Consider the following 56,651-nt stretch of genomic DNA (forward strand, 5'->3'; position numbering starts at 1 on the left):
ACACCGCAGGCGCCTCGGCAGGCTGCATGGCCACGAGCGGGTCCTCGACCGTGACCAGGCGGTGACGGCCCGCCGGCAGGTCCTCCATCACCTCTTCCGAGGTCAGCGTCAGCACCGCGCCGCTGTCAGACTGCACGAACGCCACCCGCCCCGCAGGCTGACCCGGATCGATCGGCACATACGCCGCGCCCGCCTTCCACACGCCCACGATCGCCGCGACCATGTCCGCGCCGCGCGGCAGACAGACACCCACCACCGACTCCGCACCGACACCCTGCGCCCGCAGGAAACGCGCCAGCCGGTTCGCCCGCACGTCCAGCTCCGCGTACGACAGCCGCGTCTCACCCGCCACCAGCGCCACCGCGTCCGGCGTACGCGCCGCCTGCGCCGAGAACAGCTCGGCCACCGAGGCGCTCGGCACCTCGGCCGCGGTGTCGTTCCACTCCACCAGCAGCCGGTCGCGCTCGGCCGCGTCCAGGATCTCGACGGACTCGACCCGTGCCGACGGGTCCTCGGCCAGCGCGGACAGCACCCGTACGAGACCGCCCGCGATCCGCCCGGCGGTCCGCTCGTCGAACAGGTCCGCCGCGACCGTGACCGCGCCACGGACCCCGGCCGGGCCGCCCGCGCCGTCGAACTCCTCCCCCACCATCACGTCCAGGTCGAACTTCGCCGCCGGGCGCGCGCTCAGCACGCGCTCCCCCACCAGGCCGGGCAGCTCGAGGACCGCCGCCGCCGTGTCCTGCATCGTGAGCACGACCTGGAACAGCGGGTGCCGGGCCAGCGAGCGCGCCGGCGCCAGCTCCTCCACGAGGCGCTCGAACGGCACGTCCTGATGCGCGTACGCGCCCAGGCTCGCCTCCCGCACCCGCCCGAGAAGCTCGGCGAACGACGGGTCACCCGACAGGTCGCTACGGATCACCAGCGTGTTGACGAAACACCCGACCAGATCGTCCAGCGCGTCATCCAGCCGGCCCGCCACCGCCGAGCCGATCGGCACGTCACGACCGGCGCCCAGCCGCGACAGCAGGACGGCCAGGGCGGCCTGCAGCACCATGAACATGGTCACGCCCTCGGCCCGCGCCACCTCCCGCAGCCGGGCGTGCACCGCGGCGGGCACCTCCAGGCCCGCGGTGAAGCCGCGATGCGACGCGGTGGCGGGACGCGGGCGGTCGAACGGCAGTCCCAGCTCCTCCGGCGCCCCGGCCAGGGCCTCGCGCCAGTAGCCGATCTGCCCTGCCGCCAGGCTCCGCGCGTCGTTGTCGTCGCCCAGCAGCTCGCGCTGCCACAGCGCGTAGTCCGCGTACCGCACCGGCAGCGGCTTCCACTCCGGGGCGTGGCCCGCGCACCGCGCCGCGTACGCCGCCGACACGTCGCGCGCCAGCGGCCCCATCGACCAGCCGTCACCGGCGATGTGGTGCACCACGAGCACCAGCACGTGCTCGTCCGGCGCGACGCGGAACAGGCGCACGCGGATCGGCACTTCGTCCGACAGGTCGAAGGCGTGCCCGGCGGTGCGGAGGACCGCGGCGGCGACCTCCGGCGGGCCGTCGTCCTCCTGCGGCGAAAGCGCGGACAGGTCGTCGAGGTTCTGGAGCCGGGCGAAGGACCCGGGCGTCTTCACCGCGTCGACGGCGGGCAGGTCCCAGGCCAGCTCGTCCATGGTCAGGACCCGCTGGTACGGCTCGCCGTCCTCGGCCGGGTACCTCGTGCGGAGCGGCTCGTGCCGCTCCAGGACGTCGCGCAGCGCGGCCGTGAGCGCTTCGCGGTCCAGGTGCCCGGCGAGGCTCAGGACGAGCGGCGCGTTGTACGTCGGGCTGGGGCCCTCGATCTGCCCGATGAACCACAGGCGGCGCTGGGCGAAGGAGAGCGGGACGCGCTCCGGGCGTTCGCGGGCGACCAGGCGCGGGCGCACGGTCCGCGCGCCGGTGATCCGGACGGCGAGGGCGGCGACGGTGGGCGCCTCGAACACGTCGTTGACCTGCACGTCGACGCCGAGGAGGGTCCTGACCTGGCTGACGAGGCGCGTCGCCAGGAGGGAGTGCCCGCCCAGGTCGAAGAAGCTGTCCTCGACGCCGACGTCCGCCACGCCGAGGATCTCGGCGAAGGCGGCGCAGAGGATCTCCTCCTGCCTCGTGGCCGGCCCGCGGCCCGCCGTCGTCGCGTACTCGGGCGCGGGCAGGGCCCGGCGGTCCAGCTTCCCGTTGACCGTCAGCGGCAGCGCGTCCAGCGTGACGACGGCCGACGGCACCATGTACTCCGGCAGACGTCCGGCGGCGAACTCCCTGATCGCGGCGGGGTCGACCTCGGCCGGCGCGACGTACGCGACGAGGCGCCGGTCACCGGGAGTGTCCTCGCGGGCGATGACCGCGGCCTGCGCGACCAGCGGATGCCCGGCCAGTACGGCCCGCACCTCGCCCGGTTCGATGCGGAATCCGCGGATCTTCACCTGTTCGTCGGCCCGGCCGGCGAACACCAGCCCGTCATCGGCGCTCCACCGGACCAGGTCCCCGGTCCGGTACATGCGCGTCCCATCCGCCGCGAACGGGTCCGCGACGAACCGTTCCGCGCTGAGCCCGGGGCGGCCCAGGTAGCCGCGTGCGACACCGGTGCCGGCCACGTACAGCTCGCCGGCCACGCCGGCCGGCACCGGCATCAGGGCGTCGTCCAGCACGTACGCGCGGGTGTTGAGGTTCGGCGTGCCGATGGCGGGCTCGTCGCCGGCGTGCAGCGGGTCGCTCATCGTGGCGCAGACCGTCGTCTCGGTCGGCCCGTACGCGTTGATGAGGCGCCGGCCCGGCGCCCAGCGCGCGAGGAGTTCCCCGTCCAGGGCCTCGCCCGCGGAGATCAGGGTCGGCACCGAGGTCAGGTCCCCGGGGTCCAGCGCGGCCAGTACGGCCGGCGGCAGCGTCGCGTGCGTCACGCCGTGCCGGGTCATGACGCCGGCCAGGTCCGGTCCGGGCAGCAGGTCCTCGGCCGGCGCCACCACCAGCCGTGCCCCCGAGCAGAGGGCCATCAGCAGTTCCCACGTGGCCGCGTCGAAGCCGGCCGACGCGAACTGCAGCACGCGGCCGCTCTCGTCGATGGCGCATCGCCGCGCCTGTGCCGCCGCGAGGTTGACCCCGCCGCGGTGGGTGAGCATGACGGCCTTCGGCATGCCGGTCGACCCGGAGGTGTAGATCACGTACGCGAGCCCGCCGGGCCGCAGGGCGACGTCGGGGGCCGTGGCGGGGACGGCCCTCAGGGCGGCGCGTACGGCGGCGGAGTCGACGGCGACGGTCAGCAGCCGCCGTACGGGGAGTTCGTCGAGGAGCTCCTCCTCGCCGAGCAGCAGCACGGCCCGGCTGTCGGCCAGCATGAAGCCGATGCGCTCCGGCGGGTGTGCGGTGTCGACCGGCAGGTACGCCGCGCCGGTCTTCCAGACCGCCACGAGCGCCACGACGAGGGCGACGCCGCGCTCCATCGCCACTGCGACGACCGACTCGGGGCCCACGCCGAGGCCCTTCAGGTGGTGGGCGAGGCGGTTCGCCCGCTCGTCGAGCTCGGCGTACGTCAGGCGGGTCTCGTCGGAGGCCAGCGCGATCGCGTCCGGGGTCCGGGCCGCCCATCCGGCGAACAGCTCGGGCGCCGTGGTGTCCGGGACGTCGGCCGCCGTGTCGTTCCACCGGGCGAGGACGCGGCGCTCGCCGTCGCCCAGGAGGTCCACCCGGTCGATCGGGTCCGCGGGGTCGGCCGTCGCGAGCCGATCCACGATCGTGTGGATGCGCCCGGCGATGCGCCGCGCGGCGGCGGGCTCGTGGAGGTCGAGGTTGACGTCGACGTCGAGCTTGATGCCGTACTCGCCCGGTCTCTCGTACACGTCGATGCGCGTGTTGTCGATCGGGCCGGTGGACACGTTGCGGCCGGTGACGACGCAGCCGCCGAACATGTCCGGGTAGGCGAAGGACATCACGTTGACGTGCACGCCGCAGATGGACTCGCCGTGGACGAGCTTCAGGTCCCGCAGCATGTCCTCGTACCGGTAGTTCCGGTGCCGCAGACCCTGGCGGACCGCCTCGTTCACCTGCCGGATGAGGCCATCGACGGTGGTCGTCCTGCCGATCCGGAGCCGGATCGGCATGTTGTTCGAGGTCATCGCGGGCGCGTACGCCTGTTTACCCGGCAGGCCCGTCACCGGGACGCCGACGACGACGTCGCGTTCGCCGGTGGTGCGGTGCCGATAGACGGCCGCGGCCGCGATCATCAGGCCGGACAGGCGCGTCCTCAGCCGGCGTGCGGTCGCCGTCAGCCGTGCGCCGGTGCCGGCACCGATGTCGTCGGTGTACCGCTCCAGGCCGGACGGCAGCCGCTGCGTGCCGCCGCGCTCCCGCGCCTCGGCGACGGCCGGCAGGTCGGCGAGGACGCCGAGCCAGTACTCCCGGTCCGCGGCGAAGGCGGGCGACTCGCGGTACGCACGCTCCGCGGCCAGCAGGTCGGCGAGCGGCTCCAGCGCGCCTTCGACGGCCGGCCGGCCGTCGATGAGCGCCGCGTAGATCTCGCCGATGCGCGTGACGACGGTCATCCCGCTGCGACCGTCCATGATCACATGGTGGTAGCGGTGGTACCAGAGGTGGTGGCGCGGGCCGAGCCGGAGGACGGCGTGGGCGAAGAGCCGGCCGCCCGTGAGGTCGCCGGGTTCGCGCACGTCCTCCCGCATCCATCGCTCGGCGGCGGCCCACGGGTCGTCCTCGGCGCTGACGTCCATGACGGGCATGGCGTAGTCGTCCGAGGCGAGGACGTACTGCTCGGGGCGGCCGGCGACGACGCGGAAACGCAGCCGCATCGTCTCGGCCTCCCGCGTGGTCTGCCGGACGGCCGCGACGAAGAGTCCGATGTCCAGGTCACCGCGTATCTCCAGATACTCGGCGATGTTGTACACCGGATTCTCCGGCGCGAACTGCTGGGCCTGCCAGATACCGAACTGACCGGCCATGAGGTCGTAGGATTCGCCTTTTAGAGCAGCCATTCTCAGCCCAATCCAAAAATGCTCCGACCCAGGCCCATCGAAGCAGAATCCAGTTCGCCGTTCAGGCATGCAAAAGAGGGCTCAGCTCTCCATGGGCCCGGCCGGGCAGGCGCTCTTACTTTTCCATTGCCTCGATGAGGCTCTTGGGCCGCATGTCGGTCCAGGACTTTTCAATGTAGTCCAGGCACTCCTGCCGCCCCGCCTCGCCGAACACCGAGTTCCAGCCGTCGGGCACATCGACGAAGACGGGCCAGAGCGAGTGTTGCCCCTCATCGTTGACGAGAACCAGGTACATGGCGTCGGGGTCTTCGAACGGATTGGCCATCACGTCGTCCTTCCAGGTGAACGAAATCAAGCGGCGATGGACTGGCCTCGGATTCAACGGCCCGGGCCATGCGCCAGTCAAGTAATCAGCGACCAGCCGCCTTGGCCAAAAAAGATGGCCTGTACCGCACCGGGGCGTTCAACTGCGACACCGCGTCAGTTGGACACGCGTCGCCAAGCCGAATTCCGGATCGGATTTACCGTATCCCGGGAACGGCGAAACCGCCTCCCCGGTCACCTGCCGCCGTTCCCGGCCGAGGGTAAATTGAGCCTTCCGGTTGCTAGCGTCGGTCAGCGTGACGCAGCTGGGGAAGATCCTGCAGTTCGACGGGATTCGCGGTTACGGATTCATCGCACCCGACATGGGCGGCAGCGACGTCTTCGTCCACGCGAACGAGTTCGACGGCGACGAGTCCCGGCTCATCCCGGGCGCTCATGTGCGGTTCGAGGTCATGGACGGAGGGCGGGGCAGGAAGGCACACGCCGTCAGGATCGTCGAGGAGCGCGACGGTGAACGGCCGGCCGGGCCCGGGGCGGGCATCGCACTCCGGCGTGCGCCGCCGCCCGGGGATCACCCGCCGTACGACGTCCTGTCCGCCGACGAGATGTGCACCGACCTGACCGAGATGATCCTCAACAACTTTCCCGAGCTGACCGGAGCCCAGATCGTACGGCTCCGCGGTGACTTCCTGGCCCTCGCCCGGCAACACGGCTGGGTGGAGGAGGAATGACGGGGCGTCGCAGCCCGACGCTCTCGTGCGTCTCGACCGGCTGCCCGGACTGTAACTGGTCCAGGCCGGTGGCGAACGACTGCAGCACCGTCGCGTAGGCGCTGCTGAGCTCCGACAGCAGGGCCAGGCAGTGCGGCGGCAGCCCCTTCTTGATCACCTCTTCGTCGCGTACGACCGCCTGGCACGCGTCGAACATGCGCAGGAGCGTCCGGCCCACCTCGCTGAAGCGGAGAGAGGGGTCCTTGCGGAGCCGCTCGAAGATGGCCGTCGGCTCGGCGATCAGTTTGGCGAGCGGCTCGGCCTGCTCGGGAGCGGCGGCGCGGTGCGGCTGCGCGGTACGCCGTACGGGGATCGGGGCCTCCCCGCGGCGGATCCGGTCGCGGACGTCCGCGGCGGTGGCCGGGGAGATCCCCGCCGCACGGGCGATCTGACGGAGCGAGGCGTTCGGGTCGCTCTCGATCAGCCTGGCGGCACGTTCCCGGCCGACGGTGCCGTCGACCGGCCGGGACCGGCCGTCACGGCCGATCCTGACGGCGGGCTGGGGCATGTCGCCGGCGAGCTGCCGGCGCAGTGCGGCGATCTTCTTCCCGGACAGCCCGACGACGATCGCGACCATCCGGTCGGACCACTCGGGGTGGCTGACGAAGATGCGTTCGGCGGCCGCCACCCGGTCCTTGTGCGAGAGGGGCAGGCCGTGCTGGATGTTGGCCGCGACGGAGAGCGGGAAGACGTCCGTCTCGCTGCCATGGAAGAAGCGGGCCTCGATGTCCTTCTCACCGCGGAGCATCGCGGCACGGAGCCGGTGCATCCCGTCGATGACGGTCCGGGACGGCAGGTGGACCACGATCGGCGGCAGCGTCCCGCCCGAATCCGCGAGTGTGCGGATGTGCTCGGCGTCCTCACCCTCCAGCCGCGGCGATGCGGTTGTCAGTAACGACGCGATGGGTACTTTGGCGATAATGGACCGCTCGATGCGTTCCTGCTGGAGCGAGAGATGCCGGGCAAGGGCATTATCTCTCGACAGCGAAGTGTGTGCAGTGCTGTTCAGTTTGACCACGTCCCCACGAAAAAGCATTTAGCCATTGACACTGCAGGTTCAGCCGTCGCTCAGGCACGGGTCCATAGTCAAGGGTGCCCCCGTCACGAACCGTGACACAGTCACACTCCGTCGCACACCTCTTACTCCTGGTCATTGCCCCCGAGCCAGGCCTCAATGCCACAAAAGGCACGCTACCCTGCGTGCCCTTACTGATGGCTAACACGAGGCATGAAGATCTGTAAGCGGAGTAAATCGCCTGATGCGAGATATGTTGCGGCCGAATCTGGCCGGTTTTGCCAGCAGGTAACCGAACGTCTGTCAGGAGGGTTTCAAAAAGGCCCTATTTGGATGTGCCGAATAACATCAGGAGATACGGCGTCCGTTTGTCCGGCGGGGTCGAGGCTCGCGAGGCGACTCTCGACAGAGCTCTTTCCGGCGTCGTCCGTCGTACGGGCGAACAGCTCCCGCGCCTCCGTCCAGGCGGTCCGTGCCGCCGCGTGGTCGGCGTCGGCAGAGTACGCGTCTCCGAGGGAGCGCAGTGCGCGCGCGAGGTACGGGATCCAGCCACGGTCGCGCCAGCCTCGTACCGAGCGTTCGAGGCAGTCGACCGCCGCCGGCAGGTCGCCCTCGGCCAGGTTCAGCTCGCCGAGGACGCCGAGGGCGTCCGCGAGATGGTGACCGAACTCGCCGACCTGGCCGTAGGCCAGCGTGAGCTCGAGCGTCGGCCGGGCACGATCGTCGCCGGTCGCGACGAACAGCTTGGCGAGGTAGAGGAGTGAGAACGACTCCAGAAAGCGGTCCTCCTGATCCCGCGCCATCACGATGGACTCATCCAGCAGCTTCATGCCGCCGGTGAGGTCACCGCACAGGGCGTGGGCCGCGCCGAGGAACTGCACGATCGTCGCGAGGAAGCGGGGGTTGCCGAGCTCCTTGGCGATCACGAGCGCGTGTTCGAGGCATTCGAGGGCGCCGTGCGCGTCGTCCTCCCCGTGGGCGGCCGCCATCACGTGGTACGCCCGCGCCTGCCCGCCGAGATAATCGGCCGCCCGCGCGACGTGCAGGGCGTGCTCGGCCAGCGCGAGCGCCTCGGCGGTCCTCCCGTCCGCGATCCGGCCCCAGACGATCCCGACCATCGCGTCGGCCATGCCGACCGGATCGCCCAGGTCCGTGAACAGGTCGAGGAGTTCCTCGGCCAGCCGGTGCAGCCGGGTCATCACCGGTCCCGTTCCGGCAGGGGACGTCCAGGTGGTGACCTCGAGCAGCCCGCGCAGCAGGACGGCCTCACCGAGCCGGTCGCCCGTCTCGCGGCACAGCGTCATCGCGCGCTCGTGCATCTGGCGCCAGTCTTCGTACATCCCACGGACGTCGCAGTACTTCTCCATGGAGGCCGCGATGTCCCAGGCGAAGTCGGTGAGCAGCAGGTCGCAGGCCTGAGCGACCTCGGCCACCAGCGCCGCCCGCTCCGCGGTGAACCAGCGCATGGGGTCCGCCAGCAGCCGCTCGGTGACGGCGACCGGCAGCGGCCAGCGCGGCGCGGGCCCGTGGATGGCCGCGTAGCAGGGCCCGGCGACCCGGTCGGCGGCCTTCTCGGCCAGCGCCAGCCACGCGCCGAGGGCGCGGTGCAGCGCCGCCGCGCGCTGCGCCGCTGTGTCCTCCCGCTCGGCGCGCTCGCGCGCGTACAGGCGGAGCAGGTCGTGCACCTTGTAGCGGAGCTGACCGGTCCGGTCCGTGCCGGCGACGCCCACGAGCTGGGCGTCGATCAGCAGTTCGAGGTGGTGCTGCGCCTCGGTCACGGACCTGTCCAGCAGCGCGGCGACCGTCCAGGCCGCGATGTCGGGGGCGTTGACCAGGCCGAACAGACGGAAGGCGCGCTGGGTCTCGGCCGGGAGCAGCCGGTAGCTCAGCGCGAACCCGGCGCGTACCTCAAGGTCGCCGGCGACCAGTTCGTCGAGCCGGCGCCGCTCCTCGGACAGGACGCCGGCCAGGTGGGCCAGCGTCCAGTGCCGGCGACCCAGGAGCCGGGCCGCGGCGATGCGCAGGGCGAGGGGGACGTGGCCGCACAGCCGGGCGATCTCCACCGCGACGTCCGGCTCCTCGGCGACGCGCCGCTCCCCGACGATGTTGGCGATCAGGTCCACGGCCTGGGCGGAGGGCAGCACGTCGAGGTTCAGCAGCCGCGCCCCCTCCAGGCCGATGAGGCGGTTGCGGCCGGTGATGAGCACGGCGGCGTCCGGCGTGCCGGGCAGCAGCGGCCGTACCTGGTCCTCTCGGGCGACGTTGTCCAGCACGATGAGCGTCCTGCGCCCGGCCAGGCGGCTGCGGAAGAGCGCCATGCGCTCGTCCAGGGAGGCCGGGATGTTCCCGACACCCGCCGGGAGCGTACGCAGGAACCCGCCGAGCACGTCGCCCGGCTCGGCCGGGGTCGCCGAGTCGCCGTGCAGGTCGGCGTACAGCTGTCCCGCCGGAAACGAGCCGGCGATCTTGTGGGCGACGTGTACGGCGAGCGTGGTCTTGCCGAGCCCCGCCATTCCCGCGACGGTGGCGATGGCCACGGTTCGCTGACGCGACGTGCCGGCACCGCGTACGAGAACGCGGGCCAGCTCCGCCGCCTCGGCCGCCCGGCCGGTGAAGTCGGGGATGTCGGGCGGAAGCTGGGCGGGTACCGGCACCGCCGGCTCCTTGGATCCGGTGTTCGGACGCTGGCGGCCGAACGACAGCACGCGCATGTGCGCGAGCCGGACCTCCTCGCTGGGTTCGATGCCGAGCTCGGCCTCGAGGCGGTCGCTGAGCCGGCGATAGGTCTGCAGGGCCTCGGCGGGCCGTCCGCTCGCCGCGAGCAGGTCGATGAGGGTGGCGTGCAGTAACTCGTCGAAGTTGAACTCCTCGGCCAGCGCGCCGACCGTCGTGACCGCTCCCTCGGGGACGCCCGCCTCCAGCGCCGCGTCGGACAGGTCCAGCGCCGCCTGCCGTACCTCGTCCTCGATGCCTCGTACGAGCGGGTCCGTCCGGTCGATCCGCGGCAGCCCGGCGAGCAGCGGCCCCTTGCGCTCGGCGAAGGCGGACAAGAGGGCGCGGTAACGCTCGTCCGATACGGCGAGGGTGCGCGCCTCACCGGCGAGGACGAGAAAGCGGCCGAGGTCCGAGCGCGCCGCCGGGCACTCCAGGAGGTAACCGTCCTCATGGCGGATCGTGACCTGCCCGGCCCGGCCGCCGTCGAGCCCGGCCAGCCACTTTCGCAGCCGGGAGACGCCGACATGGACGGCCTCACGGCTCGTCTCACTCGCCCGGTCGGTCCATACGAGCTCCGCGAGACGGCTGATCGGCAGTGCCTCACCACGGGCCAGGACGAGCACGCCCAGCAGGCCCTGCAGGATCGGGGAGCGCGGTAAGAGGACGCAGCTTCCACCGACGTCGACCGTCAACCGTCCGAGCACCCGGAAACCGACCTCTTCTGTGGCCACGGTTTCGTCACCCCCTGCGGAACGTAAATCACGATCGCACATAACGACCGGTGCCGAGGAGTGGCTTATTCGTGCGAACTCATTTCCCCCTGGAGCCTCACGTCAGGGCCAGGACATGACCAGTCGCGTGTGGCGCTTGGGGAAGACCCGCCCGACCGCCGGGGCCGGCACGGCGGTCTCCGCCGGGTGGAGAGTGAACTCCGGGCCGGGGCCCCGCCGCCGGTCACGGTCCCAGGTCCGGACGTGCCCGTGGACGCCGAACTCGTGGTGCTCCCCGGTCGCGTCATCGCGCCGTACTTCCGCGGCCGGTGAGGTGGGCGAAGCCGTCGGCCGTGACGAGGACCGGGCAGTACCACCTGGCCGCGAGCCGGACGGGTTCGCCCTCGCGGCCGGTGTCGCGCCAGATCGTTCCGGACCGGTCGTCGGCGGTCGCCGGCCAGAGGTTCGGCGAGTCGTACGGCTCCCTGCATCGGGACGAACCCGCACACCGTGGGGTCCAGGCCGAGGAACCTCCCACCGTCCCGTACGAACGTCAGCGCCCTGGTGATCGTGGCGAAGGTCAGGGGGACCGTCCGGCCGCCCGGGGCGAGCAGCCGTCCCCACGGCAGTCCCAGGCGCCGACCGTGACCGGGATCGCGACGTAGGGACCGTACGCGTCGGCGGCGTGCTCGGCGTCCCCGAGCACGACCCGTACGTTCGCGTGGCCCGTCTCGGCAAGGACGCGGGCCGCCCGCCCGGTCACCCACGGGTCGACGTCCACCGTGACCACCGGCCCCTCCGGACCGACGATCGCGGCCAGGAGCGCGGGGTCGCGGCCTCGGGCGCGAACCTCTCCCGGGGGACCCTCGCGAAGCCTCCGGAGAACGCAGCGCGCCCCGTTTCCGCAGCTCGGCGACCGAACCGGCGCGCAGGCGGTCGGGAGAGTCGGGGCCGGCGGTCATCCGTGAACGCCGGCCTCGCCCTACGACGGTCACGGGGAAACGGCTCCTATGCTGGCCGGGTGGGAAGCGTCCCGTCACCGAGGCTGGTCGTCCTTCGCGGCAACTCCGGGTCGGGCAAGTCCAGCGTGGCCAGGGCCGTACGGGCCGCCTACGGCCGGGGGCTGGCGATCGTGGGCCAGGACAACGTCCGCCGCGAGATCCTCCGCGAGCATGACGTGGTCGGCGGAGTGAACATCGGCCTGATCGACACCATCGCGCGCTACTCGCTCGCACAGGGCTACCACGTGGTCCTCGAGGGCATTCTCACCGCCGGCCGGTACGGGCCGATGTTGCGGGCCCTGCGCCGCGACCATCCGTCGAACAGCGCCTTCTTCTACCTGGACGTCTCGTTCAAGGAGACCCTCCGGCGGCATCAGACGCGGCCTCTGCGGTCGGAGGTCAGCGGCGAGCAGATGCGCGAGTGGTACCGGCGCCTGGACCTGCTCCCCGGCGCGTACGAGACGGTGATCTCCGAAGCCAGTCCGCTGGAGGCGACCGTCCGGCAGGTGCTGCGGGAGTCCGGGCTGACCGGCGGAACGTCCACGCCCGCCGGATGAGCCGGTCTTGACAGGCGCCAGGGATAACCGTTAGACGTAGGGGATAACGGTTATCTGGGAGGGCCGATGCGGCAAGAAGTGGTGCTGGCGATGCTGGCCAAGGAGCCCTCGCACGGCTACCAGCTACGCGCCCGGCTGCGCGACGCGCTCGGCCCGCTCGGCGACGCGATGAACGACGGCCAGGTCTACGTCACGCTGACCCGGCTGGAGAAGGCCGGGCTGCTGGCGGCCGAGCGGTCCGCCGACGACGCCGACCGGTCGGAGCGCAAGGTGTACGCGCTCACCCCCGACGGCCAGCGGCGCGTCGCCGAGTGGATCGCCGAGGTGAGCTGGCCGAAACCCGACCTCGCGGAGTTCCACCTCAAGCTGATCGCGGCGGCGTCGGCCGGGCTCGCCGACCCGCTCACCATCGTCGACACCCAGCGCCGCGAGCTGCTGCGCCGGCTGCGTGACGCCCAGCGCGCCGCCATGGCCGAGCCGGACCCCTCGGACGCGGCGCTGCTGCTGGAGGGCATCGTGCTCCGGCTCCAGGCGGACCTGCGCTGGCTCGAGGCATGTGAGACGAACTGGACCCACCGAAGGAGTGGATCGTGAGCGACGTCCCTGTGCTTCGCGCCCGCGGGCTGCGAAAGGAGTACGGCAAGGGGGAAGGGCTGGTGCGCGCCGTCGACGGCGTCGACCTCGACGTGGGCGCGGGAGAGACGGTGGCGGTGATGGGGCCGAGCGGCTGCGGGAAGTCCACGCTGCTGCATCTGCTCGGGGGCCTGGACCGGCTCTCGGGCGGAGAGGTGTCGCTGAACGGCCGCCGCATCGACGGCATCGGCGAGAAGGCCCTGGCCCGGATGCGGCGCACCGACGTCGGCTTCGTCTTCCAGTCCTTCCATCTGATGGAGGAGCTCACCGCCGTGGAGAACGTCGAGCTGTCGGCGCTGCTGGCCGGCCGCTCGCCGCGGGCGGCCCGGCGGCGCGCGGAGGGGCTGCTGGAGCAGGTCGGGCTCGCCGACCGGGCGCGTTTCCTGCCCTCCGCGCTGTCCGGCGGCCAGCGGCAACGGGTCGCGGTCGCCCGTGCGCTGAGCAACGAGCCGCGGGTCGTCCTCGCCGACGAGCCGACGGGAAACCTGGACAGCGCCGCCACCCTGGACGTCCTCAAGCTCTTCGAGAGCCTGCACGAGGCCGGGCAGACACTGGTCATCGTCACCCACGACGCGCGGATCGCGGCCACCGCCGACCGGATGATCTCAATGCGCGACGGCGCCTTCGTGGACGAGACCCGGCTGACCGGCGGCACCACCGGACGGCTCGGCGCCCTCGCCGGACTGGAGGACTGAACCCCCATGGGCCGCACCCTGCTCGTGATCCGCCTCGCCACGCGCGACATCCGGCGGCATCGCACCGAGGCCGCGCTCCTGCTGCTCGCCATCATGGCCGCCACCACGACGCTGACGCTCGGGCTCGTCCTGCGTGACGCGGCCGGCGACCCGTACCGGAGCACCCGGGTGGCGACCCGAGGACCCGACGTGGTCGCCAGTGCCACCCGGGCCTCGGAGCTCTCCGGCCTCGGGAAACGGGCCGGCGTCAAAGACGAGAGCGGCCCGTACCCCGTCGCCCCGGCGAAGCTCCGGGCGTACGGCCGTACGTCGGACGTGCAGGCCGTGGGGCGCGACACCGCGTCCGCGCCGGTCGACCGGCCCGAGCTGACCCACGGCCGATGGGCCGGCGCCGGCGGTGTGGTGGTCGAGGGCGCCTTCGCCAAGGCGCTCGGTGTACGCGTCGGTGATCCGGTCACTCTGAACGGCCGTTCGTTCCGGGTCGCCGGCATCGCGGTCACCGCCGCCATGCCGCCCTATCCGGGGTCGTCCTGCCTCGTCGCCTCCGGTTGCGCGAGCGGCGTGACCTCCGAGGAGCTGCCGAAGCTCCCGCCCGGCCTGCTGAAGGACCCCGGGCTGGTCTGGCTCACCGAGGCGGACGTGCGGAGCCTCGCCCCGGACTCCCTGTCGTACGTGATGAACCTGAGGCTGGCCGACCCGGGCACGGCCCAGGCGTTCGCCGACGCGAACCCCTCGCTCGGCCCGGCGGCGCCCCGCCTGACGTCCTGGGAGAGCATCCTCCACGACGCCACCGAGGTGGCCGGGGACTCCCAGATCCTCCTGCTGATCGGAGCCTGGCTGCTCGGCCTGCTCGCGGTGGCCAGTCTCTCGGTGCTGGTCGGCGGCCGGATGGCCGACCAGACAAGGCGCGTCGGGCTCCTCAAGGCGGTCGGCGGCACACCGGGCCTGGTCGCGGCCGTGCTGCTCGCGGAGTACGTCCTCGTGGCCGTCGTCGCGGCCGTGGCCGGGCTCACGATCGGATCGCTGACCGCTCCGCTGCTCACCGAGGCCGGCGCCGGCCTCGTCGGCGGCGCCGGCACGCCGTCGCCGACCCTGTCCACGGTCGTCTGCGTGACCGCCGTGGCGCTCGGGGTCGCGGTCGTCGCGACCGCCGTTCCGGCCGTACGCGCCGCCCGTTCCAGCACGGTCGACGCGCTGGCCGACTCGCCCCGCCCGCCCCGCCGCGTCGGCTGGCTGATCGCGGTCTCGGCGCGGCTGCCCGGCCCGCTGCTCCTCGCCGTACGCGTCGCCGCCCGCCGGCCGCGACGGGTCGTGCTGGGCGTGGTCAGCATCGCGATCACGGTCAGCGGCATCTACGTCGTACTGGTGCTCGACACCTTCCTCACCACCCACCCGGTCGCCGCGGGCGTCGACGGGGCCCAGGCCGAACTGCTGCGTCAGGTGCTCCTCGTCGTGACGGTCATCATGCTGTCCCTCGCGGCGGTCAACGCCGTCTTCATCACCTGGGCGACGGTGCTCGACGACCGGCACTCGTCGGCGCTGGCGCGCGCCCTCGGCGCGACGCCCGGTCAGGTGAGCGCGGCGCTGGCGGCGGCCCAGGTGCTCCCGGCCCTCGTCGGCGCCGTCCTGGGCGTTTTTCCGGGGGGCTACGCACTGTTCGCCGCGGTGAACGGGGCCACCGGCGGCGATCGCGGCAGGGCGACGCTTCCGTCGCTCTGGCAGCTGGCCGCCGTGGTGCTGGCGACCGTGCTCCTGGTGGCGGCGCTCATCGCCGTCCCCGCCCGCCTCGGCGGCCGCCGTCCGGTGACGGAGATCCTCTGAGCCGACGCAGGGCCGAATTTGCGGTAAAGCCCCCGACTGCAGGTACACGGCCGACCTGTCCTCCGACTGGGAGGCATGGGGGCCGAACGGCGGTCATATCGCCGCCGTCGCGTTGCGCGCCGTGCAGGCGCACTCCGCGCATCCGCGACCGGCGACGATGTCGGCCCACTTCGTGTCCGCCGCACGCTTCGGTCCCGTGGACATCGACGTGACCACGCTCCGGGCGTCCCAAAGGCCGAACACGACGACCCACGGTGGGCCGGTCGGTACCGGTTCCACCCGCAGCCGACCTTCGCCGACGCCGCCCGCGCGGTGATCCTCCTCGACCTCAACACCTGGCCGGCGGCGAGCCGCACGCATGCCGGCGGCACCGGCTTCATCGCGCCGACGCTGGACCTGTCCGTACAGTTCCACCGGGCTCGGCCCGAGTCGGAGTGACTGCTCGTCGACGGCATGGCCGACTTCGCCGGGGAAGGCCTGGTCGCCGGCCAGAGCCCGGGTCTGGGACTCCGACGGCGCCTTCCAGACAGGCGGACAGGCCGCCGTGTCTCCTGCGCGCGGTCAGTGCCGGCAGGGATCGATTCCGCGCGTGCCGGGCCGGGCGATGTGACGCTCGTCGAGAAGGCGCTCCAGGACCGCCGGCCACGCCGCCATGATCCCGTCCGCGCAGGCGTCGATGAGGGTGCTGTAGGCCGCCTCGTCCTCGGGCGCCGTACCGCTGAACCACACGTGGACCGCGTATCCGTCGGCATGCGCGCGGGAGATGAACTCCGGGGTCGCGACCGGAAGGCCGTTGTACCGTACGGGGATCTGGAGGGCCTTCGTGCCGTCCATCGGGCGCGTGCCCGCGAGGAAGTAGGCCAGCAGCTCGTTCTGGCCGGGCGCCAGCGCGATGCGCGGCGCGAGCCGGTGGAAGGTGGCCAGGGCCGTGTCGTTGAACGAGGTCACGATGACGTCGGTGCGGCCGGCCCTGTTCAGGAAGGCGGCGAGCAGCCGCGCGTTGTGCTCGAACGAGGCGACGTCGGTGTCGCTGGTCCCCTTGATCTCCACGTTGATCGGCACGTGCCGGAACGTACGGAACACGTCGCGCAGCGCGGGGATGGAGAAGTCGCTCGCCTGGTAGCCCCTGGGCGGCTTGCGGTGGTGGGTGCGCACGCCGCGCAGCGGGTACGAGGCCGGCGGCAGCCCGGGCACCGCACTGCGGCCGGGCACGAAGTTGTACGCAGCGTCGAGGGCGTGCACCTGCCGGTAGGTCAGATCACGCACGAGCCCGGTGCCGTCGGTGGTCTCGTCCACCGAGGAGTTGTGCATCACCACGAGCCGGTCGTCGGAGGTCGACTCGACGTCCAGCTCCACCATGTCGGCACCGAGGGAGACGGCCCGCTTGAAGGCGTACAGCGTGTCGGCGGGCGCCTCGCTCTCACCCCCGGCGTGCGCCATGTTCAGGAACCGCCGCTGCAACCAGGGATTGCCTTCGGGCGCGTGATGACGACCTCCCGCCAAAGCCGGGACCGCCGACCCGGGACCGACGACGACCGCCAGCAGCAGGGTGACGAACAGTGCCATCACCACAGACGGACGCCTGACAGCGCGGGCCACGTGATCACGCTCGTACGACACGGCGACTCCCATCGAACACCTCGGCCGGACACCGATGACCACCACTCTGGCCCCTGAGAGAACCCCCACACCATCTCCCACCCCGGCCGGATACGGCCGCACACCGGCACTGAGGGTCAGAGACGGCCCCTGCCGATGCGCACTTCTCCGGAGATGAGAATGGGGCGCGTTCCACCTTACGGGGACGCGCGCCCCGGCCACGCGGTTACTCGCGGAGGCGTTCTCTGGCCAGGTCGGCCATGACGTCGACGGCCTCGCCGAGTTCGCGCACGACGTCGTCGGGCAGTGCCTTCAGCGTCGCGCGGATTCGCGTGGCGAAGTCGTCGCTCTCCGGGGTGTCGAAGAATTTGGCGCTGAACGCGCCGACGAGGTTCCCCAACTGTTTCGGGTCGAGGGACGTGGACGAACTCATGCGGTCCTCATATCGATCTCGGCGAGCGGAGGCGTCCGCTCTGCGGGGGGTCCGAGTTGATCATGATCCCACGGCGTTCGCGGTCGTACCGGGCTCTTGCCGCAAGCGGCGGGGACACGTCTCGCGGGCACTGGGCGGACGCGCGGATCAGGTGGCTCCGTCCGCTTCCTTCGCCTTTTCGGTCGCGGCGACCAGGTCGTCGACATACCGGTGGAACAGCCGCTCGATCTCGAAGAGGTCCCGGTCGCTCCAGTCCGCGAACACTGGGGTGTTGAGCCTGAGCCGGGCGGCGTCGATCTTGTCCGTCACGTCGCGGCCGGCGCTGCTGATCACCGCTTCCCTGACGCGCCGGTCGATCGGACTCGGGCGCCGGTCGACCAGGCCGAGGTCGGCGAGCTTGGCGACCTGACGGCTGATGGTGGTGTGGTCCCGCCCCGACTTGTCGGCGAGTTCGACCACGCCGATCGGGCCGAACCGCTGAATGCCCACGAGCAGCGGGAACAGGGTGCGGTCGAGCGTCACGCCCGCCTCGCGCAGGAGGATCTCGTCGAGCTGCGGCGCGTTCATCACCGCGATCAGGTCGACTAGCGATTCGTGCAGGCGCCGCAGGGCGACCTGACGGCGTCGGGTGGTCATGCTCGCCGCGGCCGCCTTTCTCGTGGTGGCAGGTGAAACGCGTCAACGCGAGCGTACCGGCGTCCGGGACACCGTCACCGATTCCGCCACCGCCGACTCCCAGCCTTTATATGTGCGCAGAGCACAGACTATATCCATCATGGCGCAGGTCCGACAGAAGACGGGACACTCCTTCAGCACGCTTATGCAGGCAAAATACGGCATCGTTGACACACGACGACAGCGAGCTTAATCTGTGCTCCGAGCACACAAACAAGGAGATGGTGATGACACGCCACACGGAAGTGATCATCTGTGGAGCCGGCGCCGCCGGGCTGACGCTCGCGATCGACCTCGCCCGCAGAGGGGTGGGGTTCCTGCTCGTCGAGAAGGCGTCGCAGCCGTTCGCCGGCTCTCGCGGCAAGGGCATTCAGCCCCGGAGCCAGGAGGTCTTCGAGGATCTCGGGGTGATCGACCGGATCGTCGCGTCCGGCGGCGAGTACCCGATCCAGCGCGTCCACACCGAGGACGGGCCGGTCGAGGAGGCCGTCGTCGTGACGGCGGAGCCGACGCCGGACGAGCCGTACCAGATCCCGCTCCTCGTCCCGCAGTTCCTCACCGAGCGACGGCTCCGCGAACGGCTGGCCGAGCTCGGTCACGCCCCGCACTTCGGCCATGAGGTCGTCGCCTTCGACCAGGACGCCGACGGCGTGTCCGCCCGGATCGCGGGCCCGGACGGCGAGCGCACCGTACGCGCCCGCTACCTGGTCGGCACCGACGGCGGGAGGAGCTTCGTCCGCAAGACGCTCGGCGTCGGGTTCCCCGGCGAGACCCTCGGCGTACGGGCGATCGTGGCCGACGTGCTGGTCGACGGCGTCTCACCGGACGCCTGGCACCGCTGGGGCGAGGGCACTCCGCGGCAGATGTCGATGTGCCCGCTCTACGGCACCGAGATGTTCCAGTACCAGTGCCCGATCCCGTTCGGCGTCGACGTCGACCTGTCGGCCGAGGGCCTCACCGCGCTGTTCCGCGAGCGCACCGGCCTGGACGACGTCGTGATCCGGGAGGTGTCGTGGGCGTCCGCCTTCGAGATGAACGCACGGCTGGCCGACACGTACGGGCGCGGGCGCGTGTTCCTGGCCGGGGACGCCGCGCACTGCCATCCGCCGACCGGCGGGCAGGGCCTGAACACCAGCGTCCAGGACGCCTACAACCTCGGCTGGAAGCTCGCCGCCGTGCTGGGCGGCGCTCCGGAGACGCTGCTGGCGTCGTACGAGCAGGAGCGGCGGCCGGTCGCCGAGGGGGTCCTCGGCCTGTCGACGAGGCTGCTCGAAGCGGCCCAGGAGCGCGACCACCGCCGGGGCCGGGAGGTCAGCCAGCTCGACCTCGGGTACCCCGAATCCCCCCTGACCAAGACCGACCCGCGCCGCGCAAGCGGCGTACTGGCCGGCGACCGCGCCCCCGACGCGCCCGTGGCCGGGGCGGGCGGCCTGCCCACACGGTTGTTCACCCTGTTCAAGGGCCCCCACTGGACCCTGCTCGGCTACGAGGTGTCCTCGGCCCCGGCGGCGCGCGCCGGCCTGCACATCCACACGACCGGCTTCCGCGGCGACATCGCCGACACCGGCGGCGACGTCCAGAGCGCGTACGGCCTGTCGCCCGAGCAGTGGGTCCTCGTTCGCCCTGACGGATATGTCGCGACCGTGGCCGATGACCTCGGCGTCATCGAGACCTACCTCGACTCCGTCGGTGTCCGTCCTCCCGCGGCGATCCCGCCGCGGAATGCGAGCCCTGAGATGCCCAAGCCGTCCCCCGTCACGCGGCGGGAGCACCGCCAGGTCCGCACCACCGCCGAGCGCCGCCTCTCCACCGCCCAGCGCGAGCTGCACGAACTCCAGCGGGAGGTCCAGCGCGACCTGCGCGCCCTCCGCCGCCGAGGCGAGACGGCCGCCCTCGTCGCCCGCTCCGAACTGGCCGAGGTCGGCATCAGAAGCATCACCCGGCTGGTGACGGGTCTCCGTACGAGCCGCGCGACCGGCGCCACCTCACCCACGCAGGCCGCCGAGCCTGACGAAGCGGACCCGCGCGCCTGAGGGCGCCGCGCTCCCCTGGACCTCAACCTCGTCTGGCAGGACACGGCGCGTCCGTGTGGCGGTTCGGGCAGCAGATCACCGCCAGCTCGACGTAGTTGCCCCCACGTAACCACCAGGCCCATACGACGTCGTCCCCACCGCGAAGCGCGTCTGTGGCCGTCTCGGCCATCATCGCCAGGCTGGGAGCCTGTGCCTGTAGCTCCGGATGCATCCGGGAATCGGCGATGTCCTCGTACTGCTCCTTCATCCACTCCACGGCGCCGGCCGCCTCGTCCCAGGTCCCCTGCACCGACCGCGAGGGCCTGGCCAGCCAGGCGCTGGTGAACTCCGGCGGCACCGTGGCCGTCTCGAAGCCCGCTCCTCCTGGCCGCCGGGCGTCGTCGAACGGTTGGATCGCCTCACCAGGCCCCCGGTAGGCGTAGGCGTGAAAGTGCACGATCTTCCCCCCATATCCTCGTGGGGCGGCCTCCCCCGACCTTCACTCGGGGGAGGCCGCCTTGGATCTACTCGCTGATGAGGGCGATCTCGACGCAGGCCTCACCGTCCTCTCCGACATAGCCACCGCATCGAGTCGTGGCCTTACGCCACGCCGCCTGGCTCACATTCATGGGTCATCACCTCCCTCCCTCTGCCGGTTCTGCCGCTCCGCCCGTCACGTGCTGTTGCGGACGTCGGTCCAGCAGCACGACGTGCCGGGCGGAGGAGGGAGATACGCGCCGTCCGGCCCCATGTCGCTGAAGCGGGCCAGCGCGACGTCCAGGTGCCGGAGAAGGGTCAGATCCCAGGTCGTGACACGTACGGGCTCGCTGAGGTGCTGCCAGACGGGCACCTCCTGCTCGTCCGCGATCCGTTTCCATTCCGGTGGCGGTCCAGCCGTCATGCGTACTCCTTGCTCGTCGGGTGAAGGGGGTGGGTACGGGGCCGCCGTGCTCTCCCCAGGACACGGCGGCCCCTCATCCCGCGCAGGACCGGACGGGGGGACCGGTCACTTCGCAGGGGTCTGGGCGGTCCAGCCGGGGAACAGCTCGGCGATGGCGGAGCGGCAGTCGTACAGGGCCTCGGACCACAGCCGCCAGCGGTCGGCGTTGAGCTCGGCCTCGCTACGGCCACGCAGCGTGAACCGCCCGGAGCCGGAGGTGGCGATCCACCCGCCGGTGTGCGGATCCCGCTCCAGTGAGAAGCCCGGCACGTGAGGGATCTGTTCGGGACCGCTCATCGGCGGAGTTCGTCCAGCTCGGCTTCGCTGAGCACGACGCCCGGCCTGGCGATGACGGCGTGCACCGTCTTGTCGAAGGCCCGGGTCTCCACCCAGAACGCGGCCGTGAGCGCCTCGACGATGAACAGACCACGGCCGCAGGTGTCGGTCTCGTCCGCCGTCCTCCTCACCGGCGGCACCGGATAGGGGTCACGCACGTAGAGGTGGCAGAACCGCTTGAGCACCCGCACGCCCAGCCAGATGCCGGGGACCACGTGCTCAGGCGGATCCGCGGCGACGAGGGCGTACTTCAGGGAGTTCGTCACCAACTCCGACGTCACGACCTCGGCGTCATCGACGTGGCCGGCGTCGCACCCGGCCAGCACCCTGCGGGTGAACCGCCGGGCCGCAGGTACGAGGCCAGGGGACGGTGCCATCCGAAGCCAGCAGGCACCGGTGGCGGGGCAGGTGAACACGATCCGACCAGTCGTGAGCACCGGCATCGATGGAAAACACATGGGGACTCCCCGATGGGAGGTGGGCCTGTAACGGCCCGGGGACACTGTGTGACCAACTATGGTTCTCCTAATTGGAAATCGCAACTAGGTTTTCATGATCGAGTAATTCCAGTTAGGCGATTTGCGTATTGGTGTCTCTTTCTGAGACTGCTGCCCTACGATCAGTGACCGCAGGTTCCCAAGAACCCCGAGGAGAGGACGGGAACGAGATGGCCGATGCCCGGCACAGCCCGACCGTGCGGCGGCGACGTCTCGCTCGTGAGCTCCGTCGGCTTCGTGAGACGGCGGGCTTCACGGCCGATGAGGTGACACGCTCGCTGGAATGGTCGGTCGGAAAGGTCAACAACCTGGAGAAGGCCAAGTCCGTTCAGCCTCGCGTCGCCGATATCAAGAACCTGCTCGATCTCTACGGAGTCACCGACGGGACCAGGCGTGAGGCGCTCTTGGATCTCACCAGGGAGGCGCGCAAACGCGGCTGGTGGTCTGCGTACGGCGTGCTGGACGACAACTACGTCGAGTTCGAGAGTGAGGCCAGCAGGATCTTCACCTACCAACTCGCCATCATCCCGGGCCTGCTCCAGACGCCCGCCTATGCCACCGCCATTCAGCGGGGCTACCTGATGACGGACGAGGAGAAGATCGAGCGCCTGGTCGAGCTGCGTATGGAGCGACAGAAGATACTCACCGGCGACGACCCGCCCAGGCTGTGGGCGGTCATCGACGAAAACGCCATCGTGCGCTCCTTCGGCTCAACGGAAGCCAAAGCGGAGCAGCTCCAGCGTCTGATCGACACTGAGCGAACGGACCACGTGGTGATCCAGATCTTGCCAATGGAGATAGAACCGCATCCTGGCCTGGCCGGATCATTCGTGATCCTGGACTATGAGGATGATCCGAGCCTGGTCTATCGCGAGGCGCGTCCCAGTAGCGCCTACGAGGAGGGGCAGGCGCAGATCGACGAGCGCCGGACCGTGTTCCAACACCTGAGCGCGAGTGCGCTCAGACCCAAGGAGTCGATCGCCTACCTGAAGCGGTTGGCTCGCGACCGATGATGAAGGGGTAGCAACCGTGTCCCAGCAGATCCAACCCTCCACCTGGCGCAAGAGCACCCACTCCGGCGGCGGTTCCGGCGACTGCGTTGAGGTCACCGTCTTCGACGAGGCGCAGAGCGCCTGACCTCCACCATCGCGTAGGCCCCGGGATGAATCCCGGGGCCCTCTGCCGTGTCCTCGCCGAGGAGCTCGGCGCGAGGCGGCTACTGGAGGCCGGCGCGGACGGAGGTGATGCGTTGGGTGTTGAAGCCCAGCCAGTGCATGCGGCCGACATAGCGGGCGTGTTCGATCTTCAGGCAGCGGTCCATGATGACCGTCAGCCCCGCGTCCTCCGCGATCCCCGCGCCTTCTTCGTTGATCACGCCGAACTGGCACCACAACGCGTTCGCGCCGATCTCAACGGCTTCTCGCGCGATTCCCGGCAACGCGGACGGGGCACGGAAGACGTTCACCACGTCCACCTTGTCCGGCACATCAAGCAGGCTCGGATAGCTCCGCTCCCCCAGGATCTCCGTCTCGCGGGGGTTCACCGGGATCACGCGGTAGCCGTGCCGTTTGAGGTAGTAACCGACGAAGAAGCTCGCCCGCAGTTCGTTCTTCGACAGGCCCACGACCGCGATCGTCTTCGTGCCGTGGAGCACGCCCTGGATCTTCACCGGGTCCTGGTAGTGCCCGAGATCGATCATGCCCGCTACCTCTTTCCCGCTGCCTCGGCGACGAGCTTGAAGCTCTGTTCGAGGTCCCAGATCAGGTCCTCGACGGACTCGGTGCCGACCGACAGCCGTACGGTGCCCGGCGCGACGCCGGCCGCCCGCAGCTCATCGTCGCTCAGCTGCCGGTGCGTCGTGCTGGCGGGGTGGATGATCAGGCTCTTCGCGTCGCCGACGTTCGCCAGGTGCGACCACAGTGTCACGCCGCGGATGAGGTCCTGTCCGCCCTCCCGGCCGCCGGCGCAGTCGAAGGAGAACACCGCGCCGACGCCGCGCGGCAGGTACTTCTCCACCAGCGGCCGGTAAGGGCTCGACGGCAGGCCGGGATGGGTGACGTTCGACGCCAGCGAGTGCGCCTCCAGGAACTCCGCGATCGCCAGGGCGTTCTGGACGTGCCGCTCCATCCGCAGCGACAGCGTCTCCAGGCCCTGCAGGAACAAGAACGCGTTGAGCGGCGCGAGCGTCGCGCCGAGGTCCCGCAGCGTCTCGGCGCGCAGCTTCATCAGATAGCCGTACGTCCCGAACGTCTCGTGGAACTGCAGGCCGTGGTACGCGGGCGACGGGTCCGCGATCACGGGAAAACGCCCGTTGGACCAGTTGAACGTGCCGGCCTCGACGACGACGCCGCCGATGCTCGTGCCGTGGCCGCCGATGAACTTGGTCGCCGAGTGGATCACGATGTCGGCGCCCCACTCGATCGGGCGGCACAGGTACGGCGTCGCGAACGTGTTGTCGACGATCAGCGGCAGCTCGTGCTCGTGCGCGATGGTGGCCACGGTCTCGATGTCGAGCACGTTCCCGGCGGGGTTGCCGATCGTCTCGCCGAAGAAGGCCTTGGTGTTCGGCTGGACCGCCTGCCGCCACGCGTCCGGATCATCCGGATCGACCCAGGTCAGCTCCACGCTCATCTTGCGCAGCAGGTGCTTGAGCTGGTTCACCGTGCCGCCGTACAGCGCCGAGGAGGACACGACGTGGTCGCCCGGCTGCAGCAGCGTGAACAGCGCGGCCGCCTGCGCCGCGATGCCGCTCGCGAACGCCACCGCGCCGACGCCGCCCTCGAGGTTGGCCACACGCTCCTCGAACACCGCGGTCGTCGGGTTCATGATGCGGGAGTAGGTGTTGCCGTACTCCTGCAGGTTGAAGTACGCCGCCGCCGACTCGGGGTCCTCGAACACGTAGCTGGTCGTCTGGAAGATCGGCACGGCGCGTGCGCCGGTGTTCGGGTCGGGCCGTTGCCCGGCGTGCAGCTGCCGTGTCTCGAATCCGAACGCGCGCTCTTCCTCGGCGCGCGAGAACTGGTCGGTCAACAAAACCTCTTCCTCGACGTCACCCGTCCAAGAACCGGCGGATGATGGGCGTCTGGCGCGCTTCCTCCAGGAGGAAGCAGTCATGGCCGTAGGGCGCCTCGATGACCGCGAACTCGACCGGCTTGCCGAGAGCGTGGAGTGCGTCTTCGATCTCCCCCGACGCGGACGGGGGGTACAGCCAGTCGGAACTGAATGCGATGAGCAGCGTACGCGCCGCGACGTCTTCCAGCGCCCTGGTGAGCGATCCGCCGCCGTGTTGCCGCGCGAGGTCGAAGTAGGTCAGCGCCCGTGACGTGAGGAGGTAGGTGTTGGCGTCGAAGCGTTTGACGAACGAGTCGGCCTGGTGGCGCAGGTAGCTCTCGACCTCGAACTCCGGCTCGGTGAACGTGTAGCGGATGTCGTCGGCGAACTGCAGCCGCCGGCCGAACCTGTCGTTCAGCGCCGGCGCGGACAGGTAGGTGATGTGGCCGACCATCCGCGCCACGCCCATGCCCGCCTGGGGCGTACGGCCGGTGTCGTAGTAGTCGCCGTCCTGCCAGGCGGGGTCGCGCATGATGGCGTCGCGGGCGATGGAGTTCCAGGCGACGCCCTGCGGGTGCAGGGCGTGCGTGCTGGCGATCACCACGATGGCGTCGACCTGGTCGGGGTACAGGACCGCCCACTGCAGCGCCTGCATCCCGCCGAGCGAGCCGCCGGCCACGGCCGCGAGCCGCTCGATGCCGAGGACGTCGAGGAACGCCCGTTCCGTACGGACCATGTCCGCGACGGTGATGACGGGAAAGCCGGACCCGTACGGCGAGCCGGTCTCCGGGTCGATCGACGACGGCCCGGTCGTCCCGCGGCAGCCGCCGAGGAGGTTCGTGGACACGACGAAGAAGCGGTCGGTGTCGAACGCCTTGCCGGGGCCGATCATCCCGTCCCACCAGCCGAGCCCCTTGCCGGCCGTGCCGTCGCGGTCATCGGCGCCGAACCCGTCGCGCGCGCTGTCCTTGGGCGCCGTCTTGGAGAAGCCGGCCGCGTGGGCGTCGCCGCTGAGCGCGTGGCACACCAGGATGACGTTGTCGCGCTCGGGCGAGAGGGTGCCGTAGGTCTCGTACGCGACGCGGACCTGGTGCAGTGTCCGCCCGCAGTCGAGCCGCAGCGGCTCCGGCAGGTCGAGGTACTGCGTCTCGACACTGCCGACCGAGCCGGCGGGAAGCGTCGACCCTGGCACCATGGGCGGAATCCTAACTAGTCACGGCCTGCTCAGCCACTGTATTGTCCGATATCCCGATGGGGAAGCTGGGGATCATGGTAGAGGGGACATCACGGACATGACCACGATCGACAACGGCGTCAACGTCCAGGCACTGCTCGACGCGCGCGAGGCGCTGAAGGGCGCGCCCGAGGCGGCTCAGTTCACGTGGCGCGCCTCCTCCAAGTGGGAGAACGGCGTCCACAGCACGACGAAGATCCAGAACTTCTTCGGTCTCGGGCAGGAGCAGAGCCACAAGAGCGAGGCGGAGTTCACCGCCGACCACCCCGAGGTCTTCGCGGCGGAGGACCACGGCATCACGCCGATCGAGTACCTCCTCGTCGGCCTGGCGAGCTGCCTGACGGCCGGCGTCGCGTCGGTCGCGCAGAACCGCGGCATCCAGCTGCGCTCGGTCGAGTCGACGGTCGAGGGCAACCACGACATCCGCGGCATCCTCGGCGCCGACAGCGACGTGCGCAACGGCTTCAACGACGTCAAGGTGACGTTCACGATCGACGCGGACGCCTCGGAGCAGGAGATCGCGGCGCTCGTCGCCCAGTCCCAAAAGCGCTCGGCCGTCTTCGACGCTCTCACGAACCCGACGAACGTCACCGTCGAGGTCGCCTGAGAAAGGCCGGGTCATCGAACACACCACCACCGTCGTCATCGGGGCGGGGCACGCCGGCCTCGCCGCGAGCCACTTCCTCACCGGCCGGTCGGTCGAGCACGTCGTGCTCGAGCGTGGTGAGGTGGCGAACTCCTGGCGACGCGAACGCTGGGACTCGCTGCGGCTGCTCACGCCCAACTGGCAGAGCCGCCTGCCCGGCCATCGCTACGAGGGCCCGGACCCCGACGGCTACATGACGATGGGCGAGGTGACCGCGTTCATCGAGCGCTTCGCCACCGTCGCGCGCGCTCCCGTCCGTACCGGCACGAACGTCACCTCGGTGAAACCCGACGGCGACGGGTACCTCGTGACGACGAGCCGCGGCGAGATCGGCTGCCGGGCCGTGGTCATCGCGAGCGGCGCGTGCAACCGGCCGTCGGTGCCGCCGCTCAGTGAGGCGGTGCCGGCGTCGGTCGTGCAGCTGACGCCGTTCGACTACCGCGGCCCTGACCGGCTTCCCGACGGCGGCGTGCTCGTCGTGGGAGCCTCGGCGACCGGCGTGCAGCTCGCCGCCGAGCTGCGGCGGTCGGGGCGGCCGGTGGTCCTGTCGGTCGGGGAGCACGTACGGCTGCCGCGCCTGTACCGCGGGCGCGACGTGCTGTGGTGGATGGACGCCTCCGGCGTGTGGGACGAGCGCCACGACGAGGTCGATGACCTGACGCGGGCCCGGCGGCTGCCCTCCCCGCAGCTCGTCGGGACCCCCGAGCGTACGACGCTCGACCTCAACACGCTCACCGCGATGGGCGTCGAGCTCGTGGGCCGCTGGGCGGCCGTACGCGACGGGCGTGCGCTGTTCTCCGGTGGCCTGCGCAACGTGTTCTCGCTCGCGGACCTCAAGATGCAGCGGCTGCTGGAGACGTTCGACGCGTGGGCCCGCGCTCACGGGCGCGACGCCGAGGTCGGTCCTCCCGAGCGCTTCGCGCCGACGCACGTCCCCGACAAGGCGCGGTGGCAGCTCGACCTGGGGAGCGACGAGATCCGCTCGATCGTGTGGGCGACGGGGTACCGGCCCGACTACGCGTGGCTCGACGTGCCCGTGGTCGACGAGAAGGGCCGGCTGCGGCACGACGGCGGTGTGGTCGACGGCGGGCTGTACGCGCTCGGGCTGCCCGTCCTGCGGCGGCGCAGGTCGACGTTCATCCACGGCATCGAAGACGACGCGCGCGAGGTGATCGACCACCTGGTACAGGGCCTGACCGTGCGTCGGTGACTCGCCGAGGCGGCACGATCCCGTGGGAAAGGGCCTGCACCTCGCCTGGCGCCGCGTCTGGCCCCGTCAGTGCCGGTCGAAGGCGGCCACGACCGCGGCCGCGATGGCCGAGCCGACGTCGTCGTGGACGGGGATGAGGCGGGACACCGCGGTGATGTCGAAGATCTTGCGAGTGATTCCTCCGGGAAGGATCGCGAGGTACATGCGGCGACCCATGGCGTCCGCGCGGGTGTGACCGCGCAGCACCGCGTTGACCCCCGAGGAGTCGCAGAAGCTCGTCTCGGTCATGTCGACGATCAGCGGCCGGGTGACCGGGCCGTCGGCGTTGATCAGGTTCAGTAGTCCTTCCCGTACGTGGTCGGCGTTGGCGATGTCGATCTCGTCCGGCAGTGTGACCGCGGTATAGCGGGCGGTACGCCGGACCGGCATCGTTTCGGTATTCGTCATTGAGGCCCCCTCGCGCACCGGCCGTCGCTCGGCTTCGGCTCGAATGCGCGTTGATGCGGCCGCCACTGACAGGGCGGCCTGTCCATGAGCCCGCCGGGTCAGATCCTCCGGTCGCGGGCTTTCCCCCGAGTTGGTCGTCCCCAGGCCACAACATCAATACACCGATACGCGACTTTTGCCCGATGAGCCGTGCCTGGGGCGCGGTTCATCGGGCCGTACGGCGGCGGTGATGCGGCTGTGACGGGTGGGAGACGGGTGACCTCTAGCGTCCTGCCCGTCCGCACCGTTCCGCCGTCCGTGCCCGCATCGGCCCGGCCGGCCGGTCTGACCGCGAGGAGTGGTTCATGTTCCGGCACACCGATCATCTGCAGTTCGACGCCAAGCCCGAGAAGCCTGATCCGGTGTACGCGCACAAGCTTCAGGAGCTGATCGGCGGCGCGTTCGGTGAGATGACCGTGACCATGCAGTATCTGTTCCAGGGCTGGAACTGCCGGGTGTCCGGCAAGTACAAGGACCTGATCATGGATGTGGCGACCGAGGAGATCGGTCACGTGGAGATGCTCGCGACGATGGTCGCACGGCTGCTCGAAGGCGCGCCGGCCACCGCCACCTCCAAGGCCGCGATGGCCGACCCGGTCGTCGGCGCCGTCCTCGGCGGGATGGACCCGCAGCAGGCCATCGTGTCCGGCGGCGGCGCCCTGCCGGCCGACAGCAACGGCTACCCATGGAACGGCCGCTACATCATCGCCAGCGGGAACCTCCTCGCCGACTTCCGCGCCAATGTCGCCGCCGAGGCCCAGGGCCGGTTGCAGACCGCGCGGCTCTACAACATGACCGACGACCCCGGCGTGAAGGACATGCTGAGGTTCAACCTCGCCCGCGACACACTGCACCAGAACCTGTGGCTCAAGGCGATCGAGGAGCTCCACTCCGACGGCCTGGAGCCCTCCACCGTCTGCCCCAACGCGTTGCAGGACGAGGAGTACGCCGAGCACGCCTCCACCATCTGGCACCTGTCGGACGGCACCGCCGCGGCAGAGGGCGGCTGGGCGAGCGGGCCGCAGCCCGACGGGCAGCACGAGTTCACCTACGTGATGGACCCCATGCCGCTCGGCAACGGCACCATGCCGCCCGCACCCGACCCGAAGCTCTATGACACCTACGACGGCGGCATGGGGAAGGCCAAGGGCCCGGCGCTCGGCACCGAGACGGGTCCCATCGGCAAACTCAAGGACAAGTTCACGCCCTGACGGCCCGCGCCGGGGCCGTACCCTGAGGGACGGCTCCGGCGCACGGCGTCGGGTCCTCACCGGGCCGTGTCGGCCACCCCCAGGCCGGCGATCATCTCGCTGAACCGGGCGGACGGCGTCAGGCCCAGTTCCTCCCTCAACAGCCGCCGGTACAGGCGGTACTGCCGTACGGCCTCCGCCGTGTTCCCCTCGGCCACATGCGCCTGTACGACCACGCGGTGCGCGCTCTCCCGCAGGGGCTCACACGCGACGGCCGCCAGCCCGGCCTCCAGCCCCTCGCCGAACCGGCCCTCCCGGCAGTGCCGGACGCACAGGGCCTCCAATGCGTGCAGGCGCACCTGCCGGAACCACTCCCGCGTGGCCAGCAGCCACTCCTCGCCCCACTCCGGCAGCACGTCCTCGCTCAACACTCCGGGGTCGAGGACGATCACTTCCGTCCCTCGGGACAGCCCCTCCGCCGTGGCGTGGAGCGCGTGGACGTCGACGCTGGTCCCCGGCCCCAGTTCCAGGCCGTACGCGGTCGAGCTGATCGGACCTGTCGCGTGGCCGCCGCGCAGCCGCCAGAGCGTCGACCGGAGATTCGCCGCCGCCCGGGCCTCCGGCGCGTCCGGCCAGAGCGCCTGTGCGACCGCCGTACGGCTCGTCTTCCTCATCCGCGTGGCCACGAAGGCCAGCAGCCGCTGAGCCGCCGGCGTCGTACGGACGACCCGGCCCTCACTCCGCAGCTCGAAGCCTCCGAGCAACTGGACCGCGTAGTCCGGCACCGGCCCGCCCCCTCCGTATCGACCTCGCGGGGGCCGGCCGCGCCTCGATGCCGGCGGCCGGCGTCCCCGGAGCCTCTAGCGATATGTCCACCACATCCCCAGAAGCCCCTCGTGCGACCTTTTGGGGCTGGTAATCGACTGAAAGATCTTTGCGCGCTACCCGGCCATGATCAGTTCGGCGCGCGCCCAGACACGGTGCAGTCCGACCGCCTCCAGGACCTCACCGGTGTACTGCTTGGTGAGCGTGTCGTTGTGGAGGACGCCCGGCGCGGACGGGTCGACACCCGCCGCCTCGAGGACCTGCCGGCCGTCGCCCCAGGTGCCGATCACCTTGCAGTGGCGGAAGACCTCCTGCAGCAGCACGGTGAGCTTGACGTCCTTGAGGCCACCGACGCCCCCGGCGACCAGCACCGCGTCGTACTCCACCGACCGGGTGGAGGGCAGTGTCCGCTCGATGATCTCCTTGGTACGGCCCTTGGTCAGCACACCGCCCGTGGGGGCGATGACCCGCAGCACGGCGCCCTCGTCCTCGACGGCCTTGCGCAGCTTGCCGATGCCGGCGAGGTCCGCCCCCGGGGCCGCGACGACGCCGATGACCCGGCCCGCGACCGGCCCTGGCCCGGCGGGAATCTGCGACAGGGCGGGGGACGGCTCGACGCCGGTGGCCGGCTCGCCGGCGGGGGCGGGCAGCCCGAGCCCGGCGGCGACCTCCGCGCACAGCCGCTCGTCGACCTGGGCGAGGACGCCGAGCATCCGCTCACGGATCGGCTGCTCGTAGCACTTGCTGAGCTCGAAGGTGAACGCCTCGACGATGTGGACCCTCTCAACCTCGCTCATGCTCGCCCAGAAGAGCGTCGCCTGGGAGAAGTGATCGTCGAAGGAGGCGGGGTTCGCCCGTACCTTCGGGCCCTCGACCTCACGCGGAAGGTGTACGTACGCGCCGTCGTCCTCGGTGGCGGGTTCCGGGCCGTCGTCGATGCTGTTGGGCAGGTACGGGGCCTGTCCTCGGTGGACGGCCGACTGGTGCATGCCGTCGCGGAGGTTGTCATTGACCGCGGCGTGCGGGCAGTTGATGGGCAGCTGCGCGAAGTTCGGCCCGCCCAGACGGGTCAGCTGGGTGTCGAGGTAGGAGAACAGCCGCGCCTGCATCAGCGGGTCGTCGGTGACCTCGATGCCGGGTACCAGGTTGCCGGTGTGGAAGGCGACCTGCTCGGTCTCGGCGAAGTAGTTGGTCGGGTTGCGGTCCAGGGTCAGCTTCCCGACGAGCCGCACCTCGGCCAGCTCTTCCGGCACGAGCTTGGTCGGGTCCAGCAGGTCGATGCCCTCGAAGGTCTGGTCCTCGGTGTCGGGCAGCAGCTGCAGTCCCAGCTCGAACTCCAGCGGCGTGCCGGCCTCGATGCCGTCGGCCATGTCCCGGCGGTGGAAGTCCGGGTCGGCGCCGGCGGCGATCTGGGCCTCCTCCCAGACCAGCGAGTGCACCCCCGCGACCGGCTTCCAGTGGAATTTCACGAGCGTTGTCCCGCCCCGGGCGTTGACCAGCCGGAACGTGTGGACGCCGAACCCCTCCATCGTCCGGTACGAGCGCGGTATGCCGCGGTCGGACATGGCCCACATGACGTGGTGGGTGGCCTCGGTGTGCAGGGACACGAAGTCCCAGAAGGTGTCGTGCGCGCTCTGCGCCTGCGGGATCTCGCGGTCGGGGTGCGGCTTGCCGGCGTGGATGATGTCGGGGAACTTGATGCCGTCCTGGATGAAGAACACCGGCATGTTGTTGCCGACCAGGTCGAAGTTGCCCTCGTCGGTGTAGAACTTCGTCGCGAATCCGCGGACGTCGCGGACGGTGTCTGCGGAGCCGCGAGAGCCCAGCACGGTGGAGAAACGCACGAACACCGGTGTCTCGCGGCCCTTCTGCAGGAAACCGGCCTTCGTCGCCGAAGCGGCGTTCCCGTAGGCGAGGAAGGTCCCGTGAGCGGCGGCGCCGCGCGCGTGGACGACACGCTCGGGAATGCGCTCGTGGTCGAAGTGAGTGATCTTCTCCCGCAGATGGAAATCGTCCATCAATGTAGGGCCGCGCGAGCCGGCCTTGAGGGAATGGTCGGTGTCCGGCAGCCGAACACCCTGCGCCGTGGTCAGGAAACGGCCGTCCTGCGCGCCGTTACGCGTTCTTCCCGTACGGCCGTTCGGCGACGACTGGTCGTTCTTCTGCTTCGGAGGCATGAATGGTTCTCCTATGACGGGTGGTGGACGCGAGGGTCCGCCCTACCCCCCGCCGGGCACTGGTAACACCGGAGCGCATATTCACTCCGCACGTTCACGCGGCCTCGTGACCAGCGGCGAACATCGCTGGAAAAGGGCTGAATTGCGGCACGCCGCTAATGACAATGCCGATCCGCGGGTCGGCATAGGCCGAATGGGCACATACCGATCTGCCGGGGCCGCGAACTCATGCCTCGGGCTGTCTCACGGAGTGAGGAGGACCTTGATGGCGCCGTCGAGCTTCTTCTGGAAGATCTCATAGCCGTGAGGGGCCTCGCCCAGGGGCAGGCGGTGGGTGGCCAGGTCCTCGACGCCGAGTGGGTCCGCGTCGTCGGTGACCAGCGGCAGGAGGTCGCCGATCCAGCGTTTGACGTGGGCCTGGCCCATGCGGATCTGGATGCCCTTGTCGAACATCCGCAGCATCGGCATCGGGTCGGCCGCTCCGCCGTAGACGCCGCTGATCGACAGCGTCCCGCCGCGGCGTACGATCTCGATGGCCTGGTGGAGTGCGGCGAGGCGGTCGATCCCGGCCTTCTTCATCAAGGCTCCGGCGGCGGCGTCCGGCAGCAGGCTGGTGAGGCTCTGGGCGACCTTGGCGTTGGGTGAGCCGTGCGCCTCCATGCCGACCGCGTCGATGACCGCGTCGGTGCCGCGCCCGCCGGTCAGCTCGCGTACGGCGCCGGGCACGTCGTCGCACTCCCTCGCGTCCAGGATCTCGACGTCGTGACGCCGGGCCATCTCCAGGCGCTCAGTCACTCCGTCCACCCCGATCACCCGGTGGCCGAGATGACGGGCGATGCGGGCCGACATCTGGCCGATCGGCCCGAGGCCGAGGACGGTGACGCTGCCACCTGCGGGGATGTCGGCGAACTCGACCGCCTGCCAGGCCGTGGGCAGCACGTCGGACAGGTAGACGAACCGTTCGTCCGCGGGCCCCTCGGGCACCTTGATCGGCCCGAAGTGCGCCTGCGGCACGCGGAGGAACTCCGCCTGGCCGCCGGGGACCTGACCGTACAGCTTCGTGTAGCCGAACAGGGCCGCGCCGGTCCCCTGGTCGCGGACCTGTGTGGTCTCGCACTGGGCGTACAGCTTCCTGTCGCACATGAAGCAGTGCCCGCAGGAGATGTTGAACGGGACGACGACCCGGTCCCCGGGCCGGATGCCGATGACCTCCGCGCCGACCTCCTCGACCACGCCCATGGGCTCGTGCCCGAGGATGTCGCCCTCGTCGATGAACGGGCCGAGCACCTCGTACAAGTGCAGGTCCGATCCGCAGATCGCGGTCGTCGTCACCCGGATGATGGCGTCCGTCGGTTCCTTGATGATCGGGTCGGGCACCTCGTCCATGCGTACGTCGCGCCTGCCGTGCCACGTCAGTGCCTTCATCGCCGCTCTCCGTTTCTCCCGGTCTCGCCTCAGCTCCGGGCTCGCGCTACCCGCGCGTCCGGCGAACCAACATGCGGACGGCGGACGGCGCTTCAGGCCTGTTCCAGGGCCTCGCCGACCTCGCGGAACGTCCTGCTGTTGCGTCTGGCGGCCAGCAGATGGCCCGTTCCGACGACGGCGGCCACCGGCCACTCGATCACGCCGACCACGGCGAGCAGTCCGAGGCCGCCGAAGAAGACCAGCTGGTCGCGGCGGGGAAGGGTGAGGGTGCCCAGCACCGGCACCTCCACGCGAGTGCCCCGTCCGGCCCATGGTGCGGCCGGCGCCCCGTGCTCACGCGGCGTACGTTCGATGGTCCTCGTCGTCGGCATCGCAGACTCCCCCGGAAACGCTCAGCAGCTGATACAGGAGTGTTTCCCCGGTGAGGATCTCGACTACCCGTTCGTCCGTACGCATCCGGTGGTCATCGCCCAGGCCGCGGGCACGTGCGCCACGCTGACGAGCTACATGTCCGGTTTCGGGGAGAAGGCGGCCACCCTCGCCGGGCGGATAAGGACGGCTTCTTCTCCTTCTACGCCGAGCAGGTCCTTCCCTAGCTGAAGAGCCGCGGTCAGGGGCCGGACGGGTCAGCTGGTGTCGACGGAACGCTGCTGGCCCGGGTAGCCGGGAAGCTGCGCGGGCAGGCCGACCATCTCGTCCGGGCGCATGTCGTTCAGCTGCTGCGAAGTGGGGGGCGGCGGCACGAGGCCGTTCCTCTGCGTGCCCTCGTGGGACGCCTCGTCGACGGCGGCCTCCGCGTTCACGCCCTGCGGCTCGATGAGAGTCCCCCGAAAGTCATTTTGCCCGTTTTGCCTCATATGTAGTCGCTTACCCGACATGAGGAAAACAATCATGAAGGGAGCACTTCGCCAGGGCCGGGTTCAGCTCGCTGCGTGGTGCCCGGCCGTGCGCGGAGCCGGGGCGGTGTCGCCGGCCAGGATCGCGGCGCGGGCCACCGCGTCGGTCTGCAGCAGCATCGCGGCGTTCGACCGGGGTACCGCGCCGATCGCGGTTCCCCAGTGCACGGACTCGATCGGGATGCCCAGCGCGAAACGGCGCGGGTGGGGTCGTCCGTCGGCGGCGACCAGGTGGAACGGGCTCTCCGTGACCTCCAGGCCGCCGGTCTCGTACGCCGCGCCGCCGGGGGTCGGGATGCGGTACGGGCGGCAGGCGCCGGTCTCGCGCAGCTGCCGGAGCAGCGGATCGCCGGTGTGCCGCAGGTCCGGTCCGGGCAGGTGGGCCTCCAGGAACGCCGGTGCCGCGACCGGCTCGCCGCCGGCCTGCGGCGACGTCGCCAGGAACGTCTTCCGCCGCGGATCGGCGGTCACGGTCATCCCCGGGCCGACGAAGCGGATCAGCCCGGCGTCGGCCAGCGCCAGGAGTTCCTCGATCCGGCCGGCCGGCGGGCCGCTCGACACCGAGGCGGCGAAACCGCGAAACCAGCCGTCCAGGTCGCGGCGGTGCGAGTCGCCGGTCAGGCCGCCGTACGCCACCAGGCGGCGGACCCGGCCCCGGGTGGCTCCCAGCGCGGTCATCGCGGTCTTGAGCGGGCTCCGGCCCGCGTCCCGTGCCTCCGCCAGGTCGGCCCGCAGCCGGGTCACCACGCCCCGGTGCGGGGAGTCGCCGGAGAACGTCGCGCCGGACAGCGGGCGGTCCAGGGCCGCGAAGTCGAGCCGGACCGAGGGATCGGGGAAGGCGCGTTCGACCAGCCGGGCCAGCGCCGGATCCGTCCAGGACAGCGCGTCGAACCCGGCGCGGACCTCGGCCGGGTCCAGCGCGCACGCGCCGGGCCGTACCCGCGTCAGGGTGTCGTAGTAGACGTAGGCGGTCTCCTTCGCGATCAGCGGCCAGACGGCCTCGCGGAAGTCGACCGGGCCGGCCGCGCGCAGCCGGGCGACCGCGGCGTCGTCGAAGTAGCGCGCCGGGAAGGTGGGCGGCATCGCGCCGTAGTCGCCCCGCGCCTGGTACGGCACGCCGCGCCGCGAGCCGGCGTACATCAGCGGCTCATCGCCGGACGGCCGGTACCGCAGCCGGGAACCCTCGCGGGCGAACCGGCCGCCGCGTCCCACGGTGAACAGGGACATGTGGTCGAAGAAGTTCATGCCCAGCCCCCGCACCAGCAGCGGTGTGCCGGGCGGCACGGCCGCCGGATCCAGGTCGAGCGGATTGGCCGGCGGGCCGTAGAACAGGCCGTGCTCCTCGGCGAAACCGGCGAGCGCGCGCTGCGCAGGGTCGGGCTCCACGTCGGTGTGGCCGAGGGTCAGGACGACGCTGTCGACGTCCAGCGGCCCGGAGCCGTCCTCCAGCGCCACCCGCTGGCGCCCGCCGGCCAGGGAGGTGATCGCGACGGCCCGCGTACGGTGCCGGTGGACGCGGATCGAAGCGGGCGCGCGGGAGACGGCCCGCGCGAAGGCCCACGCGAGGTAACGGCCGTGGAACCGGCGGCTCGGATGCGACCACGGCCGCATCCGGGCGGCCTCGGCGCGAACGCCTGGATCCGGGTCGTCCCGTGCGACGGTGCGCGCCCACTCGTGCAGGCTGGGGCCGGGGAGCACCGGGCCCGCACAGCGCACGCTGGTGTCCGTGAACAGCGTCGCGTCCGCGGCGACCGTGTTCATCAGCAGGTCGCCGGGCTGGTCGGCCTGCCACACGTGTCCGCCGCCCGGCGGGTACGGGTCCACCAGATGCACGTCGAGCCGCCGGTCCGGCGCCAGCGACGGCGCGTTCGCCGTGATGCGTTCCAGCACCGACGTGCCGCGCGGGCCGGCGCCGACCACACAGATCGACGCGTTCATGCCCCTGCCGGCTCGCCGAGGAAGGTACGGGCGGCGGTGACGAGCGCCTCGACGCCGGTGGACAGGGTCGGCTCGACGACCGGGGCGAAGAGCGGCGAGTGATTGCCCGGGGCGTCCTCCTCACCCGCGGAGCCGAGCCCCCAGAACACCGAGGGCACGCCGGCCGCCGAGCCGAACAGCCCGAAGTCCTCGCTGCCCATCATCGGCGCGAGATCGCCGACCCGTTCGGCTCCGAACCGGTCGGCGAACGCCGAGGCGACCCTCTCGGTGGCGTCCGGGTCGTTGAAGGTGGCGGGAAAGGAGCTGAGGGTGCGCAGCTCCGGCGGGCGGGGCGCGCCGGAGGCGTCGGCCTCGGCTCGTACGATCCGCTCGACGGCGGCCAGCACGCCGCGCATGACGTCCGGGGAGAACGCCCGGATGTTCAGCGTCATCGTGGCCTCGTCGGGGATGACGTTCTCGGCGTGACCGGCGCGCAGCCGGGCCACGGTGACCACCGCGCGCTCGGCCGGGGACACCTCGCGCGACACGACGGTCTGGAGCCGCATGACCACGGCCGCGGCGAGCACGACCGGATCGACGCCGCGTTCCGGCTGAGAGCCGTGCGAGCCCTTGCCGTGCAGCCGTACCTCCAGGGTCTCGGCCGCGCCGAGCACCTGCCCCGGGCAGTGCAGCAGCGTGCCGGCCGGGTACGGGAAGACGTGCTGGCCGAGCGCGACGTCCGGCGTGCCGAAGCGGTCGTACAGGCCGTCGTCCAGCATGGCGCGCGCGCCGGCCGCGATCTCCTCGGCGGGCTGGAACACCACCAGCACCGTGCCGCGCCACCCGCCGCGCCCGGCGGCGAGCAGGTCCGCCGCGCCGGACAGGCAGGCCACGTGCATGTCGTGCCCGCAGGCGTGCATCAGTGGCGTCCGCTCGCCGTGCGCGTCCTCGGCGGTCACGGTGCTGGCGTACGGGAGGCCGGTCCGCTCGGCCAGGGGCAGTGCGTCCATGTCGGCGCGCAGCAGCACGGCCGGCCCCTCGCCGCTGCGCAGGACGCCGGCGACGCCCGTGCCTCCGATGCCGGTGGCGACCTCGAAACCGGCCCGCCGCAGCCGCCCGGCGACGATCCCGGCCGTCCGTACCTCGCCGAACGGCGGCTCGGGGTTGCGGTGCAGGTCGCGGTACAGCTCGGCGAGATCGTCCAATGCCGCCTCCGACAGCTCCGTCATCGCGCCAGCCGCTCCAGTTCCACGATCCTGCCCGTCAGCCGCTCGCGGGCCGTCTCCGCCCGCGACGGTTCAAGGGGTTCGCGGATGAATCCGGGCGGCAGGTCCGCGAGCACCTCAGCGTAGACGCCCGCCCGCAGCCGGGAGCGGTCCGCGGCCGGGAGGCGGAACAGCGCCGCGACCAGGCGGTCGACGAGCTCGACCGAGAACACCGACTCCCAGGCGAGCCGCTCGGGCCCGAACTCGGCGCCGGGCTCGGCCGGCCCCGGGCGGGACGCGCGTTCCCGCCGTGTCGCCTCCTCGTCCACGGCCGGTCCCTCGGCGATCACGACGCCGTAGTCCCGCCGCGCGGCCTCGGGCGACACGACGCCGCGCCGTACGTCGGTCAGCACTGCGTCCGCCGCTCGCAGCAGCGGGTCTCCGTACCCGCCCGCGCCCGAGGTCAGCAGCGTCACGACGTCGCCGTCCTCCAGCGCCAGCACGTCGATCTTGTCCAGGACCCGCTCGTGCGGCGTGCCCGCGTTGAGGATGAGCCGGGCGGGCACTCCGGGCCGTCCGCCGCGGGCGCCCCAGGGGCGGAAGCGCATCCGCTCCAGGCCGCGGGCGAGCAGGCGGGAGCCGCTCCGCCGCGCGCGGAAGGTGAGTTCGAGGCCGCAGCCGCCACGCCACCGTCCGGCGCCGCCGGAGTCGCGGCGCAGGCCGTACCGGAGGATCTCGACGCCGATCTCGGTCTCGACGGTCTCGACCGGGTTGTTGGAGAGGTTGGAGATGCCGCTGTCGCGGCCGTCGACGCCGTCCGCGCCGTCGCGGGCTCCGGTCCCGCCCACCATGGGCTCCAGAACCTGCACGTTCTGGCCGAGCGGACCCTGTTCGGCGACCACGACCGGGACGACGAGGCCGCTGCCGGCCGCCGGCAGGATCGACGGCGCGGCCAGGCCGAGGACGCCGCCGAGCGCGTCGTTGACCCGGGAGGCCGCCGCGTGCCGGATCCCGACGGCCGCGGGGCGTACCGCGTTGACCAGCGAACCCTCGGGGGCGGTGACGGTGATCGGCTTGATCAGCCCGGCGTTGAGCGCGATGCCGGGGTCCAGCGTGCAGATGAGCGCCAGGACCCTGGTCGTGATCCAGGCGTGGGCCCGGCCCAGGCTGGCGATGTTGAACGCCGCCGCGACCTGGGGGTCGGTGCCGGTGAAGTCCAGGTGCAGGTCTCCCCTGCTGAGCGTCGCGGTGATCGACAGGCGCACCGGGATGCCGGAGACGGCGTCGTCGTCGAGGTAGTCGACGAACCGGTAGGTGCCGTCGTCCAGCCGGGCCAGCGCCGCCCGCGCCTTCTCGGCCGTGTGGTCGACCAGGTCCCGGTACGCGTCGAGCACGGAGTCCGTGCCGTGCTGGGCGATGACGCCGGCCAGCCGGTCGCGCCCGGTTCCCAGCGCGGCGCGCATCGCCCGGATGTCGCCGAGGTTGGCCTCCGGGGTCCGGCTGTTGGCGGTCAGGAACGCCTCGACGTCGCGGTTCACCTCACCGGCCCGTACGAGCTTGACCGGCGGGATCTGCAGCCCCTCCTGGTAGATCTCGTCGTTGACCGGAGACAGGCTGCTGGGCACCCGGCCGCCGATGTCGGAGCAGTGGATGAACGCCCAGCCGTACCCGACGAGCCGCCCGTCCTCGAAGTACGGCTCGATGAGCTGGATGTCCGTCAGGTGCGTGGCCAGGCCGCCCGAGGTGTACGGGTCGTTGGTGATGATCACGTCGCCCGGCTCCAGCGGGCCGGCGCGCTCGACGGCGGTCAGCACGTTGAGGCCGACGAACCCGGAGACGCCGATGCCTCTCGGGTAGGCGACGAACCCTCCGTCCAGGCCGGCGACCGCGCAGCAGAAGTCCGCGGTCTCCTTCACGTACAGCGACCGGCTGGTCCGTTGCAGGGTCAGGCACATCTCCTCGGTGACGGCGGCGAGCTTGTTGCCGACGATCTCCAGGGTGACGGGGTCGAGCCGCATGATCAGGGCCTCCGGCGCAGGTGCAGGTTGCCGGCCGGGTCGACGTCGGCCGACCAGCCGGGCGGGATGAGCACGGTGGTGTCGTCCTGCTCGACGATCGCGGGGCCGGACAGGCGGTCGGCGGCGCGCAGCCCGGCCCGGTCGTACACCTCGGCGTCGACCCGGCCGCCGGCCAGCAGCACGGACCGCCGGCTCGAAGGACCGGGCGTCCCCTCACCACGGGGCACGGCGGACGGCGGGATCTCGCCGGTCGCGGCGACGATCGCCAGCCGGGCGGTGCCCAGCTCGATCGCGGCGTCGGTGTCGCGGAAGCCGTAGAGCCGCTCGTGCCCGGCGTGCAGTGCCTCGGCCACGTCCGCGGCCTCCGGCGCGGCGCCGTCGAGCGGCACGCGCAGCTCGTACGCCTGGCCCGCGTAGCGCAGGTCCGCGGAGAACAGCAGCTCGGGCGTTCCGGTCGCGGCTCCCTGGTCGGCCAGCCAGCGGTGCGCCCGGCCGGCCAGGTCCGCCAGGATCTCACGCAGCCGCGCCGCGCCGTCCTCGTCGAGGCGGCGCCGGATGCTGCGCGCGAAGTCGCGGCGCAGGTCGGCCCCTGCCGCGCCGAGCGCGCAGAAGGTCGCGGCCGTGGGCGGCACCACGACGTGACCGATCCCGACCTCCTCCGCGAGGATCGCGGCGTGGGTGGGCCCCGCGCCGCCGTACGGGACGAGCGTGAAGCGCGCGGGTTCGAGGCCGCGCTGCGCGAGGGTCTTGCGCAGTTCGGTGGCCATCGCGGCGGTGGCGACCCGCAGCGCGGCGACCGCGGCGGCCTCCCCGTCGTCGCCCCAGCCGAGGCGGGCGGCGACGCCGGCCAGCGCCTTGGCGGAGGCGTCCGCGTCGAGGCCCATCCGGCCGCCCAGGAAGACGGCCGGGTCGATGATCCCGGTGAGGAGATAGCAGTCGGTGACGGTCGGGCGGGTGCCGCCACGCCCGTACGCGACCGGGCCGGGGTCCGCGCCCGCGCTGTCCGGCCCGACCTTCAGCAGGCCCTGCTCGTCGACCCAGACCACGGAGCCGCCGCCCGCGCCGATGGCGGTGACGGCGACCACGGGCAGGATCAGCGGCAGCCCGCCGATTGTCGTGTGGGTGGTGAACTCGGGGCGCCCGGAGACCGCGACGGCGATGTCGCTGCTCGTCCCGCCCATGTCGAAGGTGACCAGGCGGTCGGGTTCTCCCCCGCCGGCCAGCCGCGCCGCCGCCATCACTCCCGAGGCGGGCCCGGACAGCACGGTCTCCAGGGGCCGGGCGGCGGCCGCGGGCAGGCCCAGCGACCCGCCGTTGGAGGCGGTGATGTAGATCGGCGCGGTGACGCCGATGCCGGCGAGGCGCTCGGCGAGCCGGTCGAAGTAGCCGCGCATCAACGGCTGGATGTAGGCGTTCAGGCAGGCCACGAGGGTGCGCTCGTACTCGCGTACCTCGGGCCAGATGGTCGCGGAGGAAGCCAGCCGCAGGTCGGGCAGCCGCTCCCGCAGCCGCGCGGTCACCTCCTCCTCGAAGGCCGGGTCGGTGTAGCTGTGCAACACCACGACGGCCGCCGCCTCGGCCTCGGCGGCGGTCAGCTCGGCGGCCACCCGGTCCAGCTCCGCCTCGTCCGGCACCGCCACCCGCTCGCCGTCCGGCCCGAGCCGGGCCGCGATCTCCACGATCCGGTCGCGGGGAACGAGCGGCTCCTCCTTCCCGGCGTACAGGTCGAAGGAGGAGGGCATCCGGCTGCGCCCGATCTCCAGTACGTCGCGGTATCCCTCGGTGACGACCAGGGCGATCCGGGCGCCGCGCCGCTGGATGACGGCGTTCAGGCCGATCGTCGTGCCGTGCGTGACGCTCGTCAGGTCGCCCGGCGACAGGCCGGCCGCCGCGACGATGGCGGCCAGGCCGTCGGCGACCGCCCGCGACGGGTCGCCGGGCGTGCTCGGCTCCTTGTGGTGGAGCACGCGGCCGTCGCCGGGCACCGCCAGGACCACGTCGGTGAAGGTCCCGCCGACGTCGATTCCCACTCGTACGCCGGTCACAGCACCTCCGAGATCCGGGCGAACCGGTCGGCCGCGATCATCACGATCACGCTGGCCGCCATCAGCAGGGTCGATACCGCCGTCACCGACGGGTCGAGCTGGAACTGCACCGCCGAGAAGATGCGCAGCGGCACCGTGGTGGTGTGCGCGCCGGCCACCAGTGCGGTGACCGCCACCTCTCCCAGCGAGGTGACCGCGGCGAGCAGCGCGCCGGCCAGGATGCCGGAGCGCAGCAGCGGCAGCGTCACGGTGAGGAAGACTCTCGGGCCGTTCGCGCCCAGGCTCGCCGCCGCGCGTTCGAGTGTGGGGTCCAGCGCGGCGGCGCTGACCATGACGGCGCGGACCACGAACGGCAGCGCGACCAGCGAGTGGGCCAGCCACAGCCCCGCGACCGTGTCGATCAGCCCGAGCCCGTGGAAGTAGTAGAGCAGTCCGAGCGCGGTGATGACCTCGGGCACCATCAGCGGCGAGAGCGCCAGCCCGCGCAGCAGGCCGCGACCGGGGAAGGCGCCGCGCACCAGCCCGTACGCGGCGAGTGTGCCGAGCACGACCGTGGTGGGTACCACGAGCAGGACCAGCAGCCCGCTGAGCTGGAAGGAGACCAGCCAGTCGGGCGAGCTCAGCACGGCCGAGTACCAGCGCGTGGAGAAGCCCTGCGGCGGGAACGCCACCGAGGCGCGCGGGTTGAACGAGCTCGCGACCAGCACCACCAGCGGCGCGAGCAGGAACAGGAAGACCAGCACCGCCAGCAGGCGGCCGGTCAGGGTGGCGAGGCGGCCGGCGGACACGCGCGTCCGGCGCAGGTCGGGCCTGAGGTCAGCCATAGAGACGGCGCTCCCAGAGTCGGAAGGCGGTGCCGAGCGCCGACGTGGAGACCACGGTGATCGCCAGCAGCGCGAAGCTCAGCGCCGCCGCGACCGGGTAGTCATAGACGGTGGACACCTGGTCGTAGACGCGGATTCCGGCCAGCGGCTGGTTGACGCCGCCGACCAGCAGCGGGGTGATGTAGATCCCCATCGTCAGCGCGAAGACGATCAGCGCGCCGGTGACGACGCCGGGCAGGCTGAGCGGCACCGTGACGCGCGCGAACGTCCGTACCGGACCGGCCCCGAGGCTCTGCGAGGCCCGGTGGAGGTCGCGGTCCAGCCCGCCCAGGGCGGTGGTCAGCGGCACGATCGCGAACGGCAGCAGGACGTGGGTCACCGACACCACGACCGCGGTGTAGCTGGTCAGCAGGTGTGCGGGTTGGTGCAGCAGGCCCGTCGCGACCAGGGCGCGGTTCACCGGGCCCGCGCCGGACAGCAGCACGACCCAGCCGTAGCTGCGCACCACCACGCTCGTCAGCAGCGGCGAGATCACGATGACGAACAGCACCGTGCGCAGCACGCCGGGGCGGCGGCGGGCGAGCGTGTACGCGGCCGGGTAGGCCAGCACCACGCACAGCACCGTCACCAGCAGCGCGGTCAGGACCGTACGGCCGAGGGAGCCGTAGAAGTAGGACTCGGTGAGGACGCGGGCGTACTGGTGGAACGTGACGCCGGACAGCGCGGTGTTGTTCTCGTCCACCGGCCGGAAGCTGAGCCGCAGCAGTTGCACGAGCGGCACGAGGAACAGCGCCGTCAGGAAGGCGACGAGCGGGAGCGTGTACGCCGCGCCGCGCCACCGCGTTCTCCCCTGAGCCTGGGCCGTCACGACCGATCGGCCCCCGAGTCGAGGACGATCACGTCGGCCGGGTCCCAGCTCAGCGTGACCGCGCTACCGACGCCCGGCGGGTCCACGCTGCCCGCCCCGGTGTCGGCGACCTGGACGGTCAGCGTCGGCCCGCCCGTCACCCGCACCTCCACCTGCCAGGCGTCGCCGGTGAACGCACGGTACGCGACGGTCCCGTTCGCTCCGGCGACGTCCCCGTGGGCGAGCCGGACGCGTTCGGGCCGGATCGCGATGACGGCGTCGCGGCCGGGCACCAGGCCCGGCGCCTCGAACGTGACGCCGCCCGCGTCGAGGACCGCGTCCTCGCGCACCGTGCCCTCCAGCACGTTGGCGGCGCCGATGAACTGGGCCACGAACCGGGTCGCGGGCCGCCGGTAGACCTCGTCGGGCGTGCCGAGCTGTTCGAGCCGGCCGCCGTTCAGCACCGCGATGCGGTCCGACAGCGACAGCGCCTCTTCCTGGTCGTGGGTGACGAACACCATCGTGGTGCCGACGCGGCGCTGGATGGCGCGAAGCTCCACGCGCATCTCGCGGCGCAGCTTGGCGTCGAGGTTGGACAGCGGCTCGTCCAGCAGCAGCACCGCCGGGCGGGTCGCCAGCGCGCGGGCCATCGCGACCCGCTGCTGCTGCCCGCCGGACAGCTGCCGGGGACGCCGCCCGGCGTACTCCTCCAGCCCGACCAGGCGCAGAGCCTCATCCACCCGTTCGGCCCGTTCGGCCTTGCCCAGCTTGCGGACCCGCAGCCCGTACGCGACGTTGTCGGCGACGCTCAGGTGCGGGAACAGGGCGTAGTTCTGGAAGACCATGCCCAGTCCGCGCCGGTACGGGGGCAGCCGGGTGATGTCGGTCCCGTCGACCAGGATCCGGCCGCCGCCCGGCGTCACGAACCCGGCGACGCAGTTGAGCAGGGTGGTCTTGCCGCATCCGCTCGGGCCGAGGATCGACAGGAACTCGCCCCGGCGGATGGACAGCCGTTCGAGGTCGAGGACCCGCGTGCCGTCGTAGCCGGCGGTGAGGTCCTCGATCTCGACGTGACCCGCGCCGTCCGGCTCGCTTGCGTCCGAACCCGACGGCGCGCCGGTCAGCTGAAGATCTGGTTCCACCGCTGCTGCCATTCGTTGAGCTTCGGGGTGGCGACGGCGTAGTCGACCCAGTTGAACGACTTGTAGACGTCCGGGCCGTGCTTGATCTTGTCGTCGAACGCCGTGCTGTACTGGATCTTGTCGTTCGAGCCGGCGTACCAGTTGCCCTCGGCGAACGGCTTCTGGTGCACCGGGTCGCTCAGGTAGTCGAGGAACTTGTAGGCCAGGTCGCTCTTCTTGGTCCCGGCCGTCAGGAAGTAGCTGCTGAGCGCGCCGACGGCACCGGACTTGGGGTAGGTGAACCCGACCTTGGTGCCGGTCTGGGCCATGGCGAAGGCCCGCCCGTCCCAGTACGGCACCACCCACGCGTCGCCGTTCTGTACGGCGGTCTGCACCGCGGTCGCGTTCGCCGGGTAGGAGGACACACAGCCCTTCAGCCTCTTCAGCTGCGTGAACGCCCGGTCGACGGCGGCGGGGTCGGACAGCTTCCCGCCCTCGCTGCGGACCAGCGCGCTGAAGAACTCCAGGCCGGGGTTGTAGGTGAGGGGCGGCAGCGCGACGTGACCGCAGTACTGCCTGTCGAAGATGTCCTGCCAGTCGGCCGGCGTCTGCTTGATCTTGTCCGTACGGTAGAGCAGCCCGGTCGAGCCGATGGTGAGCGGGACGCCGTACTGCGCGCCGGAGAGGTTGTCCACCTGCGTCTGCACCGGGTCGAGCTCGCTCCAGTGGGGCAGCTTTCCGGTGTCCAGCGGCTGGAGGAGCTTGGCGGCGGCGGCCGGGCGGGCCGCGTCGGGGGTGAACACGACGAGGTCGAACGGCGGGTTCTCACCGCCCGAGGCCCGCAGCTTGGTGAGCCACTCGGCGTTGGCGCCCGGGACGAGGTTCACCTTGGCCCCGGTGTCGTGCTCGAACGGCTCGACGAACGACTTCTTGAACAGGTCCTCCCACGGCCCGGCGAACACGGTGACGGTGATCGCGTTCCCGTTCTTGGCCGAACCGCCGGTGTCCGCCGTGTCCACCCCGCACGCCGCGGTCGCCAGCAGCGCCACCGCGCCGATCGAGGCGGCCAGCGCCGATCGTCTTCTCACGTCTGTTCCTCCTTGCACGACCCGGGCCGGTGACCACGCGCGTCGTGACAAGGCCCGGCGGCCCTGTGGGAGGGCTCGGCCGCACAATCCGCGCTTGTCGCCGTGTCCGGTTCGACGACCATGTCCTCACCCGGAGCACCCCACCGCGGTCGGAGGGTTGCCGCCCAGCAAGCCGGGGCTTGACGCTGGAACTCGTGACGCCAGGGACGTTACCAGACAAAACCGGTCGTATTAATCAGCAGTGGCGAGCGCCACACCTGCTGACCTGCTCGTTACCGGCGCGACCCACGCCGCCCACAGCGCCGCGTAGGCGCCGCTGGCGTCCGCAGGTGCTCGTGGTCGCCCTGTTCGGCGAGGCGGCCGTCCTCCATGACGACGTCGGCATGGGCGGCCTGGCGGGTCGCCCCCGGGCGACCTGGCGGGCGGCGTGGTCGACGGCGGCGTCGTCCTCGCCGACCTCGGCGTGCGCTTCGGCAGGCCGCGATCACCGGCCGCGCCTCGATCCTCGACCGTTACCTGGCGGAAACCCGATGACCGCGGCCGCGTGTACAACGGCGGGAGAACCGTTCATCGCACCATGGCGTAACCCCGGCGCGCCGTGTGACCATGGCAGTCGGCCCCCGGTGATTCTGCATTCCTGACCCCTGGATACGGAGCGCCCCATGAAGAGCCTCGCGCAACATTCCGACTTATTGGTCGCGGCCGTAATGGCCGATATCGCCATTGTCTTGGTGGTGGGAGCGGTCCTCGGCCGCCTGGTCCGCCATCTGCGGCAGCCACCGGTCATCGGCGAGATCATCGCCGGTATCGCGCTCGGGCCCAGCCTGCTCGGGCTCTTCCCGGGCAACCCCACCGCGCACATCTTCCCCGTCGAGGCGCGGCCCTATCTCTCGGCCATCGCCCAGGTCGGGCTCCTGGTCTTCATGTTCGGCATCGGCTGGGAGTTCGACCGGCGGCTCCTGAGCGGGCGGCGCGGCGCGGCCGGCGCGGTCTCGATCAGCTCGATCGCGCTGGCCTTCGGCCTCGGCGTCGCCCTGGCGACGCTGCTGTACTCCCACCACGACAGCGTGAAGGGCCACCACACCTCGTTCACGGCGTTCGCACTGTTCATGGGCGCGGCGATGTCCATCACCGCGTTCCCCGTGCTCGCCCGGATGCTGACCGAGCACCGCATGATGGGCACCCGCGTCGGCGCTCTCGCACTGGCCAGCGCGGCCGTCGACGACGTGCTCGCGTGGTGCCTGCTCGCGCTGACCGCGGCGATCGTCACCGCCAACGGCGCCACCGGGCACATGGTGCAGATCGCCGTCCTGGCGGCGATCTACGTGGCGGTCATGGCGCTGGCCGTGCGCCCGCTGCTGGCCTTCATGACCCGCAGATGGATCACCGACCGGGTGCCACCGGTGTACGTCATCATGCTCGTCGCGGGACTCTTCCTGTCCTCTTATGCCACGACGTGGATCGGCATTCACGCCATTTTCGGCGCCTTCGCCTTCGGCTTCGTCATGCCGCGCGAGCCGTTCACGATACTCGCCGACGGCGTCAAGCGGCCGTTCGACGGAATCAGCATGGTGCTACTTCCGGTCTTTTTCATCGTTACCGGACTTAACGTCGACATCAGTGGCATTTCCGGTCGCGGTTTCGTCGAACTGGCCGCGATCATTATCGTCGCCTGTGCCGGAAAGATGATCGGCGCGACGATCCCCGGAAGACTCACGGGAATGCCGTGGCGTGAGGCCGGCACTCTGGGCCTGCTGATGAACACCCGCGGCCTGACCGAGCTGATCATCCTCAACGTCGGCGTCGGCCTCGGCGTCCTCGACGGCCAGATGTTCACGATGATGGTCGTGATGGCCCTGGTCACGACGGCCCTGGCCGGCCCGCTCCTGCCGAACGCCCCCGCGTCGCCGGCCGAACTGGCCGACCTCCGCTCCGAACGGGCGGGCGAGCCCCAGGCGGTGTAGTGCGCGTGACCGTGTCGCCGTCCGTCGATCTGGGGTGTGAAGGGACCCCTCACACGAACGCCTCGGGGGCGGAAGGACCACGACGTTCACCGCCATGCCGGCGAGGGCGCCGACGGCACGATCAGGACCAGGCCGAGCCCGTTGCGACCGAGAAGCCGGCCGATCAATCCCGCGATCAGCACGCCCGCGATCACCGCGGTCTTGGCGATGTGCATGCTGTCGCTCCGATGAAAGGACGGCGCATCGCGGCGGCGCAGGTGTCATCGGGCCTCAGCGGGTAGGTCTCGCCACAGGTGACTGTGCGAAGGAGGGGACATGCCCAAGACCACGAAGAAGGGCACGGCGAAGCAGAGCGAGCTGCCCGCCACGATCAAGCGGTCGGACGCGAAGGCGCAGCGGACCTTCGCCAAGACGCACGACTCGGCCGTCGAGGAGTACGGCGAGGGCGAGCGGGCGAACCGCGTCGCCTACGCCGCGCTGAAGCACACGCACGAGAAGGTCGGCGATCACTGGGAGCCGAAGGACAAGGGGGCCAAGGGCCCTTCGGACGCGCAGGCGAGAGGAGGGCGGAACACCTCACGCGAGACGGCCGGCGGGGTGGACGCGAACGCCTCCAGGAAGCACCTGTACGACCTCGCCAAGCGGATGGAGATCCCGGGCCGCTCGCAGATGAGCAAGGACGAGCTCGTCAAGGCGCTGCAGAAGGCCAACGACCGGGCGACCGCCAGGGCCCGCTCCTGATCCACGGGCCCGCAGCGGTCAGGCGTCTTGGAGTAGCTGGGTGCGCAGGCGGGCCAGGGTCCGGGTGATGAGCCGGGAGACGTGCATCTGCGACATGCCGAGCAGGTCCGCGATCTCCGCCTGGGTCTTGTTCCCGTAGAAGCGGTGCAGCATGATCGAGCGCTCGCGGGCCGGCAGGCCCTCCAGCAGCGGGCGCAGGGTGTTGCGGTCCAGGACCGTCTCCAGGTCGGGGTCGTCGTCCCCGATGAGATCGCCGAGGGAGGACGTGTCCTGGTCGTCGCTGACCGGGACGTCCAGCGACATGGGCTGGTACGCGTCGGTGGCGCCGAGCGTCTCGATGGTCTCCTCCTCGCTGATCCCGAGAAGCGCGGAGATCTCCGGGACCGTCGGCGGGCGGCCGTGCTCGTGCACGAAGTCCTGCCGCGCGGTGCGCAGAGCGAGGCGGAGTTCCTGGAGGCGGCGCGGCATGCGCATGGACCAGGTGTGGTCTCTGAAGTGCCGTTTGACCTCGCCGGTCACCGTGGGCATGGCGAACGACAGGAAACGTCCGCCGTACGCCGCGTCGTACCGGTTGATCGCCTTGACCAGGCCGAGCATCGCGGCCTGTTCGACGTCTTCCCTGGACTCGCCGTGGCCCGTGTAGCGGCGGACGATGTGGCGGACGAGCGGGATGTGCATCCGTACGAGCTCGGAACGAATCCGCTCCCAGCGGGCGTCTTCCGGAGACAGGCTCGTGAGCTCGTGAAGAAGCTCTTCGGCGCGGCCATCGTCATAGGCGTCGTGCGTGGGCATGCCGGTACTCCTCGAATCGTGGAGGGCGGGTCGGATGACCCGCTGACGGCAGGGCGGCGTCGTTGCCCAAGCACTACTCACATGATCGACCTCCGTGGCGTGAAACGCAACACGGCGGGCACTACCCCTTGGTCACGGTGTTCGCCGCAGGGCCAGCAGGGCGACATCGTCGGGTACGGCCTCGCGGCCGACCAGCTCCGCCATCACCGTGGCGCAGACCGCGTCGGGCGGCCCGGGCCGGACCGCGTCGCACAGCCGGGCGAGGTTCGTCTCGATCGTGGTGTCCCGCCGCTCGATGAGCCCGTCCGTGTAGAGGCACAGCACGGCCTCCGGCGGGATCTCCACCGTCGTCGACCGGCGCCGCGGATATTCGTCGAGGCCGATCAGCAGCCCCGGGGCGACCTCCAGCAGGGCGCCGACGCTCCCCGGCGCGGCGAGCACCGGAGGCCAGTGACCGGCCGAGGCGATCCGCGCCCACCGCAGCCGCGGGTCGCAGACCGCGTACAGCACGGTCGCCATGACACCGGGCTCGAAGTGCTGCATCTTGCGGTCGAGCTTGTCGAGCACCAGCGCCGGATCGTCGGACTCCATCGCGTACGCGCGGAGCACGCTGCGCATCCGCCCCATGATCACGGCCGCGCGCAGGCCCTGCCCGGCCACGTCCCCCATCACCACGCCCAGCTCGCCGGACGGCAGCGTGAACACGTCGTACCAGTCTCCGCCGACGACCGACGTGCCCGGGCTGTAGCGGGCGGCCATGTCGACGCCGGGAATCGACGGGAGCTCCGAGGGCACCAGGCTGCGCTGTAGCTCGCGGACCGCCGAGCGTTCGGCGGCGGTACGGAGCGAGTGCGCCGCCATCGCGGCACGGTCGGCCGCGAGCTGCAGGAACTCCACATCTTCGGCGATGAACCGGCGGGTGGTCAGCGTGCCGACGTGCAGGACGCCCAGCAGGTCGCCGCCCACGAGCAGCGGGGTGCCGAGCAGCGAACGGACGCCTCGCTGCACGAGGAGGGGGTTGACCACGTTCGCGGCGTCGACGTTCTCGATGATCACCGGACGGCGTTCGGCCGCGACGCGCCCCGCGAAACCCTTGCCCACCGAAACCTGGACGCTCTGGCGGACCTCCTCCTCGATCCCCCGGGCCGCGGTCGCCACCAGCCGCCGGCGCGAGTCGTCGAGCAGCAGCACGACGGCGGTGTCGACTCGCATGATCTCGCGTACGCGCTCCAGCATCTCGCCCAGCAGCGCCTCGTCGTCCATGTGCGCGAACGCGACATCCGTGATCGCCTGGATCTGCTGGAGCCTGACCTCGGCGGCGGCCGACAGCTCGGCGGGGGTCCTCACGGCTACCAAGCGTACGGTTTCAGCCGGCCGACGCCTGCTCGCCCGAGCGCCGGGCCCTCGAGACGACGGCGCCCCCGTCGCGGACGCCGCTGACGGCGGCGTCGGCGGTGTCGAACACCGCGACCGCGCGGATCAGCTGGGTCACCTGCAGGACGTGGCTGACCTGGGACGACGGAGCGGCGACGGCAAGCGAGCCGTCATAGGGCCGCAGCCGGTGCACCATGCCGACGAGCACGCCCAGGCCGATGGAGTCGATGAAGTCGACCCGGCTCAGGTCGAGCACGAACCGGTGATGCCCCTGGTCGACGAGACGGACCAGCGAGTCGCGCAGCCGCGGGGAGGTCTCGACGTCCATGGGGCCGCCGATCGTCAGGACGACGACGTCGTCGTCGGTCACCGAGGAGTCGATGTCGAGCTCCATGCAACCTCCAGCGGCTCGGCGCGTACTACGGAGTATTCGTACGCGCCCGCTGAGAATAGCCGACCGGTCCCGTTCTCCCCTTTCATTCCCGGCCGCGGGCAAGGGCGATGAGGCGATCGAGGATGCGGCCGCCGGCGGCGCGCAGGCCGTTGTGCTCGTACTCGTTCGTCAGCCACGGTCTCATCGTGGGAATGAGCCGCGCGGTCTCCTCGGAGAAGGCGCGGTCCACGTAGGGGTCCTCGGCGTAGATGGCGGCGGCGCAGGGGACCTGGCAGTCGCGGAGGGCGTCGGCGTCGTAGAGCCGCGGCCACTCCCACTCGGCCAGGAGATGCGCCGCCTCACGTAGCGGCGCCAGTTCGCCGCAGTCGTCGAACATCCAGGGGAAGACGTGCTCTCCGGTGAGCAGCGTGGCGTCCTCGGCGAACTCGGCGGGCAGCGTGCGTTCGGCCGACCATCGGGTGGCGTGGCCGTCGGCGTAGGAGGCCTCGTGGATCACGGTGTAGAGCGGATTGCGCCCGGAGAACGGGAGCGCCGCCTGGACGTCGTGGCCGAACGCGGGCGACGCAGGATCGCGTTCGAGCAGGTAGTGCAGGTGCTCGGCGCCGTCGCTCATGCCCAGCACGTTGCCGAGCTGCCGGAACCGGCGGGAGGTGAGCCGGTCGCCGTTCGGCAGCGTCACCCGGCCGCCGGCGAGCAGGTCGTGGAGCGCCAGGACCCGGTCGCGGTCGCCCGGATAGCGCCGGTAGTAGCGGCGGTTGCGTTCGAGCATGGACGTGTAAGTGGCCCGGTAGATCTCGTCGGGATGGCGCTCCACCGGCGGCAGCCCGCCGGTGAACATCACCTCCCGCAGCGCGTGAGGCGCGCGCGACAGGTAGGTCAGGGCGCACAGGCCGCCGAAGGACTGGCCGAGCACGCTCCAGCGCTCCACCTCCATCGCGGCGCGGATGAACTCGGCGTCGGCCACGATCGTGTCGGCGCGGAAGTGCGCCAGGTAGCGCGCCTGCTCGTCGGGCGACATCCCGGGCAGCGTGCCGACCGGGGTGGACCGGCCGGTGCCGCGCTGGTCCAGCATCAGCACCCGGTAGTCGCGCAGCGCCCGGTCGAGCCAGCCGGGGCTGGTGGGCGACCTCGTCGGGCGGGGCGCCTCGTGTCCCGGGCCGCCCTGCAGGTACAGCAGATAGGGGCGGTCACGGCCGTCGGGATCGGCCACCTCCCGTACGAACACGGTGATCCGGTCCCCGTCGGGGAGTGAGTGGTCCAGCGGAACCTGGAACTCATGCTCCGTCAGGACCAGGCCTGGCGGGTGGACCGTGACACTCATCGCGCTCACCTTCGACGTCGGACCGCTCCGGTCGCTCCAGTAAACCGGCCCCCGCCGACGGGGGCGTCAGCGGGACAGCGTGGCGAAGAGTTCGCTGCGGCCGCTCACCTGGATCTTGCGGTAGATGGCCTTGAGGTGGTCGTTCGTCGTGTGCTGCGACAGGTCGAGGCTGCGGGCGATCTGCTTGCTGGAGCGGCCGTCGAGGACCTGCTCGATCACGGCGCGCTCTCTGGTGGTGATGCCGTACCACGCCGTCACCGCCGGCAGCAGCTGCCCGGCGGTGGCCGACTGGACGGTGATGGCCACCTCACCGTGCCGGGCGCCGGCCAGATGCTGGGCCTGGAGCGCGACCCAGCCGTCGGCGGTCGGGACACGGCTGAGCACCGCGCCGTTCTCCTGCCGGGCGGCGGCGGCGAAGTTCCACAGGGTGATCGACAGGTCGTCGTCAGTGTCGAGGGTGAGGTTGGGAAAGCACAGGCGGAGCCAGTCGCGTCCGGTCGGGGTCACGGACGTGATGGCGTCGGCCTCGTCGACGATGAGCACACCGGGCGCCATCGTGCTGCGCGCCGGGTGCGGCGCCCCCCGGGTGACGTACCGCCGCAGCGACTCCGCCAGCGGGGCCACGACCCGCCGGGCTCCGTCGACGTCGGCCGGCGTGAACGGCGGGCGTCCCCGCTCCCGGAGCAGGACGAGCGTGCCCCAGAGAACGCCGCGGCCGACCAGGGCGAGCCGCATCTCACCGCCCCAGCCCTCGCCGGCCATGAGGTCCAGCAGCGGCGCGCTGCCGGGTGGAGTGGGAACGCCGGTGCCCAGCACGGTGACGAGGGAGCGGCGGCCGCCCGGGGAGAGCATTTCGCCGTCTTTCACCCGCCGGAAGTGATCGCAGGTGTAGCCGTTGTGCTCGGTGAGAAAGCATCCGGCCCCGGTGACCGGGTCCGTACCGGAGAGCATGTGCCCGTCGTGCGGTACGAGCCGGTGGAGCCGCCGCGACAGCTCACCGGCCAGGTCCGGCAGGGTGTCGGCGTGTGCCGCGGCCTGCGGCGCGGTTCGGAAGACGGACTCCAGCGTGGCGGCCACCCGACGAGTGTCGCAACGCGCAACCCCCCAGGTCTAGGGATTTCCCCGGCACACCGGCCTCCGGAGGATGGAACCCGGTCAAGGACGACTCAGTCCCGCAGGAAGGAACGATCGTGCGCCGTACGATGATCACCGCCGCCGCCGTTGCCGCCATGCTCGCCGGAGGCGCGGTGCCGGCCGGTGCCGGCACCGTCTCGTCCGCCTCGGCCGCGACGACGCGTGGCGGCTGGACTCCCGAGCAGATTCCGCCGTTCGACGCCGCCGCGGGCGTCCTGTGCGACTTCCCCGTGCACTACGACGTCCTGGTGAACCGGGTCCGCACGAAGGTGGTGGAGACGTATCCGGACGGCACACCCAAGCGGCAGCTGGCCGTCGGTGCGCTGTTCCTCGATGTCAGCAACGCCGACACGGGCGCCGGCACCGTGGTGGACGCCAGCGGGAGCGCCGCGATCGACTACGGCACGGACGGCTCGATGCTCTGGCACGTCGTCGGACCGGTCATCGCCCGCCTCGCCGCGGGCACCAGCAACCTGCCGCGCGGTCTTTACACGATCAACGGGACCTACCGCATCGCGTTCAGCCCGGCCGGCTTCAAGACCATCACGCTGAAGCACGGCACCATTCACGACCTCTGTCCCGACCTGGACCAGCCGGACGCTCACTGATCTGCGCGGGGGCGTGATCAGCGTCGTCGGGCCGAGGGACACGAGCCCGGCGGTCCCGGCTCGGTGACGAGCCGGGACCGCCGGGTCGTACGTTCGTCAGGGCTGGGGCGTGTCCCACAGCGTGAAGGCGAAGTCCCGCAGCACGGGGGCGACGGGCTGGAAGAACGTCGTTCCGCCGACGGAGCAGTTGCCGGAGCCGCCGGAGAGCATTCCGAGGCCGGTGCCGCCGCTGTAGAACGGGCCACCGCTGTCACCCGGCTCGGCGCACGCCGTCGTCTGGGTCAGGCCGTTGACCGTCTCTCCGCTGGAGTAGGTCACGGTCACGTTCAGCGCGGTGACGGTGCCGCCGCGGACTCCGGTGGTGCTGCCGCTGCGCTGCACCGACTCGCCGACGAACGGGTCGCCCGAGCCGGAGATGAACTGCCGCGTGCCGGCCACCGTGCCCCAAACGTGGATCCCGCCGGTGTCGTACTCGACGACGCCGTAGTCACCGCCGGCGCCGAAGACGTTGGCGTGGCCGGTGTTGCTGCCCAGTCGGCTGGTCAGGCCCTGGTTGGCGAACCACGTCGCACTCAGGTGCGTGCAGTGCCCGGCGGTGATGAAGAAGTGCCGGGCGCCGTTGAAGACGTTGAAGCCGAGTGAGCAGCGGGCCGTGCCTCCGGAGGCCCCGGCGTAGATGGCGGTGCCGTCCAGCATGGTGGGACCGTCGAGCGTGCCCAGCCTGCCCTTCAGGGGAACGATCCTGGCGGCCGGTCCGAGCTTGCCGGCGACGGCCTTGAGCTTGGTCAGCCTCGCCCCCTTGACGGACCGGTCGGTGGAGATCACGACCTGGTCGGTGGCCGGGTCGACGGCCCAGGCGGTGCCGGGGATACGGGCGGAACGGTCGAGCTTCGCCTTCGCCTTTTCGAGGTCCGCGCCGCTGCGGTCGACTAAGCGGGGAGTCGCACCGGCGGCGCGGACGCTCTGGGCGTCGGTGCCGTCGGTGACGGTGACCACGAGCCTGCCGGTCGCCGGGTCGAGATAGGAGCCGGCGCTACGGGCGCCCAGGCGCTTGGCCAGCGTGCTGGCGAGCTTGCTCACGTCCTGGTGCCCGGCCGGTTTCGCCGGCGCGGCCTCCGCGTTCGGCGCGACCGCGGAGAAGGCGGCCGTCGCGGCTACGGCGACGGCACACGCGGCGGTACGAACTTTCATTTCGGCTCTTCTTTCTGTGGAACTGAGTGGTTTGGCAGGCCTGTCACCTCCTGGGCGTTCCATGCCGTTCCATGGGGGTCTTCTGCCCGACGTCAGGCGGGGCGAGCCAGGGCGAGGCTCAGTGCCGCGCCGAGTACGGCGAACCCGAACGCCAGAAGAAGAGCGTGGGCCGCGCCGGCGTACTCCCCCACGACCCCGGCCAGGCCGCCGCTCGCCGCCGCACCCGCGCTGATCGCGGTCGACAGCCAGCCGAACGCCTCGGCCGGGGCCACGTCCAGCTCGTCGACGACCAGCGACGCCGTCGTCAGCGCCGGGTTGAGCGCGATGCCGACGAAGAACAGGACGAATCCGATGACGACCAAGTTCGGGGCCAGCGCCGCCGGGAGGAGCGTGGCCCCGACCGCGAGGAGCAGGACGACGAGCCGGCGGGCGGGACGTACACTCCATCGCAGCCGCCCATAACAGAGCGCGCCGGCGATGCCGCCGAACGCGACCGTCGCGAGCAGCAGCCCGCTGGCCGCCGGTGCCCCGCGCGCCACCGCCAGCGCCGGCAGCCCCACCTCCATGGCGCCGCTCGCACCACCGAGGAGCGCGACGACCCCCAGCAGGAGCCGCATCCGCCCGTCGCGCAGCACCCCGGCACCACCGGTGCCGGCCTGCCGGGCCCCGGCGGACCGCATCGCCTGGGCGAGGGCCAGCGTCCCGGCCCCGGCGGCGACCGCCACCACCGTCAGGGCGATCGACGCGGACAGCACCGCGACGACCCCGCTGAACAGCAGCGGGCCGACGAAGATGGCCAGCTCCTGCACCAGGTAGACCAGGCTGTACGTGGCCGTGCGCAGCCCGGGAGACGTAAGCCGCGCCCACTCGATGCGCATCGCGACCGACACCGGCGGCAGGCCGGTCCCGGCGAGCCACGCGAGGGCGACCATTCCCCAGCTGGGAACGCCGGTGGCGCCGGCCAGTACGACGAGGGCGGTGGTGTGCAGGCAGCCGGTGACCGCGAGCACCGGACGGGGCCCGCACCGGTCGATCAGCCGCCCCTGCACCGGCCGCGCCATCCCCGCCCCCACGGAGAAGGCGGCTGCCGCCAGCCCGCCGAGCACGAGTGAACCCGTCGCACCACCGACCACCAGCACCGCACCGATCGGCGTCACCTGCTGCGTGACCTGCGCCAAAAGCCCAAGAA

Annotated in this window: 52 protein-coding genes, 2 pseudogenes and 1 riboswitch (1 of these 55 running past the window's edge); of the genes and pseudogenes, 17 read left to right on the forward strand and 37 right to left on the reverse strand. The window is 71.4% G+C overall.

Annotation, left to right across the window (positions count from 1 at the left end):
• Together QWU11_RS13335 and QWU11_RS13340 are read right to left on the reverse strand one after the other, a co-directional pair.
• On the reverse strand, positions 1 to 4,972 hold a 4,972-nt coding region (locus QWU11_RS13335; RefSeq protein ID WP_290105740.1), incomplete at its 3' end, for a non-ribosomal peptide synthetase.
• Between the two features lie 148 nt (positions 4,973 to 5,120).
• The gene (locus QWU11_RS13340; RefSeq protein ID WP_290105742.1) at positions 5,121 to 5,330 is read right to left on the reverse strand and encodes an MbtH family protein; all 210 of its coding nucleotides are present in this window, start codon (positions 5,328 to 5,330) and stop codon (positions 5,121 to 5,123) included.
• Between the two features lie 295 nt (positions 5,331 to 5,625).
• Between QWU11_RS13340 and QWU11_RS13345 the strand changes: the two genes are divergently transcribed.
• Positions 5,626 to 6,060, forward strand: coding sequence for a cold shock domain-containing protein (locus tag QWU11_RS13345; protein ID WP_290105747.1), 435 nt, complete (start codon positions 5,626 to 5,628; stop codon positions 6,058 to 6,060).
• On the opposite strand, the gene QWU11_RS13350 is transcribed toward QWU11_RS13345, so the two are convergent.
• Together QWU11_RS13350 and QWU11_RS13355 are read right to left on the reverse strand one after the other, a co-directional pair.
• Positions 5,963 to 7,117, reverse strand: a complete 1,155-nt coding sequence (locus QWU11_RS13350) for a ParB N-terminal domain-containing protein (RefSeq protein ID WP_290105750.1) — start codon at positions 7,115 to 7,117, stop codon at positions 5,963 to 5,965. The two genes, QWU11_RS13345 and QWU11_RS13350, sit on opposite strands and share 98 nt — an antisense overlap.
• A 311-nt stretch (positions 7,118 to 7,428) precedes the next feature.
• Positions 7,429 to 10,560 (reverse strand): BTAD domain-containing putative transcriptional regulator, encoded by a 3,132-nt coding sequence (locus tag QWU11_RS13355; RefSeq protein ID WP_290105753.1) that lies wholly within the window; start codon positions 10,558 to 10,560, stop codon positions 7,429 to 7,431.
• A 129-nt stretch (positions 10,561 to 10,689) separates the two neighbouring features.
• Here QWU11_RS13355 and QWU11_RS13360 point away from each other — a divergent pair, with 129 nt between their 5' ends.
• On the forward strand, positions 10,690 to 10,872 hold the full coding sequence (locus QWU11_RS13360; protein ID WP_290105799.1) for a hypothetical protein: 183 nt from the start codon (positions 10,690 to 10,692) through the stop codon (positions 10,870 to 10,872).
• Between the two features lie 247 nt (positions 10,873 to 11,119).
• Here QWU11_RS13360 and QWU11_RS13365 read toward each other — a convergent pair.
• Positions 11,120 to 11,362 (reverse strand): annotated as a pseudogene (locus QWU11_RS13365) (methyltransferase, FxLD system); the annotation flags it as partial.
• 198 nt (positions 11,363 to 11,560) lie between these two features.
• Here QWU11_RS13365 and QWU11_RS13370 point away from each other — a divergent pair.
• The 6 genes and pseudogenes from QWU11_RS13370 to QWU11_RS47295 all read left to right on the forward strand — a co-directional run.
• Positions 11,561 to 12,097: an AAA family ATPase gene (locus QWU11_RS13370; RefSeq protein ID WP_290105806.1), complete on the forward strand. Its 537-nt coding sequence runs from the start codon at positions 11,561 to 11,563 to the stop codon at positions 12,095 to 12,097.
• 66 nt (positions 12,098 to 12,163) lie between these two features.
• The gene (locus QWU11_RS13375) at positions 12,164 to 12,691 is read left to right on the forward strand and encodes a PadR family transcriptional regulator (RefSeq protein ID WP_290105833.1); all 528 of its coding nucleotides are present in this window, start codon (positions 12,164 to 12,166) and stop codon (positions 12,689 to 12,691) included.
• Positions 12,688 to 13,425, forward strand: a complete 738-nt coding sequence (locus QWU11_RS13380) for an ABC transporter ATP-binding protein (RefSeq protein WP_290105895.1) — start codon at positions 12,688 to 12,690, stop codon at positions 13,423 to 13,425. Before QWU11_RS13375 ends, QWU11_RS13380 begins: the two co-directional genes overlap by 4 nt.
• 6 nt (positions 13,426 to 13,431) lie before the next feature.
• A complete protein-coding gene (locus QWU11_RS13385; protein ID WP_290105920.1) occupies positions 13,432 to 15,246 on the forward strand; it encodes an FtsX-like permease family protein in 1,815 nt (604 codons plus the stop codon).
• A 55-nt stretch (positions 15,247 to 15,301) separates the two neighbouring features.
• Positions 15,302 to 15,562: an acyl-CoA thioesterase domain-containing protein gene (locus QWU11_RS47290; protein ID WP_354670844.1), complete on the forward strand. Its 261-nt coding sequence runs from the start codon at positions 15,302 to 15,304 to the stop codon at positions 15,560 to 15,562.
• Positions 15,460 to 15,684 (forward strand): annotated as a pseudogene (locus tag QWU11_RS47295) (hypothetical protein); the annotation flags it as partial. The gene QWU11_RS47290 and the pseudogene QWU11_RS47295, both read left to right, overlap by 103 nt.
• Positions 15,685 to 15,807: 123 nt before the next feature.
• Here the strand turns inward: QWU11_RS47295 and QWU11_RS13395 are convergent.
• The 3 genes from QWU11_RS13395 to QWU11_RS13405 form a co-directional block, all read right to left on the reverse strand.
• Entirely contained in the window at positions 15,808 to 16,812 is a 1,005-nt protein-coding gene (locus QWU11_RS13395) for a glycerophosphodiester phosphodiesterase family protein (protein WP_290106015.1), read from the reverse strand.
• 259 nt (positions 16,813 to 17,071) lie between these two features.
• The gene (locus QWU11_RS13400; RefSeq protein WP_290106025.1) at positions 17,072 to 17,278 is read right to left on the reverse strand and encodes a hypothetical protein; all 207 of its coding nucleotides are present in this window, start codon (positions 17,276 to 17,278) and stop codon (positions 17,072 to 17,074) included.
• 147 nt (positions 17,279 to 17,425) lie between these two features.
• Complete coding sequence (locus QWU11_RS13405; protein WP_290106052.1) at positions 17,426 to 17,914, reverse strand: MarR family transcriptional regulator; 489 nt, start codon at positions 17,912 to 17,914, stop codon at positions 17,426 to 17,428.
• Positions 17,915 to 18,180: 266 nt separating this feature from the next.
• Between QWU11_RS13405 and QWU11_RS13410 the strand changes: the two genes are divergently transcribed.
• Entirely contained in the window at positions 18,181 to 19,986 is a 1,806-nt protein-coding gene (locus QWU11_RS13410; RefSeq protein WP_290106056.1) for an FAD-dependent oxidoreductase, read from the forward strand.
• A 22-nt stretch (positions 19,987 to 20,008) separates the two neighbouring features.
• Here QWU11_RS13410 and QWU11_RS13415 read toward each other — a convergent pair whose 3' ends face one another.
• The 4 genes from QWU11_RS13415 to QWU11_RS13430 form a co-directional block, all read right to left on the reverse strand.
• A complete protein-coding gene (locus QWU11_RS13415) occupies positions 20,009 to 20,422 on the reverse strand; it encodes a hypothetical protein (protein ID WP_290106101.1) in 414 nt (137 codons plus the stop codon).
• 216 nt (positions 20,423 to 20,638) lie between these two features.
• A complete protein-coding gene (locus QWU11_RS13420) occupies positions 20,639 to 20,866 on the reverse strand; it encodes a hypothetical protein (RefSeq protein ID WP_290106103.1) in 228 nt (75 codons plus the stop codon).
• A gap of 105 nt (positions 20,867 to 20,971) precedes the next feature.
• Entirely contained in the window at positions 20,972 to 21,202 is a 231-nt protein-coding gene (locus QWU11_RS13425; RefSeq protein WP_290106115.1) for a hypothetical protein, read from the reverse strand.
• Positions 21,199 to 21,618, reverse strand: a complete 420-nt coding sequence (locus QWU11_RS13430) for an ATP-binding protein (protein WP_290106126.1) — start codon at positions 21,616 to 21,618, stop codon at positions 21,199 to 21,201. The genes QWU11_RS13425 and QWU11_RS13430 overlap by 4 nt, the downstream gene beginning before the upstream one ends.
• A gap of 290 nt (positions 21,619 to 21,908) precedes the next feature.
• Between QWU11_RS13430 and QWU11_RS13435 the strand changes: the two genes are divergently transcribed.
• Together QWU11_RS13435 and QWU11_RS13440 are read left to right on the forward strand one after the other, a co-directional pair.
• On the forward strand, positions 21,909 to 22,751 hold the full coding sequence (locus QWU11_RS13435; protein ID WP_290106225.1) for a DUF5753 domain-containing protein: 843 nt from the start codon (positions 21,909 to 21,911) through the stop codon (positions 22,749 to 22,751).
• Between the two features lie 16 nt (positions 22,752 to 22,767).
• Positions 22,768 to 22,875: a DUF397 domain-containing protein gene (locus QWU11_RS13440; protein ID WP_290106234.1), complete on the forward strand. Its 108-nt coding sequence runs from the start codon at positions 22,768 to 22,770 to the stop codon at positions 22,873 to 22,875.
• Positions 22,876 to 22,954: 79 nt separating this feature from the next.
• Here QWU11_RS13440 and QWU11_RS13445 read toward each other — a convergent pair whose 3' ends face one another.
• Genes QWU11_RS13445 through QWU11_RS13455 form a run of 3 tightly spaced genes read right to left on the reverse strand, consistent with a single transcriptional unit; the run spans position 22,955 to position 25,984 of the window.
• Entirely contained in the window at positions 22,955 to 23,437 is a 483-nt protein-coding gene (locus tag QWU11_RS13445; protein ID WP_290106244.1) for a CoA-binding protein, read from the reverse strand.
• A gap of 5 nt (positions 23,438 to 23,442) precedes the next feature.
• Entirely contained in the window at positions 23,443 to 24,768 is a 1,326-nt protein-coding gene (locus tag QWU11_RS13450) for an O-acetylhomoserine aminocarboxypropyltransferase/cysteine synthase family protein (protein WP_290106270.1), read from the reverse strand.
• Between the two features lie 19 nt (positions 24,769 to 24,787).
• The gene (locus tag QWU11_RS13455; protein ID WP_290106326.1) at positions 24,788 to 25,984 is read right to left on the reverse strand and encodes a homoserine O-acetyltransferase; all 1,197 of its coding nucleotides are present in this window, start codon (positions 25,982 to 25,984) and stop codon (positions 24,788 to 24,790) included.
• 97 nt (positions 25,985 to 26,081) lie between these two features.
• Here QWU11_RS13455 and QWU11_RS13460 point away from each other — a divergent pair, with 97 nt between their 5' ends.
• Entirely contained in the window at positions 26,082 to 26,630 is a 549-nt protein-coding gene (locus tag QWU11_RS13460; protein ID WP_290106378.1) for an OsmC family protein, read from the forward strand.
• Positions 26,631 to 26,667: 37 nt separating this feature from the next.
• The gene (locus QWU11_RS13465) at positions 26,668 to 27,879 is read left to right on the forward strand and encodes an NAD(P)-binding domain-containing protein (protein ID WP_290108697.1); all 1,212 of its coding nucleotides are present in this window, start codon (positions 26,668 to 26,670) and stop codon (positions 27,877 to 27,879) included.
• Positions 27,880 to 27,945: 66 nt separating this feature from the next.
• Here the strand turns inward: QWU11_RS13465 and QWU11_RS13470 are convergent, their stop codons facing one another.
• Positions 27,946 to 28,326 (reverse strand): STAS domain-containing protein, encoded by a 381-nt coding sequence (locus QWU11_RS13470; protein ID WP_290106384.1) that lies wholly within the window; start codon positions 28,324 to 28,326, stop codon positions 27,946 to 27,948.
• Positions 28,327 to 28,670: 344 nt separating this feature from the next.
• Between QWU11_RS13470 and QWU11_RS13475 the strand changes: the two genes are divergently transcribed.
• Positions 28,671 to 29,576 (forward strand): manganese catalase family protein, encoded by a 906-nt coding sequence (locus QWU11_RS13475; protein WP_290106386.1) that lies wholly within the window; start codon positions 28,671 to 28,673, stop codon positions 29,574 to 29,576.
• Positions 29,577 to 29,632: 56 nt separating this feature from the next.
• Here QWU11_RS13475 and QWU11_RS13480 read toward each other — a convergent pair whose 3' ends face one another.
• From QWU11_RS13480 to QWU11_RS13540, 13 genes are all read right to left on the reverse strand, one after another.
• Positions 29,633 to 30,340 carry a BTAD domain-containing putative transcriptional regulator gene (locus QWU11_RS13480; RefSeq protein ID WP_290106400.1) on the reverse strand — a complete coding sequence of 236 codons (708 nt, stop codon included), beginning with the start codon at positions 30,338 to 30,340 and terminating at the stop codon, positions 29,633 to 29,635.
• Between the two features lie 156 nt (positions 30,341 to 30,496).
• On the reverse strand, positions 30,497 to 32,557 hold the full coding sequence (locus QWU11_RS13485) for a catalase (RefSeq protein WP_290106406.1): 2,061 nt from the start codon (positions 32,555 to 32,557) through the stop codon (positions 30,497 to 30,499).
• 243 nt (positions 32,558 to 32,800) lie between these two features.
• A complete protein-coding gene (locus QWU11_RS13490; protein WP_290106449.1) occupies positions 32,801 to 33,982 on the reverse strand; it encodes a zinc-dependent alcohol dehydrogenase in 1,182 nt (393 codons plus the stop codon).
• Positions 33,983 to 34,074: 92 nt separating this feature from the next.
• On the reverse strand, positions 34,075 to 34,353 hold the full coding sequence (locus QWU11_RS13495) for a hypothetical protein (RefSeq protein WP_290106458.1): 279 nt from the start codon (positions 34,351 to 34,353) through the stop codon (positions 34,075 to 34,077).
• A 255-nt stretch (positions 34,354 to 34,608) separates the two neighbouring features.
• Positions 34,609 to 34,785: a hypothetical protein gene (locus QWU11_RS13500; protein WP_290106460.1), complete on the reverse strand. Its 177-nt coding sequence runs from the start codon at positions 34,783 to 34,785 to the stop codon at positions 34,609 to 34,611.
• 117 nt (positions 34,786 to 34,902) lie between these two features.
• Positions 34,903 to 36,816, reverse strand: a complete 1,914-nt coding sequence (locus QWU11_RS13505) for an FAD/NAD(P)-binding protein (protein ID WP_290106465.1) — start codon at positions 36,814 to 36,816, stop codon at positions 34,903 to 34,905.
• Positions 36,813 to 38,024, reverse strand: coding sequence for an amidohydrolase (locus tag QWU11_RS13510; protein WP_290106467.1), 1,212 nt, complete (start codon positions 38,022 to 38,024; stop codon positions 36,813 to 36,815). Before QWU11_RS13510 ends, QWU11_RS13505 begins: the two co-directional genes overlap by 4 nt.
• Positions 38,021 to 40,018, reverse strand: a complete 1,998-nt coding sequence (locus QWU11_RS13515; protein ID WP_290106470.1) for a hydantoinase B/oxoprolinase family protein — start codon at positions 40,016 to 40,018, stop codon at positions 38,021 to 38,023. The genes QWU11_RS13510 and QWU11_RS13515 overlap by 4 nt, the downstream gene beginning before the upstream one ends.
• Positions 40,019 to 40,020: 2 nt before the next feature.
• The gene (locus QWU11_RS13520; RefSeq protein WP_290106473.1) at positions 40,021 to 42,063 is read right to left on the reverse strand and encodes a hydantoinase/oxoprolinase family protein; all 2,043 of its coding nucleotides are present in this window, start codon (positions 42,061 to 42,063) and stop codon (positions 40,021 to 40,023) included.
• Positions 42,060 to 42,887 (reverse strand): ABC transporter permease, encoded by an 828-nt coding sequence (locus QWU11_RS13525; protein ID WP_290106497.1) that lies wholly within the window; start codon positions 42,885 to 42,887, stop codon positions 42,060 to 42,062. Before QWU11_RS13525 ends, QWU11_RS13520 begins: the two co-directional genes overlap by 4 nt.
• The gene (locus tag QWU11_RS13530; protein WP_290106535.1) at positions 42,880 to 43,755 is read right to left on the reverse strand and encodes an ABC transporter permease; all 876 of its coding nucleotides are present in this window, start codon (positions 43,753 to 43,755) and stop codon (positions 42,880 to 42,882) included. The genes QWU11_RS13525 and QWU11_RS13530 overlap by 8 nt, the downstream gene beginning before the upstream one ends.
• Entirely contained in the window at positions 43,752 to 44,888 is a 1,137-nt protein-coding gene (locus QWU11_RS13535) for an ABC transporter ATP-binding protein (RefSeq protein ID WP_290106561.1), read from the reverse strand. The genes QWU11_RS13530 and QWU11_RS13535 overlap by 4 nt, the downstream gene beginning before the upstream one ends.
• The gene (locus QWU11_RS13540) at positions 44,855 to 45,943 is read right to left on the reverse strand and encodes an ABC transporter substrate-binding protein (protein ID WP_290106574.1); all 1,089 of its coding nucleotides are present in this window, start codon (positions 45,941 to 45,943) and stop codon (positions 44,855 to 44,857) included. The genes QWU11_RS13535 and QWU11_RS13540 overlap by 34 nt, the downstream gene beginning before the upstream one ends.
• 85 nt (positions 45,944 to 46,028) lie before the next feature.
• A riboswitch (SAM riboswitch) is annotated at positions 46,029 to 46,143 on the reverse strand.
• A 534-nt stretch (positions 46,144 to 46,677) separates the two neighbouring features.
• Here QWU11_RS13540 and QWU11_RS13545 point away from each other — a divergent pair.
• Positions 46,678 to 47,907: a cation:proton antiporter gene (locus tag QWU11_RS13545; protein ID WP_290106634.1), complete on the forward strand. Its 1,230-nt coding sequence runs from the start codon at positions 46,678 to 46,680 to the stop codon at positions 47,905 to 47,907.
• A gap of 86 nt (positions 47,908 to 47,993) precedes the next feature.
• Here the strand turns inward: QWU11_RS13545 and QWU11_RS13550 are convergent, their stop codons facing one another.
• Positions 47,994 to 48,122: a hypothetical protein gene (locus QWU11_RS13550; RefSeq protein ID WP_290106711.1), complete on the reverse strand. Its 129-nt coding sequence runs from the start codon at positions 48,120 to 48,122 to the stop codon at positions 47,994 to 47,996.
• Positions 48,123 to 48,222: 100 nt separating this feature from the next.
• Between QWU11_RS13550 and QWU11_RS13555 the strand changes: the two genes are divergently transcribed.
• Positions 48,223 to 48,648 (forward strand): ChaB family protein, encoded by a 426-nt coding sequence (locus QWU11_RS13555; RefSeq protein ID WP_290106730.1) that lies wholly within the window; start codon positions 48,223 to 48,225, stop codon positions 48,646 to 48,648.
• An 18-nt stretch (positions 48,649 to 48,666) separates the two neighbouring features.
• On the opposite strand, the gene QWU11_RS13560 is transcribed toward QWU11_RS13555, so the two are convergent.
• From QWU11_RS13560 to QWU11_RS13580, 5 genes are all read right to left on the reverse strand, one after another.
• The gene (locus tag QWU11_RS13560; protein WP_290106760.1) at positions 48,667 to 49,440 is read right to left on the reverse strand and encodes a SigB/SigF/SigG family RNA polymerase sigma factor; all 774 of its coding nucleotides are present in this window, start codon (positions 49,438 to 49,440) and stop codon (positions 48,667 to 48,669) included.
• Between the two features lie 132 nt (positions 49,441 to 49,572).
• Entirely contained in the window at positions 49,573 to 50,787 is a 1,215-nt protein-coding gene (locus QWU11_RS13565) for a GAF domain-containing SpoIIE family protein phosphatase (RefSeq protein WP_290106862.1), read from the reverse strand.
• Between the two features lie 19 nt (positions 50,788 to 50,806).
• Positions 50,807 to 51,208, reverse strand: a complete 402-nt coding sequence (locus QWU11_RS13570) for an STAS domain-containing protein (RefSeq protein ID WP_290106893.1) — start codon at positions 51,206 to 51,208, stop codon at positions 50,807 to 50,809.
• 82 nt (positions 51,209 to 51,290) lie between these two features.
• Positions 51,291 to 52,529 (reverse strand): alpha/beta fold hydrolase, encoded by a 1,239-nt coding sequence (locus QWU11_RS13575; protein ID WP_290106948.1) that lies wholly within the window; start codon positions 52,527 to 52,529, stop codon positions 51,291 to 51,293.
• Between the two features lie 66 nt (positions 52,530 to 52,595).
• Positions 52,596 to 53,606: a LuxR family transcriptional regulator gene (locus QWU11_RS13580; RefSeq protein WP_290106979.1), complete on the reverse strand. Its 1,011-nt coding sequence runs from the start codon at positions 53,604 to 53,606 to the stop codon at positions 52,596 to 52,598.
• 113 nt (positions 53,607 to 53,719) lie between these two features.
• On the opposite strand from QWU11_RS13580, the gene QWU11_RS13585 reads away from it, so the two are divergent.
• Positions 53,720 to 54,271, forward strand: a complete 552-nt coding sequence (locus tag QWU11_RS13585) for a hypothetical protein (RefSeq protein WP_290107001.1) — start codon at positions 53,720 to 53,722, stop codon at positions 54,269 to 54,271.
• A gap of 96 nt (positions 54,272 to 54,367) precedes the next feature.
• On the opposite strand, the gene QWU11_RS13590 is transcribed toward QWU11_RS13585, so the two are convergent.
• On the reverse strand, positions 54,368 to 55,462 hold the full coding sequence (locus tag QWU11_RS13590) for a S1 family peptidase (RefSeq protein ID WP_290107024.1): 1,095 nt from the start codon (positions 55,460 to 55,462) through the stop codon (positions 54,368 to 54,370).
• Between the two features lie 92 nt (positions 55,463 to 55,554).
• Positions 55,555 to 56,651 carry the 3' portion of an MFS transporter gene (locus QWU11_RS13595; protein ID WP_290107032.1) on the reverse strand. 61 nt of this gene lie beyond the right edge of the window, so only the last 1,097 of its 1,158 coding nucleotides appear in the window; its start codon lies beyond the right edge, outside the window; the stop codon is at positions 55,555 to 55,557.

The organism is Actinomadura sp. DC4, assembly GCF_030406325.1.
Taxonomy (GTDB): Bacteria; Actinomycetota; Actinomycetes; order Streptosporangiales; family Streptosporangiaceae; genus Actinoallomurus.

Excerpts from the sequence above, each read along its gene's own strand:
- QWU11_RS13420 (WP_290106103.1), bottom strand. The coding sequence starts at position 20,866 with ATGACGGCTGGACCGCCACCGGAATGGAAACGGATCGCGGACGAGCAG.
- QWU11_RS13405 (WP_290106052.1), bottom strand. The coding sequence starts at position 17,914 with ATGACCACCCGACGCCGTCAGGTCGCCCTGCGGCGCCTGCACGAATCG.
- QWU11_RS13460 (WP_290106378.1), top strand. The coding sequence starts at position 26,082 with ATGACCACGATCGACAACGGCGTCAACGTCCAGGCACTGCTCGACGCG.
- QWU11_RS13590 (WP_290107024.1), bottom strand. The coding sequence starts at position 55,462 with ATGAAAGTTCGTACCGCCGCGTGTGCCGTCGCCGTAGCCGCGACGGCC.
- QWU11_RS13560 (WP_290106760.1), bottom strand. The coding sequence starts at position 49,440 with ATGCCCACGCACGACGCCTATGACGATGGCCGCGCCGAAGAGCTTCTT.
- QWU11_RS13385 (WP_290105920.1), top strand. The coding sequence starts at position 13,432 with ATGGGCCGCACCCTGCTCGTGATCCGCCTCGCCACGCGCGACATCCGG.
- QWU11_RS13515 (WP_290106470.1), bottom strand. The coding sequence starts at position 40,018 with ATGCGGCTCGACCCCGTCACCCTGGAGATCGTCGGCAACAAGCTCGCC.
- QWU11_RS13375 (WP_290105833.1), top strand. The coding sequence starts at position 12,164 with ATGCGGCAAGAAGTGGTGCTGGCGATGCTGGCCAAGGAGCCCTCGCAC.
- QWU11_RS13535 (WP_290106561.1), bottom strand. The coding sequence starts at position 44,888 with ATGGCAGCAGCGGTGGAACCAGATCTTCAGCTGACCGGCGCGCCGTCG.
- QWU11_RS13505 (WP_290106465.1), bottom strand. The coding sequence starts at position 36,816 with ATGAACGCGTCGATCTGTGTGGTCGGCGCCGGCCCGCGCGGCACGTCG.
- QWU11_RS13510 (WP_290106467.1), bottom strand. The coding sequence starts at position 38,024 with ATGACGGAGCTGTCGGAGGCGGCATTGGACGATCTCGCCGAGCTGTAC.
- QWU11_RS13475 (WP_290106386.1), top strand. The coding sequence starts at position 28,671 with ATGTTCCGGCACACCGATCATCTGCAGTTCGACGCCAAGCCCGAGAAG.
- QWU11_RS13495 (WP_290106458.1), bottom strand. The coding sequence starts at position 34,353 with ATGCCGACGACGAGGACCATCGAACGTACGCCGCGTGAGCACGGGGCG.
- QWU11_RS13485 (WP_290106406.1), bottom strand. The coding sequence starts at position 32,557 with ATGCCTCCGAAGCAGAAGAACGACCAGTCGTCGCCGAACGGCCGTACG.
- QWU11_RS13570 (WP_290106893.1), bottom strand. The coding sequence starts at position 51,208 with ATGGAGCTCGACATCGACTCCTCGGTGACCGACGACGACGTCGTCGTC.
- QWU11_RS13490 (WP_290106449.1), bottom strand. The coding sequence starts at position 33,982 with ATGAAGGCACTGACGTGGCACGGCAGGCGCGACGTACGCATGGACGAG.
- QWU11_RS13340 (WP_290105742.1), bottom strand. The coding sequence starts at position 5,330 with ATGGCCAATCCGTTCGAAGACCCCGACGCCATGTACCTGGTTCTCGTC.
- QWU11_RS13455 (WP_290106326.1), bottom strand. The coding sequence starts at position 25,984 with ATGGTGCCAGGGTCGACGCTTCCCGCCGGCTCGGTCGGCAGTGTCGAG.
- QWU11_RS13550 (WP_290106711.1), bottom strand. The coding sequence starts at position 48,122 with ATGCACATCGCCAAGACCGCGGTGATCGCGGGCGTGCTGATCGCGGGA.
- QWU11_RS13575 (WP_290106948.1), bottom strand. The coding sequence starts at position 52,529 with ATGAGTGTCACGGTCCACCCGCCAGGCCTGGTCCTGACGGAGCATGAG.
- QWU11_RS13525 (WP_290106497.1), bottom strand. The coding sequence starts at position 42,887 with ATGGCTGACCTCAGGCCCGACCTGCGCCGGACGCGCGTGTCCGCCGGC.
- QWU11_RS13410 (WP_290106056.1), top strand. The coding sequence starts at position 18,181 with ATGACACGCCACACGGAAGTGATCATCTGTGGAGCCGGCGCCGCCGGG.
- QWU11_RS13430 (WP_290106126.1), bottom strand. The coding sequence starts at position 21,618 with ATGGCACCGTCCCCTGGCCTCGTACCTGCGGCCCGGCGGTTCACCCGC.
- QWU11_RS13555 (WP_290106730.1), top strand. The coding sequence starts at position 48,223 with ATGCCCAAGACCACGAAGAAGGGCACGGCGAAGCAGAGCGAGCTGCCC.
- QWU11_RS13470 (WP_290106384.1), bottom strand. The coding sequence starts at position 28,326 with ATGACGAATACCGAAACGATGCCGGTCCGGCGTACCGCCCGCTATACC.
- QWU11_RS13395 (WP_290106015.1), bottom strand. The coding sequence starts at position 16,812 with ATGGCACTGTTCGTCACCCTGCTGCTGGCGGTCGTCGTCGGTCCCGGG.
- QWU11_RS13445 (WP_290106244.1), bottom strand. The coding sequence starts at position 23,437 with ATGATCGATCTCGGGCACTACCAGGACCCGGTGAAGATCCAGGGCGTG.
- QWU11_RS13425 (WP_290106115.1), bottom strand. The coding sequence starts at position 21,202 with ATGAGCGGTCCCGAACAGATCCCTCACGTGCCGGGCTTCTCACTGGAG.
- QWU11_RS13435 (WP_290106225.1), top strand. The coding sequence starts at position 21,909 with ATGGCCGATGCCCGGCACAGCCCGACCGTGCGGCGGCGACGTCTCGCT.
- QWU11_RS13400 (WP_290106025.1), bottom strand. The coding sequence starts at position 17,278 with ATGAGTTCGTCCACGTCCCTCGACCCGAAACAGTTGGGGAACCTCGTC.